Below are 42,042 nucleotides of genomic sequence, written 5' to 3'. Positions count from 1 at the left end.
TTATCTGCGCTTTTGGCTTAGCATCTGCCGCACCTCGCTCGCCGTATCGGCACTTAGAATTATGCGGTATTGCCTTAAATAATGATTCCCCGCTGTAAAGTATTCGGTAGGGAACGGTCTATCTCCGGTCTAAGAGCCGGGGCGTTGCCCCGGTTGGCCTCCGAAACGCGCCTGCGGGCGCAGTGACCGTTCCGTGGCCTAACCATATATGGCGTAAAGAAATTTTATAGCAAATCCCGATATGCGGCATAATTGCCTGCGATTCCCCGATAAATATATATATCCGTCCGGGGCGTCGAGGACGCCGTCCCCTACAAGTTATGGAAAGAGCATTATGAATTTGTAGAGTGTGGTAAGGTGCAGGTCCGGCGTGGTCGGGTGACCACGCCCTACAGAATGGGGGAGACTAAGGTGAATACCAAAATCCCAAGCCCATCCCCCGGCGGCCAGGGGACTGGCCGCCCTACAGCTTGCCTTCACACGAATATCTCCCCAAAACCAAAAGCCCGGTACAAGCCAAAAAACTTGTACCGGACTTTTATCTTATATTATTGGTATTATATGATTAAAGTTTCTTCGGTTCCTTCTTTTCAAAGAAGGAATAAAACAACCCCCGTAAAACCAATCAGATGCGCTCCAAAATGGCGTCACCCATGGCGGTGCAGCCAACCTTGGTGCAGCCGTCGGCCATCATGTCAGCGGTGCGCAGGCCGGCGTCCAGCACGGCGTTCACGGCGCTTTCAATGGCGTCAGCCTCAGCGGCCATGCCAAAGCTGTAGCGCAGCATCATGGCGGCGGAAAGGATGCAGGCAATCGGGTTGACCACATCCTGCCCGGCAATGTCCGGGGCAGAACCATGGATGGGCTCGTACAGACCGCAGGTGGTGGCACCCAGGGAAGAGGACGGCACCATGCCAATGCTGCCGGTGATCTCGCTGGCTTCGTCGCTCAGAATATCGCCAAACATGTTCTCGGTCACAATCACGTCAAACTGGCTGGGGTTCTTGCAGATCTGCATGGCGCAGTTGTCCACAAACATCTCGCTGTACTCCACTTCGGGGTACTCGGCCTGCAGGCGATGCATCACGGCACGCCACAGGCGGCTGGTATCCAGCACGTTGGCTTTATCCACACAGGTCAGCTTTTTGCGGCGCTTCATGGCAGTTTCAAAGCCAATGCGGCCAATGCGCTCGATCTCGTGCTCCGAGTAGGGCATGCTGTCAATCGCAACTTTTTCGCCGTTCTGCTCAATGGTTTTGTGCTCGCCAAAATACACGCCGCCAATCAGCTCACGCACCACAATAAAGTCGATGCCTTTGTCCACGATCTCTTTCTTCAGCGGGGAAGCATCCGCCAGCTGGGGCCAGATCCTGGCCGGGCGGTTGTTGGCGTACAGGCCCATACCGGCGCGCAGGCGCAGCAGGCCTTTTTCCGGGCGCTTGTCACCGGCCATGCCCTCCCACTTGGGGCCGCCGACGGCGCCAAGCAGAACGGAATCCGAGGCAAGGCACTTGTCCAGCTCGCTCTGGGGCAGGGGATCGCCAAACTTGTCAATGGCTTCGCCGCCCATGTAAGCGCGGGTGTAGGTAAAGGTGTGGCCAAACTTTTCAGCAACTTTGTCCAGCACGCGCACTGCCTGGGTCACGATCTCCGGGCTGGAGCAGTCGCCATAAATCAGGGCAATGTTTTTCTGCATCTTACTTTCCCTCCTGGATGCTCTTCATCAGGCCGCCGGCCTTGATGATCTTCTGGATAAACGGCGGGAACGGCGCAGCCTGGAAGGTCTGGCCGGTGGTTTCATCAGTGATCACGCCGGTGTCAAAGTTGATGGCAACCACATCGCTCTCGTTGATGGCCTCGCTGGCGGCGGGGCATTCCAGAATGGGCAGGCCGATGTTGATGGCGTTGCGGTAGAAGATACGGGCAAAGCTCTTGGCAATCACGCAGTCAATGCCGGCGGCCTTGATGGCAACGGGGGCATGCTCGCGGGAAGAACCGCAGCCGAAGTTTTCGCCGCCAACCATAATGTCACCGGCCTTTACACGGGTCACAAAGGTTTTGTCAATGTCCTCCATGCAGTGGGCGGCCAGCTCGGCGGGGCTCTGCGTGTTCAGGTAACGGGCGGGAATGATCACATCGGTGTCAATGTTGTCACCGTACTTAAAAACAGGTCCTTTTGCGTTCATGCTTCTACCTCCCTGGGGTCAGTGATGTGGCCGGTCAGTGCGCTGGCGGCGGCGGTGGCGGGGCTTGCCAGATAAATTTCAGAGGTAACGTGCCCCATGCGGCCGACAAAGTTGCGGTTGGTGGTGGAAACGCAGCGCTCGTACTCGGCCAGAATACCCATGTAGCCGCCCAGGCAGGGGCCGCAGGTGGGGGTGGAAACAATGCAGCCGGCATCAATAAACGCTTCGGTGTAGCCGCGCAGGATGCACTCTTTGTAAACAGCCATCGTGGCGGGAATGATGATGCCGCGCACACCCTTGGCAATGTGCTTGCCTTTCAGCACGTTGTAAGCGGCTTCCATATCCTCAATGCGGCCGTTGGTGCAGGAACCGATCACTACCTGGTCAATCTTGATGTCGGCACCCTCCTTGGCAAGGTGGGTGTTCTCCGGCAGGTGGGGGTAGCTGACGGTAGGCTCCAGGGTATCCAAATCGATCACCACGGTGCGCTCATATTCGGCATCGGGGTCGGCTTCGTATTTGGTCCAGGGGCGCTGGCTGCGGCCCTTCAGGTATGCTTCGCAGGCTTCGTCCACCGGGAAGATGCCGTTTTTGGCACCGGCTTCAATGGCCATGTTGCAGATGCACAGGCGATCCTCCATGGTCAGGCTCTTAACGCCCTCGCCCACAAATTCCAGGCTCTTGTACAGCGCGCCGGAAACGCCGATCTCGCCGATCAGGTGCAGGATCACGTCCTTGCCGCACACAGGGGCGTGGATGGCACCTTTCAGCTCAACCTTGATGGCGGCAGGCACCTTGAACCATGCCATGCCGGTTGCCATACCGGCGGCCATATCGGTGGAGCCAACGCCGGTGGAAAACGCGCCCACCGCACCGTACGTGCAGGTGTGGCTGTCGGCACCAATGATGCAGTCACCGGCGGTCACAATGCCCTTTTCGGGCAGCAGGGCATGTTCAACACCCATCTGGCCGACATCATAAAAGTTGAGGATATCGTATTTGTTGGCAAACTCACGGCACTGCTTGGACTGCTGGGCACTCTTGATATCCTTGTTGGGCACAAAGTGGTCCAGCACAATGTTCACGCGGGTTTTATCAAACACCGAGTTGAACCCGGCTTTCTCGAACTCATTGATGGCAACCGGGGTGGTAATATCGTTGCCAAGCACAATGTCCAACTTGGCATTGATGAGCTGCCCGGCCGTTACCGAAGCTTCGCCGCAATGCGCAGCGAGGATCTTCTGTGTCATGGTCATTCCCATAGATTTCTGCTCCTTTTGCTCTGACGTATATCTTACAAATTAAAGAATAAGTAATAATGAATAAAGAATAATGGTGGTGGACCGCGGCACACAAGCGCCGCTCAAAAACGGAGATAAACGATAACCCGGAGGCAGGCACAGCGGGACGTGTCGCACATCATATCCAAACCGTGCCGCAGGCACACCATCATTTTTAATTATTCTCTATTCTTTTTTATTTGCAACCTTACTGGTTATTGATTGCACTGACCAGCGCGCGGATACCGGCAACGATGATGTCGGTGTGGGTGCCGCAGCCCCAGGTCTCCTTGCCGGATGCCCATTTCAGGCCCACATAGCAGCAAGCGCGGGAGTCGGTATCGTTGTCCAGTGCGTGCTCGCTGTAATGCACCAGGGTGAAGTGCATGCCGGTGGTCTGCTCGATGGCGTTGGCCACAGCATCCAGACGGCCGTTGCCGACAGCATCGCAGGTAACGGGGGCGTTGCTGCCGTTAGCCACGGTAATATGGGCGGTAATGGTGGAATCCGGGTTCTGGGTAAAGTGTGCTTCCGGAACATTCAGCGGGGTCTTGTTGTTCAGGTAAGCGCGCTCGAACACATACAGCACTTCCTGGACGCTCAGCTCTTTGTGCTCGTGGTCGGATACATCCTTTACGCGGTAGCCAAGGTCTTCCCGCATGCGCGGCGGGGGATTGTAGCCGTAATTCTGCTGCAGCAGGAAGCCGATGCCGCCCTTGCCGCTCTGGCTGTTGATGCGGATGACGTCGGCATCGTAAGTGCGGCCAATGTCATGCGGGTCAATGGGGATGTACGGGCAGGTCCACTCGTGCAGGTTATGCTCCTTGCGCCAGGTCATGCCCTTGGCAATGGCGTCCTGGTGGCTGCCGCTGAACGCAGCAAACACCAGGGAACCGGCATACGGGCTGCGCTCGTACACATGCATGCGGGTCACGCGTTCATACGTTTCGCAGATGGCCGGCATGTTGCTGAAGTCGAGGTGCGGGTCCACGCCGTGGCTGTACATATTCATGGCCAGGGTGATGGCATCCACGTTGCCGGTGCGCTCGCCGTTGCCGAACAGGCAGCATTCAATGCGCTGGGCACCGGCCAGAACAGCCAGCTCGGCATCTGCCACGCCGCAGCCGCGGTCGTTGTGGGGGTGGGTGGACAGGATCACGCTGTCGCGGTACTTGAGGTGCTTGGAGCACCATTCAATCTGGTTGGCGTAAATGTGCGGCATGCTCATTTCCACCGTGACCGGCAGATTGATGATCATCGGGCGGTCCGGGGTGGGCTGCATCACATCCAATACGGCGTTGCAAACCTCAACGGCGTATTCCGGCTCGGTGCCGGTAAAGCTTTCGGGGCTGTATTCAAACAGGAAGTTGCCCTCGTATTCTTCGCTCAGCTTTTTAACCAGCTTTGCGCCGTCAACAGCGATTTGCTTGATCTCTTCCTTGCTCTTTTTGAACACCTGCTCGCGCTGGGCAACGCTGGTGGAGTTATAAAAGTGGATGATGGCGCGCGGCGCACCCTTAACGGCCTCAAATGTTTTACGGATGATATGGTCACGGCACTGGGTCAGCACCTGAACGGTGACGTCGTTCGGGATGCGGTTGCCATCGATCAAGGCGCGCAGGAAGTCGTACTCGGTCTCGGACGCTGCCGGGAAGCCGACCTCAATCTCCTTAAAGCCGATCCTGATGAGCATATCATAAAATTCAAGCTTTTCTTCCAGATTCATGGGAACGATCAAGCTCTGGTTGCCATCGCGCAGGTCTACGCTGCACCAGGCGGGAGCCTTTTCGATATGGTCTTTCTGGGGCCATTCATAGACATGGCCGGGCTCAACCGGCGGGGGATAATAACCTACATGATACTTTGTTGCGTCCATCATTTTTTATTGCCTCCATCAAAGTTTGTCTGCCCCTGAAAACCGGACAAAATAAAAATCCCGTCTCTCAAAGGCGTTTTTACCTTTGAGAGACGGGATGTAAATTTTACAAATACCCGCGGTACCACTCTCATTGCCGCCAGGGGGCGGCCGCTCTGCACGATCGGCTGTTTTATAGAAAGCAAACAGTGAATCGCTCCTGCAAGATAACGGTCAGGTTCCGGCTGCACCTAACGCAAAGCGCTCAGCGCAGCTGCTCAGGGGCCAGTGACGCAAAACCTTCCGCACCGCCTTGCACCAACCGGCGGCTCTCTGAAGCTGAAAGGAGATTGCTTTTTCCCCATCATTGCATTTGTGAATTGATAACAATATGGATTCTAGCAGGTTTCACATTCTGTGTCAAGATGAATTTTTGGGATTTGAACAAAATGACGAGAATGGGGAAAACTTTTTGGGAAAAAGAGAAAAAGAAAAGTTAGAAGTTAGGAGTTGAAGGAGGCTGTTTGAATGAATAAAGAATAAATAATAAAGAATAATGGTGGGGGACTGCGGCGCGGTGCGCCGCTCAGAAAATATGGGGTTTGAGGCTATTGGAAATGTGAGATGGAGGATGAAACAACCGGTAGGGCGTGGTCACCTGACCACACCGAAACTTTGGGATATTTGAAAATCTGGAATCTATAATATGCCCTGCCCCACAGTAGGGGACGGCGTCCTCGACGTCCCGGGCGGGCCTTGCGGCAAATTTCATTATGGCATATATAGCTAGGCTCGGGAACGGTCCCGACCATTCCCGACGAACCATTTTATAATGTGCAGCAAACACAAAAATGCTCTGTAGGGCGGGGTGACCTCACCCCGCCGCAGACGAACCCTGCTGCATTGTACACGGCAAATTCGCCTCAAGCTTGTAAATCATCTGTAGGGGACGATGCTCACATCGTCCCGCGGGTACCTTGAACCAAACTGTACCTTACCCATCATAAAAACAAAAACGCAGCACACGCTCTCCCCAAATCCCGTGTGCTGCGAAAAAACATATTCTATTTACTGCCGCACCGTGCTTAGATGGGTGGCCACCCACTTGATCAGCATATCCAGTGCCACCATGTTGCGGCCGCCTTCGGGCACGATCAAATCGGCTTTGCGTTTGCTGGGCTCCACAAACTGCTCGTGCATCGGCTTAACGGTGGTCAGGTACTGGTTCACCACGCTGTCCAGCGTGCGGCCGCGCTCCTTAACATCGCGTACAATGCGGCGCAGAATGCGCACATCGGCATCGGTATCCACAAACACTTTCATATCCATCATATCGCACAGCTCCTGGCTGGCAAAAATCAGGATGCCTTCCACAATGATGACCGGGGCCGGATGTACCGTAATGGTCTTATCGCTGCGGTTGTGGATCGTGTAATCATATACCGGAACCTTCACGCTTTCGCCGCGGCGCAAAGCCTGCAGGTGCTGCACCAGCAGCTCGGTATCAAAGGAATCCGGGTGGTCATAGTTCAGCTTGCAGCGCTCTTCATACGGCAGCTCGTCATGCCGCTTATAGTAGCTGTCGTGGTTGAGCACGCTCACTTCATCCGCGCCAAAATGGTCCCGCAGGCGCTCCGTCAGGGTGGTTTTGCCGCTTCCGGTGCCGCCGGCAATGCCAATGATTATGCATTTCATGCTTTCCTGCCTCGTTGTTCTTTATACTTCAAAACTGATTTCACGCCCGTGCGGATGGTAAGCACGGTACTTGACCCCCGCCATGTTGAACAGCCGCCGCGAAGCAATGCTGGCGTTGGTATCATGGTATTTATCCGAAAGATAGATGATTTCCCGGATGCCGCTCTGAATGATGGCCTTGGCGCACTCGTTGCAGGGGAACAGCGTCACATACACCCGTGAACCGCGCAGATCGCTGTGAGCACTGTTCAAAATGGCGTTCAGCTCCGCATGGCAGACGTACATGTATTTGGTTTCCAGTTCGTCACCTTCGCGGTCCCAGGGCATATCGTCATCATTGCAGCCGATGGGCATGCCGTTGTAGCCAAGGGAAAGGATCTTGTTTTCCGGGCTGACAATGCAGGCCCCTACCTGGCTGGAATCATCCTTGGAGCGCATGGCGGACAAAATGGCAATACCCATAAAGTATTCGTCCCAGCTGATGTAATCCTTGCGTTTCATGCTGTATACACAACCTTCCGGCAGGCATGGATCCCATGCCCTTATTTTTTGCTTCTATTATACCGTTGCGCGGGCTGTGGTGCAACCCCTAATCCGCATGGTTGTGCTGTGCGTGCAGGTATTTGCAGCGGGTGGCTTCGCCGCCGCGCAGGTGGCGCTGGGCTTTGTTATACAGCAGCACGGCGCGTACCTCCTGCCAAAGGCCGGGGGCCAGGTGCTGCAGGCGGCACTGGTCCTTCCACACGGTACTTTTGCTCACGCCGAACACCTGCGCTGCCGCCCGCACGGTAGCGCCGCTTTGCACCAGATACCGCCCAATCTGCACGGCGCGCTCTTCGGGGTCACCTTTCATAGAACATGCCCTCCCAACCGTTTTTTCAACGGTATGCGGCGCGCCGTCGGTTTATGCGGGCAGTGCTGGCGGGCCGGGCGCCGGCATGGTACAATACGTTCAGAACAAATATTTTTTTCAAATGCTGAAACACTTTGCCCTCCCGGTTCGTTATCCCAGTGTAAGGCCTTGCAAAAACAAACAAAGGAGAATGCCCCATGTGCAGCATCAAAATTATTATCGTGGATAGAAACTGGAGATAAAATCGGGCCGCGCCCCACGGCCTGACCCAAAGGAGAACCCATGCTGGAAGAACTGTTTTGCGCCCACCGCGCGGAGCTGACCGCCTATTGCCGCGGGCTGTGCCGCAGTGATGTGGCCGCGCAGGATATGGTGCAGGAAGTGTTCCTGCGCGCATGGCAGAATATTGGTACATTGCAGGACCTTGGCCCTAGCCAGCGCCGGGCCTGGCTGTACCGCACGGCGCGCAACTTGTTTGTGGATGCCATGCGCCGTACCGCGCGGGAAGCCGCCGCCCTGCCGGAGCTGGAGCCAGAACCGGAAACGCCGGATCCGGATTTTGCCGAAGCGGAAGCCCGCCGCCTGTTGAAATTGCTGACCCCGGCGGAGCAGGAGCTATTCCGCAAGCGCTACCTGGAAGGCTACACCGCAGCGGAACTGGGAAAAATGTACGGTTTGCCGCCTGCCACCGTGCGCACCCGGCTGGCCAAAGCCCGCCGATACTTAAGCCAATTATTGATGGAGGAATAAACGATGCCGAATAAACTACTGATTAAAGCAAACTTTTGCGACCTGCGTAACGTGAAAGAAGAAACCCTTGCCGCCTATGATGTCATTGAAGTGCGGGCCAATGTGGTGGTGCTGAACGACCGCGCAAAAGAGCTGATTGCTCGTTATCCCGTTACCTTAAAATGTGACCTGGCAACGGACAACCCGAATATTGCCCTGCGCAGTGTGAACGGCGTGGCGGAGGTCACCCCCTGCGATGTACCCGAAGCAGACACAGTGCTGACGGTGAACGGCGAACTGAAAATTGCTTCCGGCTCGGCCGAAGTGCTGGCGCGGTATCTGCAGATTACGGTAAACGGGCAGGTATACTGCCCGCGCAGCCTGAGCGGAAAGCTGGGCAATGTGGCAGTGAACGGGCAGATCATCACCTGGCCGGACGGTGCAGTGCAACTGAAAAACACCGCCGTGCTGGACAGCACTTTTGCCCTGCGGGCCAAACCGGCCCTGTACTGGGCGGCCCGCTGTGTTGTGATGCTGGACCCCGCGCTGGATGTCGCTGCCCTGGCAAAGCAGGGCGTGCGGTTCGATACGCCCAGGGCAATTTTGGCCCAAAGCCTTGCCACACAGGCCGCCCCGCTGTTTGAGGATGATACCGACCTGGAAATTGTGCCGGACGGAACAGCCTACCTCAAGGATGATGCCGAACTGACCGCCGCGCTGATCCGCCGCAAGGGCAACAAACTGTATGTGGATGGCAGGCTGACCCTGACGGCGGAAAGCGCCGCCCTGCTGCCCCAGCTGGAATACTGCAAAGTGACCGGCACCGCCCTGGTGCCCGCCGCACAGGAGAAAGCATTTTCCGCCAGCTGTGTGCAGGCAGAGAAAGTTCAGACAGTGCGTGGCAGACTGTTGCAGGGCCAGGGCAGGGTACAGGTGGACTATTGGATGCTGGAGGCCCCGGACGGCCTTTGCGTAAAAGAGTGCGGCATGGTGGCGCTGACCCCGGAACTGGAACCGGAACTGATTGCCGCAAAGCTGATGCTGTTGGAATGCGGCATGGTACAGTGCACCGCCGCACAAAAAGGTGCTGTGCAGCTGGTAGCCAAAGATGTGGGCGTTATCTCCGACGACAGCGGCAAGCCCACTGAGGACACGAATACTCACAAGGTAAGGGCAGACCGATATGTGATGTGAGGGAGCTGAACAATAAAAAACAATGAATAAAGAATAATGCTTGTGTGACGCCCACCGCGTCACATTTGAATCAGGCCAGTCACTCCGGCAAAAAGCGTTCCGGCCAGAGCAATCTGCCTATTTTATTTGTGCCGCCGCGGCGGCGCACCGACATGATTCTTTATTCTCTATTCACTACTGTTTATCACGGGTAAGCACTTTTTTATACGCAAGTAATAACTTTGTTATATCCGGGGGTTTTCAGAACCGGGAAGATGCGGTATACTGGGCACAGAATACAAAACACGCGTGCTCTGGGGTGGACCTTAAGGCAGCACCGCATAATTCCCGCCTTACGGCTTAAGCACCGCTCCGGCGGCTGCGGCACGGCATCTGCGTTGCCAAAATGCTCGATAAGACATCCAGTATTATCTGCGCTTTTGGCTTAGCATCTGCCGCACCTCGCTCGCCGTATCGGCACTTAGAATTATGCGGTATGGCCTTAAAAATCCAAAGCCGCGCCAACAAAAAGGAGAATGCCTTATGAACCAGCATTATCTTCAGCTGTATGCCGATTTTATCGTCAAAGTCGGTGTCAATGTTCAGCCGCGCCAGAATTTTATCATCCGCTGCCCGGTCACCATGCCGGAGTTCGGCCATGCCTGCGTCAAAGCCGGGTATGAAGCCGGTGCTAAAAACTGCATCGTGCGTTGGGAGGATGACAAACTCAACCGCCTGCATTATGAGTATGCCAAAGAGGAAGACCTGGCTGCCATGAAGCCCTATGAGCTGCGCAGCTACCTGGACTATGCCGAGGACCCGGATGGCTGCTGCACCCTGGCAATCCACGCCGCTGACCCCGAAGCACTGGCCGGGCTGGATGCCGCCAAGATCAACCGCGTCAACCTGGCCCGCCGCAAATTCCTGAAACCCTGGCAGGAATACACGATGAACGACCGTGTACAGTGGTGTGTGGCCGCTGTTCCGGCACCGTCCTGGGCCGCAAAAGTGTTCCCCGGCATCCCGGTGGAGGAAGCGATGGAAAAGCTGTGGGCACTCATCTTTGATGTCTGCCGCGTTTCCACCGGCGACCCTGTCAGCGCCTGGAAAGCCCATGTGGCCGAAGGCCGCCGCCACCGCGACCAGCTGAACGCCTGGAACCTGGACCATATCCACATGACCAGCTCCAACGGCACCGACCTGACCGTTGGCCTGGCAGATGATGCCACCTGGGAGGGGGCTTCCAGCAAGGCGGAAAACGGCACCGACTTTATCGCCAACGTGCCCACCGAGGAAGTGTTCTGCGCACCCCACCGCGAACGGGTGAACGGCATTGTGTACGGCACCAAGCCCTATGTGTACAACGGCCAGCTGATTGAGGGCTGGCATGTGACCTTCAAGGACGGCAAAGTTGTTGAGCATGGCGCGGAGAAGAACGCCAGCCTGCTGGCTGAGCTGCTTTCCACCGACGAAAACGCCTGCCGCATTGGCGAAATCGCCCTGGTTCCGGCATCCAGCCCCATCAACCAGAGCGGCGTGCTGTTCTACAACACCTTGTTTGATGAAAATGCCGCCTGCCACATTGCCTTTGGCGCTGGCTATCCCACCAACATCAAGGGCGGCAGCAAGATGAACCGCACCGAGCTGCTGGCCAAGGGCCTGAACGATTCCGCTATCCATGAGGATGTCATGATCGGCGCGCCGGATACCAACGTCATCGGCACCACCAAGGACGGCAAAGAAGTGACCATCTTCACCAACGGTGAATGGGCATTCTGATACGGCAAAGCAGATGCTACAGCCATAACATAAAATTATAACAGCAAAGCGCCGCCGCCCCACGCAGCAAGGTAGGGCGGCGGCGCTGTTTATATAGAAAAAACAAAGAAAATCTTGCCGGTTTAGCAGGTTTAAGCTGATTCACCCGATGCAGCAAATCCGCTTTTGCAGATCGCTTCAAGCTCCTGCAAGGGAATCTGTTCCTCCTGGTACTGGAACAGCAGCACCCGCAGCACTTTATTGCCGTCCACCAGCGTGCGGCAGTAGATGAAACCGTTGGCAGCATCGGCGGCGGTTTCGGGAAAGTTGTGCAGCCCGTTGGCTTTGCCTTCGCGGTACATCGTCTGGGCCAGCTGCGGGGTGATACATTCGTAATACTCTACATATAATGCACCACGCAGCCCATTCGCGCCGGCCTGGCCGTGGGCTTCATATTTGATAAAGGTCGGGGCCAGCGGCAACCGCTGCACCAGCACAAAACTGGCCGCGGGGGCGGCGTCGGCATCCAGCGCGGTGGGCTGCCCGGCGTAATCGTCCAGGGCGGCAAACGGCAGGGGAGCGGTGTAATCTTCCAGCGGAATGCTGCCGTGCCGGCTCTTTTCCATGGCAGAACCGGCAAAGGTCCACACAATGGTCAGCACAAACAGCAGCGCCGCCAGCACCCGCCCAACCAGATACCGCCCGGCACCCTTACGCCAGTTTTTGTGACGCTCCGGCTCCGCACCGCGCGTTAACCGGGCAGAAAACCGATACAGCAGCACGGTGTTATGTACCACGCTGACCAGCGCGACGGCCAATAGCCCCAGATAGCAGAAGCTCAGCCAGCCCAGCTCCACAAAGTCGATCACCGGCGTGTGCCAGACGCCCATGGCGTACCGCACCCAAAACGTTACCAGCCAGTAAGCCAGCAGCCCAGCGGGGGCGAATACCTGCCGCTTGGCATAGCGCAGGCTGAGCGCCTGTACCTGCGGGTCGGTGTTCAGCTCCGGCGCATCACTATCCTCGCAGGCGTACAGGAAAAAGTCTCCCACGGCGGTAACATAATACCAGCCGCATTCCTGCGCCAGGGCGCGTTCCTCGCCATCCGGGGTGCCGGGGGCAGATTCTAAAAATGTTTCCGGCGCAGGCTTGGCGTTCAGCCGGTAGCGCACGGCTTTTGGCTGACTGCAGCGGAAGCGGGCAAAGTTCTGGCCGATTGTTACAGGCACAAGCCCCTGTGCGGCCATATCGCCCAGCCAGCTTTCCAGCCCCTCAATGTCAGACAGTGGGCAGGGGATGGGCTGCCAAAGGGGGTTGCAGCGTGCTTTGGTCATGGTCGTCAAGCTCCTTTCCCGGCAGGGCAGCAGGGGCAAAAGCGCCCTGCGCCGCCGCGGCCGCGTTTTGCAGGCAGAGCTGCAGCCGGGTACACTCGGCTGTATAGGCGGCTCTGCCTGCGGGGGTGATCTGATAATACCGCTTACAGCCCAGAACGGACGTTTCGGCAATCAGGCCTTCTTTTTCAAACTTGCCCAGCAGGGTATACAGCGTTGCCGGGCCAATCTTGACCCGCCCGGCGGTGATCTCGGCGGCAAATGCGGTGATCTCAGTGCCGCAGCGCTCACCCTGGGTCAAGGCCATCAACAGGTAAAACATAGATTCCGTCAGGCTCTCCAGCGCCTGTTTCGGCATGGCGCAGCACCTCCTTTGGTAGCAAACTGCAATATCGTAACACGATATCTTGTAACGATATTATATCGGAAGCACGCTGCGCCGTCAAGAGCCGGGCACATAAAAGGCGGCCAAAAGGGATATTTTGGTTACAATTTCGCGCAAAATGAGCCAAACCCCTTGCATTTTTTGCCGCGGTATGCTATATTCTTATTGTTCGATGATGATTTTATGGAAAGTGGGCTGTCAAAGGTCCGCTTTCTTTTTATGATAGGGAGATTTTTTATGGCCAAAGGCAAAAACCATCAGCCCGGCGGTGCCGCAGCCGTTGTGGAAGCACTTGTCCGCCCCACGGTCGAAGGTTTCGGCCTGCGCCTGTGGGATGTCCGCTTTGAAAAAGAAGGCCCGGACTGGTTCCTGCGCGTTCTGATCGACCGCGACGAGCCGCTGGACACGGACACCTGCGAGGCGGTTTCCCGCGCCATCGACCCGATTCTGGACGAGGCTGACCCCATTGACCAGAGCTACTACCTTGAAGTCGGCAGCCCCGGCCTGGGCCGCCGGCTGACCCGCCCCGAACACTATGAACAGCTGAAAGGCCAGAAATGCGCTGCCCACCTGATCCGCCCGGACGAACAGGGCCGCCGCGATGCGGAGGGCATTCTGGAAGGGCTTTCCGCTGACGGCATGGTGACGCTGAAAAGCGATGACGGGGATTATACCTTCCCGGTAAAAGCCGCAGGGTATGTAAAACTGTGTGACGATGAAGATTTGTTTTGAGCGATATTGAACGGAGGACTAACATGGCAACGAATAACAACGAATTTTTTGACGCACTGGCCGCACTGGAAAAGGAACGCGGACTGCCGGCAGACTACCTGATCGATAAGATCAAGGCCGCCATTGTCATTGCTGTCAAAAAGGACTATGAGGTCGAGGACGATAACGTCGTTGTGGATATCGACCCCAACATCGGCGCATTTCGCGCAAGCCTTTTGCAGGACATTGTGGAGGAAGTTGAGAACCCCCACACCCAGGTCAGCCTGGAAGATGCCCAGAAGATCCGCAAGACCTATAAAGTGGGCCAGCGCCTTGTTACCCCCCTCAAGACCAAAGAGTTTGGCCGCATTGCCGCCCAGACCGCAAAGCATGTGATCCGCCAGGGCCTGCGCGAAGGCGAGCGCAGCCTGCAGTGCAGCGAGATGCAGTCCCGTGCACACGAGATCATCACCGGCACCGTTACCGCTGTGGATGCAGAGCGCGGCAACATCGTGCTGGATCTCGGCAAGGGCGGCAGCGCTGTTCTGCCCAAAAACGAGCAGGTGCCCGGCGAACACTTTACCGAAGGCCAGATGGTCCAGGTTTATGTGGTCGATGTTCTGGCAACCGAGCGCGGCCCCCGCGTGACCATCAGCCGCACCCATCCCGGCCTGGTCAAGCGCATGTTTGAGCTGGAAGTGCCCGAAATCTATGACGGCACCGTTGAGATCAAGGCCATTGCCCGTGAGGCTGGTGCCCGCACCAAGATGGCTGTGTGGAGCAAGAACCCCGATGTTGACCCCGTCGGTGCCTGCATCGGCGCCCATGGCTCCCGCGTGGAAAAGATCGTGGAAGAGCTGGGCGGCGAAAAGATCGATATCATCCGCTGGAGCGAGGACATCAACGAGTTCATCTCCGCAGCTCTGTCCCCGGCAAAGGTTGTCAAGGTGGAGCTGCTGCCCGGCGAAACCAAGAGCTGCCGCGTGACCGTGCCTGACCACCAGCTGAGCCTTGCCATTGGCAACAAGGGCCAGAATGTGCGCCTGTGCGCCCACCTGACCGGCTATAATATTGACATCCGCCCGGAATCCGGCTACTATGGCGAGGAGGACGAAACCCCGGCTGAACAGCCGGCCGAAGCCCCCGCCGCTGAGACCGCCCCGGAAACCGGAAAGGAATAATGAGCACACGCCGTGCAATGCGGCGCTGAGACTGAAAAGAGGTCAGCCATTTGCAACAAAAACCGCAAAAAAAGGTGCCGGTGCGCCGGTGCGTTGGGTGCAACACCCAAAAACCGAAAAAAGAACTGGTGCGCATTGTGCGCAGCCCCGAAGGTGAAGTCAGCGTGGATCTGACCGGCAAGCGCTCCGGCCGCGGCGCATACCTGTGCCCGTCGGCAGCGTGCCTGGCCAAAGCACGCAAGGCCAAGCGGCTGGAACATGCCTTTGGGGTGCCGGTGCCGGATGAGGTGTTTGAGCGCCTGACCGAGGAGATGGCCTGTGCCGAGCAGGCAGTAAAGGAGGCGATGCCCCGTGGCGAATGATAAGGACCCATTGTTGGGTGCATTGGGAATTTGCCGCAAAGCCGGCAAGCTGCTGCACGGCTATGACCGTGTGGAAGAAGCTGTGATGCGGGGCAAGGCATGCCTGGTGCTACTGGCCTGCGACGCCAGCAAGCGCACCACGCAGCATATGCAGGATACCTGCCGCGGGGTGATCCCCTGCGCGGTGATGCCGCTGAAAGGCGAGGACCTGCGCATGCTTACGCCAAAGCCTGCTGCCGTATTTGCGGTTACGGACGAAAACCTTGCACACCTGTGTGCAGGCTACCTCAAAAAGCAAGTGAAGGAGGATTCAGCCAATGGTTGATTTCAAATACAAAGTTACGGATATTGCAAAAGATTTTGGCATCAGCACCAAAAAGGTTATCGAGACTTTTGCGGAGCTGACCGGCGAGACCCGCAAGACGGGCGCGACCTTTGAAGAAAACGAGGTCAACGCCCTGATGGAAGCCCTGACCCGCGAAACCGCCGTCAAGGACCTGGGCGAGTATCTGGCATCCGGCAAGGAGCCGCAGCCCGTCAAGCAGGAGACCAAAAAGCCCGAAGCAAAGCCCCAGGCGAAAAAAGAAGAGCCGAAGCCGGAGGCCGCTAAGCCCCAGCCCAAGCAGCCCAAGCAGCCGGAAGCCCCCAAGGCAGAGCCGAAAGCGGAGCAGGCCAAGCCCGCCCAGAATGCGCAGCCCAAGGCAGCACAGCCCAAACCGGCCCAGCAGGAAAAGCGCAATGATAAGCGCAATGATAACAAGCAGGCCGAAAAGCGCAGCGAAAAGCGCGTGACGATGCAGGAGCTGGCCAGCGAGACCGGCATCAAGGAGCCCGTCGCCACCGAGCAGGTCAAGGTTGACCGCGCCCAGGTGTCTGTGGATACCCGCACCGTGGATGTGAACGTGGATAAGTTCAGCGCACGCTATGATGACCTGGCCGACAGCCGCAATATGCCCAGCAAGCGCAAGAACGCCCCCACCGGCAAAAAAGAAAAGTTCAACAACCGCAATAACCGCCGCGGCCAGCAGTTTGGCCGCCGCCGTGAAACCGAAGCCGAGCGCCTGCAGCGCATCCAGCTGGAAAAGGCCCGCAACGCCCAGCTCAAGATCTCCATCCCCGATGAGATCACCGTTGGCGAGCTGGCTACCCGCCTGAAGCAGAACGTGGCCAAGGTTGTTGCCAAGTTCATGCAGATGGGCGAAATGCACGCTGCTTCCGATGTGATCGATTTCGATTCCGCCGCCCTGATCGCAGAGGAATTCCACGCAAAGGTGGAGCATGAAGTTCATGTTTCTATCGAAGAGCGCCTGTTCACCCAGGAAGAGGACAGCGCCGATCAGCTGGTCGAACGTCCGCCGGTCGTTGTTGTTATGGGCCACGTTGACCACGGCAAAACTTCCATCCTGGACCGCATCCGTTCCACTAACGTTACCGCAGGCGAAGCCGGCGGCATTACCCAGGCCATCGGCGCTTACCAGGTCAATGTAAACGGCAGCCCCGTTACCTTCCTGGATACGCCGGGCCACGAAGCCTTTACCGCCATGCGTGCCCGCGGCGCGGATATGACCGATATCGCAGTTCTGGTCGTTGCTGCCGATGACGGCATCATGCCCCAGACCATCGAGTCCATCAACCACGCTAAGGCTGCCAACGTCAAGCTGATCGTTGCCATCAACAAGATGGATAAGCCGACCGCTAACCCGGAGCGCGTGAAGGAACAGCTGACCAAGTACGAGATCGTGCCCGAAGACTGGGGCGGCGAAACTGCCTGCATCCCCGTGTCTGCCGCTACTGGCGCAGGCATCCAGGACCTGCTGGAACGCATTGTCCTGGAAGCAGAGGTCATGGAGCTGAAAGCCAACCCCAACCGCCGCGCCAAGGGTGCCGTTGTGGAAGCCCGCCTGGATAAGGGCCAGGGCACCATTGCCACCCTGCTGGTTCAGAACGGCACCCTGCACAAGGGCGACTGTCTGATTGCCGGTACCGCCGTTGGCCGTGTGCGTACCATGCGCAATGATAAGGGCGTTGAGATCGAATCCGCCGGTCCTTCCACCCCTGTGGAGATCACCGGCCTGACTGAAGTGCCCACCGCCGGCGATATCTTCGAGGCTGTTGAGGATGAACGCCTGGCCCGTGAACTGGCTGACAAGCGTACCACCGAAGCCAAGGAAAAGCAGTTTGCTGCTTACACCAAGGTCACCCTGGATAACCTGTTTGATCAGATGGCCCAGAACGATATGAAGGAACTGCCCATTGTTGTCAAGGCTGACGTTCAGGGCAGCGCCGAAGCTGTGAAACAGAGCCTGGAAAAGCTCAGCAACGAGGAAGTGCGCGTGCGCGTCATCCATGCCGGTGTTGGTGCGATTTCCAAGTCCGATGTTTCTCTGGCCGATGCTTCCAACGCCATCATCATCGGCTTTAATGTCCGTCCGGACGCTGTTGCCAAGGCCGAAGCCGAGCAGGCCGGTGTTGAAATGCGTATGTACCGCGTCATTTACGATGCCATCAACGATGTCTCCGATGCTATGAAGGGTATGCTGGCTCCCAAGGTGCGCGAAGTCGCCTTGGGCGAAGCACAGGTTCGCCAGGTCTACAAGATTTCCAGCGTTGGCACTGTTTCCGGCTGCCGTGTTACTTCTGGCAAGATCACCCGCGATGCCCAGCTGCGCCTGGTGCGTGACGGTATCGTCATCTGCGAGGATGCCATTGCATCCCTGAAGCGCTTCAAGGATGACGCCAAGGAAGTGGCCGAAGGCTATGAATGCGGCATCACCCTGCAGAAGTTCTCCGACGTCAAAGAGGGTGACGTATTCGAGTGCTTCAAGCTGGAAGAATACCGCGATTGATCCGGCATTGAGCCGTTCCCGCTTGTTTGACAAGCCCCGCAGGGGGCTTTATGAGGTAAAGTTATGCCAAGCAAAAACCATGGCCGTATGGCACAGGATATGAAACGCGAGCTGATCGCCATTATCGGCGAAATGAAGGACCCCCGCGTTTCGGGTGGTCTGTTGACTGTGACCCGGCTTGATGTTACCCCGGACCTGGATGTCGCCAAGGTGTACATCAGTGTGATGGGGCGCGAAGGCGGCGCCGACCCGGTGGTGAAAGCCCTGAACAAAGCTTCGGGCCATATCCGCACCGAAGTCAGCCGCCGCATGCACATCCGCAAAGCCCCGCGCTTTGTGTTTACCAAGGATGACAGCGCTGCTTACGCAGTGCACATTGACCAGCTGCTGCAGGATATTGAAAAAGCACACCCCGCAGCACAGGCAGAACCGGAAGAGCAGGAATAACCTGCCCAGACTGTATCTGAAAAGTCGAAAATGTAGTCTGTTTTTACAAACACAGCCGGATTTTGCGCTAAAAAACACAAAGGATCCCTGCGGTTCTTTGCTTTACATCCTGCTTGTGCTTGCGAAATATCTGTCATTTTCGTTGCTTTCAGATACATCTTAACTGGTACTGCAGCCAGTCATCGACCAAAACGCGCAGTTGAAATTTACGCTTGCAGCTGCGCCTTCCCAAAGGCCGGAACCAACGGGGGAGAGGGAATAGCCCCCAATCGCGGCCGAGAAAAGAGGAGCCTTATGACCGAATCTGTGGATCGGCAGACAGCCGTGCTGCGTCTGCGCGGCGCGGACGATATCCTGATCCTTTGCCACAAAAACCCCGATGGCGATACCATCGGCTGCGCCGGTGCACTGTATCTTGCGCTCAAGGCGCTGGGCAAAAACGCCGCGATTTTATGCAGCGACCCCATCCCCAAAATGTATGATTATATGGAGCTGCGCTGGTTTGACGGCAGCTTTAACCCTGCATTTGTGGTGGCGGTGGATGTTGCCAGCATCCAGCTTTTTGGTGAAAATAACAATGTGCCGCAGTATGCCGCCCATACCAACCTTTGCATTGACCACCATGCCAGCAACAGCGGCTATGCCTATGAAACCCTGCTGGACCCCGGCGCCGCCGCGGCCTGCGAGTTTTTGCTGGATGTGATCGTGGATATGGGCGTGACCATTACGCCGCAGATCGCCAACTGCCTGTATACCGGCATTGCAACCGATACCGGCTGCTTTAAGTTTGCCAGTACCACGCCCCACACCCATATGGCGGCGGCCCGCCTGATGGAAGCCGGTGCCGATGTGGAAAAACTGAATGCCCGCCTGTTTGAATCCCGCTCCCATGCCCGCATAACTGCGGAACGCATGGCGATGGAAAGCCTGGAATATTATTTCAACGACCTGTGCGCCGTGATCTGCCTGACCTGGGACCAGATCGAATCTTCCGGCGTGGCGGGTGCCGAGCTGGAGGACCTGACCAGCCTGCCGCGCTCCATTGAAGGCGTGGAGGTTGGCCTGACCTACCGCCAGCAGCGGGATGGCAGCTTCCGCATCAGCGTGCGTACATCGGGCAGCATTGATGCCTGCAACATTGCGCGCCGCCTGGGCGGCGGCGGCCATACCCGCGCAGCCGGGTGCGAGATCAGCGGCAACCTGGATAACGCCAAGCATGCCGTGCTGGAGGAAGTCCGCAAGGAGTTGCAGCGCTGCGGCTTGCTGGATCAGGACGCTGGTTGAAGGCCAGCTGCACCACAACGCGCAGCACACGGGGATGCGGCACACGCCTGTAAACCTGCAAGATGGCACCGTCTGCTTGCCGCCGCAAGGCTGGCACCGCAGCTGGGTGCTGCTGCCGAATGCAGCACAATAAACTGAAAAGGAAAACCCCAATGAATACTTGTGCCATTCTCCCAGTTGATAAACCTGCGGGCTGGACCAGCTTTGATGTGCTGGCCAAGCTGCGCGGTGCGCTGGGAACGCGCAGGCTGGGGCACGCGGGCACACTGGATCCTATGGCGACTGGTGTGCTCGCCGTGTTTATCGGCAATGCCACCGCCGCGGCGGATCGCCAGCCTGACCATGATAAAACCTATGAAGCCACCATTCGCCTTGGCCTGCGCACCGATACCGGCGATGTGACCGGCACTGCGCTGGAAACCGCTCCTGTTACGGTGGGTGAAGCAGAGCTGAAAGCCGTTTTGCCGCGGTTTATGGGCCGGCAGATGCAGCTGCCGCCGATGTATTCAGCGGTCAAGATCAACGGCCAGCCGCTGTACAAGGCGGCCCGCAAAGGCCAGACGGTGGAGCGCACCCCGCGCCCCATCACGATTTATGAGATTACCTACCTGGGCAGCCCGGCACCGGGGGATTATACCATCCGAGTCAGCTGCTCCAAGGGCACCTACATCCGCGTTCTGGCGGAGGATATCGGTACAGCTTTGGGCGTGCCCGCCACATTGGCGGCACTGCGCCGCACCCGCGCCGGGGCGTTCAAGATTGAGGAATGCCACACCCTGCCGGAAATCCTGGCCGCTGCCGAAGCAGGTACCCTGCAGCAAAGTGGATGGCTGCTGCCGGTGGAACACGTGTTTGCATCGCTGCCAGCCCTGACGGTGGACGATGCAGTGAAAAAGCACCTCTTCAACGGCTGCCCCACCAGCCACTACCGCGCACAGGACGGCAAATACCGCGTGTATGATGCCGCAGGTACCTTTTTGGGGCTTGCCAACGTGACGCAGGGTGTGCTGCAGGTGGAAAAGATCTTCTGCGAGCGGGCGTGAACGCCTGCACCCAAACCGCAACGGGCAGAACCGCTGTCCGCTCAACAACAGGAAGTATGCCAACTACCATGAATATTTTGAATACACTGGCCCCGGTGGGCGCACCCAACGGCAGCGCCGTGGCCTTGGGCTATTTTGACGGTGTTCACCTTGGGCACCGCCGTGTGCTGGGGGCAGCGGTGGAATACGCCGCGGCCCACGGCCTGACCCCCGCGGCTTTTACCTTCAGCCTGCCGGGCGGGCAGTCGCTCAAGGGCGGGCGTATCTTGTCCGCTGGGCAAAAGCATGCCCGCGTTGCCGCTTTGGGCATTACCGCCTATATGGAACCCCCGTTTGAATCCTTCCGCAGCTTAAGCCCGGAAGATTTCGTCAACAAAATTCTGGTGGAATGCTTTGCCGCCAAGGCGGTGTTCTGCGGCGATAACTTTACCTTTGGCGCATATGCCGCCGGGAATGTGGACCGCCTGAAGGAGCTGTGCGCCCCGCTGGGCATCGCCGTGACCATTGTGGACATGGCACAATACGGCGGGCAGACGGTTTCCTCCACTCGCATCCGTGCCGCGCTGGAGGAAGGCCGCATCGAGGATGCCAACGCCATGCTGGGGGCGCCCTACTGCATTGACTGGCCGGTGCGCCACGGCAAGGGCATCGGCACCTCCAAGCTGGGCAAACCCACCATCAACCAGAACTATCCCGCAGACGCTTTGCAGCCCTGCACCGGCGTGTACCTGACCCGCATCTGGCTGGATGGCCGCTGGTGGCCATCCGCAACCGGTATTGGCCGCCGCCCCACCGTGGATGCCGCCAACGCCCCTGTTACCTGCGAAACCTATGTGCCGGGCTACCATGGCGATACCTATGGCCAGACGCCGGTGCTGGAATTCCACCACTACCTGTGCGCTGTGCGCAAGTTTGGTACATTGCAGGAGCTGGCAGACCTGATCGAAACCGCTGCCCAGCAAAGCATTGCCTATTTTGCCGCAAAGGAGGAAGCGTAATGCGCCGTAAGGATCGTGAAGTGGCGGACCTGGAGGGCCAACTTGCCATTTTGGAACAGTGCCCCGTCTGCCGCGTTGCCATCAACGACCCGGCATCCGGCGTGCCGTACCTTGTTCCGCTGAACTTTGGTATGGCCGCCGGGCCGCAAAGCCTGACGCTGTATTTCCACTGTGCCCCCGTTGGCACCAAGCTGGACCTGCTGCGCGCTGACCCCAATGTGAGCTTTGAAGCTGACTGCCCCGGCACCGTAAGCGGCGGGGCAACCTCCTGCACTTATGGCATGAACTACCAGAGCGTCATTGGCCGCGGGACCGTCCGCTTTGTGGAAGGCGGGGAAAAGCTGACCGCCCTGCAGGCGCTGATGCAGCATTACCACTGCCCGGACCTGCCCTTTGAGCCGGAAATGGTGGAACACACCACGGTTTTGGCCCTGGACGTTGCCGCCATGACCGGCAAACGCCGCACATCGTTTTAAGGGCGGGACCCATCATCCGAGGAATTCGGAAGAAATTCGGAGGATACTGATTTGGAACGTAAAAAACTGGCTCCCGGTGTATTTATCACCACATTGGATGCCGAAAAATTTAACCGCTGCCGCATTACCATCCATCTGCGCTACCCGGCATTGCGCCGCAGCGCAACGGATGCCGCTGTGCTGCCGCTGGTGCTGGAACGCGGCTATGCGGGCTGCCCGGATATGACGGAGCTTTCCCGCAAATTGGCGCGGCTGTACGGTGCTGACCTTGGCGTGGACCAGAGCAGCGCCGGAATTGACCGCGTGCTGACGGTGGACATCTGCGGCATCAAGGATCGCTTTGCCCTTGACGGTGAGAATCTGACCCGTGAATATGCCGATATCGCCTTTGGTACCATCTTTGAGCCGTACCTGATTGATGGTGTGTTTGACCCGGAGGCTGTGCGCATTGAAAAAGAATCCCTGGCCCGCCGCTTGGATGCCGAGTTCAACAATAAGCGCCTGTACTGTGTGCGCCAGGCCCGCCGCAAATTTTACGGCGATTCCCCGGCAGGCATTGAGCTGGGCGGCTACAAAAGTGACCTGCCCAACGTAACGCCCCAGACTCTGAAAGCCGAGTATGACCGCATCCTTTCGCTGGCATCCATTGATGTGATGGTGCAGGGGGCGGATCCCGCCCTGGTGGAAGAGCTGCTGCTGCAAAAGCTGGCTGGCGCTGCCCGCAGCCCCCAGCGCTTTGCCATGCCGCTGGCCATGCCCATTATTGAAACCCAGCACTTCAGCGAGGAAATCCCCGGCCTGACCCAGGCCAAGCTGTGTATGCTGTTTACCCGCGGCACGCCGGAGGACCTGCCCAGCATTACCGTGATGCGGATGGCAATGAGCGTGTTTGGCGGCTCCACCACCAGCCGCCTGTTCCGCAATGTGCGCGAAAAACAGAGCCTTTGCTATTACTGCGGTTCCAGCGCTCTGCGCGCCACCGGTGTGATGATGGTGGATTCCGGCGTGGAGCCGGGCCGCGAAGCCCAAGCCGAAGCTGCGATCCTGAAAGAACTGAACGACCTGTGCACCGGCCCTATCACCGAACAGGAAATGGACGACTGCCGCCGCAGCCTGCTTTCCAGCCTGGATTCGCTGGGAGATTCCCTCGGAGGACTGGAAAGCTGGTACTATGGCCAGATCCTGCGTGACGAAGCGCTGGCCCCGCCGGAATACGGCAAGGTGCTGACCAACGCCGTTACGGCGGACGAAGTGCGCGAAGTGCTGCAGAGTTACCATTACTCTGTTGGCTACACGCTGACAGCAAAAGGGGAGGGAGAAAACGCATGATGGAACACGCAGAACACAGCCCGGCTGCCATCCGGGAAAAAGCCGCGGGGGCGGTCAACTGCCAGAGCGTGACCCTGCCCAGCGGCTTGACGGTTTTGTGCCGCACTATGCCGGGCTACAGCTCGGTACACGCCATGTACGCCACCAACTTTGGCTCCGTTGTGCGGGAATTTACCCTTAACGGCAAACGGATCCAGCTGCCCGCCGGTACCGCGCACTTTCTGGAACACAAAATGTTTGAATCCGAGCAGGGCGATGCATTCGACCTGTATGCCAAAACTGGCGCTGCGGCAAACGCTTTTACCAGCTATGACCGCACCTGCTATATTTTTACCGCAACCGACATGACGGATGAAAACCTGGATATTCTGCTCAACATGGTCGGTCATCCCTGGTTTACCAAGGAGACCATCGCCAAGGAGCAGGGCATCATCGGGCAGGAAATCAAAATGTATGACGACAGCCCGGATTGGCGGCTGCTGACCGCACTGTTCCGCTGCCTGTATAAAAGCCATCCCATCCGGGACGATATCGCCGGCACCACCCAGAGCATTGCCGAGCTGACGCCCGAACTGCTGTACGCCTGCACCGATGCGTTCTACCGCCCCGGCAACATGGTGCTTTCCGTTGCGGGCAACATCACGCTGGATCAGGCTGTGGAAGCCTGCCGCCGCAACGGTGTGTATGACGCAGTGGAACCCCCGCAGGTGGAAACCATCTTCCCGCAGGAAGCCGATACGGTGCAGCACAAAGAAACCACCTTTACCATGCCGGTCAACAAGCCCTGCTTTGCCCTTGGCTACAAGGAAGCCGCCATCAACCGCGGCGATACCCGCATGGAGGTCATCGCAGACCTGCTGCCGGACCTGATCTGCGGCGGGCTGACGAATCTGTACCGCAAGCTGTATGATGAATCGCTGGTCAACCCGGAGTTCAGCGGCGATTATCTTTCCACCGAGGGAGCCTGCATCATCGCTTTTACCGGTGAAAGTGAGACCCCGCGTGAGGTTGCCCAGATGGTGCGGAATGAAATTGCCCGCCTGCGCCAAAACGGCGTAGACCCGGAGCTGTTTACCCTGGTCAAAAACCAGATGTACGGCGAAATGCTGGCTGATGTGGAGAACGTGGACGATGCCGCCGAGGAGATGGGCATGGCCTTCCTGAAAGGCCGCACCCTGGCAGATGAAATTGAAGCGCTGGCCACTTTGACCGTTGACGATGTGAACAAGGCACTGCAAACCATGCTGCTGGAAGAAAACAGCGCCTATATCCAGATCGACCCGAAGGAATGAGGTGTAATGGCAGATGTCTTTTGATGTTCAGTTTCCCGGCCTTGGGCTGGAATTTACCATCAACCGCGTTGCGCTCAGCATTGGCGGTTTCAACATTTACTGGTACGGTGTGATCATCGCCGCGGGCATGGTGCTTGCCATGCTGTTTGCTTTCCGCAATGCGGATGATTTCGGCATCAACTCCGACCGCCTGATCGATGTGATCCTGGTGGGCGCGGTCATGGCAATCGTCTGCGCGCGCATTTATTATATTGTGTTTGCGCCGTTCAAGTATGAAAGCATCTGGCAGATGATCGATATCCGCCAGGGCGGTATTGCCATTTACGGCGCGGTCATCGGCGCATTTGTGTTTGGCGGCCTGATGGCCAAGATCCGCCGCATTCCCATCCTGCCGCTCTTTGATCTGGTTGGGATATGCTTCCTGATTGGTCAGGGCGTGGGCCGCTGGGGCAACTTTGTCAACCAGGAAGCTTTCGGCAGCAACACCACGCTGCCCTGGGGCATGTACAGCGAGGGTACCTATAACTACCTGCTCAGCGTACAGGCCACCCTGGCCGCTGAGGGTGTTACTGTGGACCCCACCCAGCCGGTACACCCGACCTTCCTGTACGAGAGCATCTGGTGCCTGGTGGGGGCTGTGCTGCTGGCAAGCCATATCAAAAAGCGCCGCTTTAACGGCGAACTGTTTCTGCTCTACATCATCTGGTACGGCCTGGGCCGCTACTGGATCGAGGGTCTGCGCACCGATGCGCTGATGGTCACTTCCACCCTGCGCACCAGCCAGCTGGTGGCACTGGTGTCTGTGGCCACGGCGGTGGTGCTGCTGGTGGCCGGGTTGCAGCGATTTAAGGGCGCGCAGCTGATGGTGCCGCTGCAGGTGAGCAACCTGAAAAAACTGGATGCCGCCGGAACTTATTTTGTGGTGGATGAACTGCCCGCAAGTGCGTCCCATCACGAATTTGTTCAGGCCACTGCCGCCATGAACCGCCGCCTGGAGGAATTTGACCTTGACGAAGCGGAAAAAGTGGAAGATAATAGTGACAATGGTGAAGCGATAGAAGAGGGGAATGTGGTAGCCGAACCCCAGCAGCCCGCCGAAGCGCCGGAAGCCCCGGCCCCGGAGGACGAAGCAGGGGAGTAACGTTTAGGTGCATCCTGCACCTGAAAACCACAGGAGGGAATGCAAAGATGAGTGCACAGATCATTGACGGAAAGGCCCTTGCGGCCGCAACCAAAGCCGAAGCTGCCGCCGAAGCAGCGGTCCTGAAAGCCAAGGGCATCGAACCCTGCCTGGCTGTGATTCTGGTGGGCGAAAACCCCGCCAGCCAGGTGTATGTGCGCGGCAAGGTAAAGGACTGCGGCGAATGCGGCATCAAGAGCCTGGAACTGCGCATGCCGGAAACCACCACCCAGGAAGAACTGCTGGCCAAAATTGCAGAGCTGGCAGCCGACAAAACCGTAAACGGCATTCTGGTTCAGCTGCCGCTGCCCAAGCAGATCGATGAGCACGCCGTGATTGACGCCATCCCGCCGGAAAAGGATGTGGACGGTTTTTCCCCTGTCAACGTGGGCCGTATGCAGACCGGCCAACCCTGCTTTTTGCCCTGCACTCCGGCGGGCTGCATCCGCATGATCGAATCTACCGGCACCAAAATTGACGGCAAAAACGCCGTGGTCATCGGCCGTTCCAACATTGTGGGCAAGCCCGCAGCCCTGTTGCTGCTGGCTAAAAATGCAACCGTTACGGTCTGCCATTCCCACACGGCCAACCTGAAAGAAATCTGCGCCAACGCGGATATTCTGGTTGCAGCCGTTGGCCGCGCTGGTTTTGTGACTGGCGATATGGTCAAGCCCGGCGCCGTGGTGATCGATGTCGGCATCAACCGCGGTGCGGACGGCAAGCTGCACGGCGATGTGAACTTTGAGGAAGCAAGCGCCGTGGCGGGTTACATCACCCCGGTGCCCGGCGGCGTTGGCCCCATGACCCGTGCCATGCTGATGAAGAACACCACCCAGGCTGCCGCCATGCAAAATGGCGTTGCTATTTGAAATTATTTCAAAAAGTATCTTGACGGAACCGGGCGCATGTGGTATGATAATTAAGCCGCATGGCATGGGCTCTGCAAGTGTGTGCATTTGCACGCCGCCCCGCATCCAGCGAGACTTATTGAAAGAGGTTATCACATGTACGCAGTTATTCTGACCGGTGGCAAGCAGTACAGCGTCAAAGTTGGCGACAGCATTTTTGTTGAGAAGCTGAACGCTGAGGCTGACAGCGAAGTCACCTTCGAAAAAGTCCTGGCCGTTGGCGAGGAGGGCGCTGTTAAGGTTGGCGCTCCCGTTGTTGAAGGCGCTACCGTTGTCGGCAAGGTCATCAAGAACGGCAAGGGCAAGAAGCTCAACATCATCACCTATCGTCCCAAGAAGGGCAGCATGGTTCGCAAGGGCCATCGTCAGCCCTACACCAAGGTGGAAATCACCGCGATCAACGGCTAAGGAGGTTAAGCACAATGGCACATAAGAAAGGCGTAGGTTCTACCAAGAACGGCCGTGATTCCGAGTCCAAGCGCCTCGGCGTTAAGCGCGGCGACGGTCAGTTTGTTCTGGCCGGCAACATTCTGGTCCGTCAGCGCGGCACCCACATCCATCCGGGTGAGGGCGTCGGCATCGGCAGCGATGACACCCTGTACGCTCTGGTTGATGGCCGCGTTCATTTCGAGCGCGTTGGCCGTGACCGCAAGCGCTGCACTGTCAAGCAGTAAGTAACCTTTTAAGGGCGGGCCGTGCGGCTCGCTCTTTTCTTTTGCCCAAAGGCGAGAACAGGCGGGGAAACGTGGCAAAAGAGTAGCAAGATAGAGGGCCGATTGCAAAACCCCTACAAACCCTTTGCAATGTTTGCAGCGATAAGCAAGGTCTCTCTACGGCAGGGTGAGGGCATCCTGCTCTACAAATATTTTTAATGTTTGCGGCTAGTCATAAAAAGCGATGTAGGGAACGGTCTCGACCGTTCCGACAACGATGCCCAGATGCGTACCCTAAAAAGAAAATATTCCCGCCATTCTGCGTACACACTATATTATAAAATCATAGACTAACCAATCAATCCAATCTTTAATATCCGATTCTGTGCCGCCATTGGCGGTACACCATCATGTTTCATTATTCTCGATTCTTTGTATTTGCAACACCCCCTAAAGGAGGTAACACATGCCCAGTACCAGTAATTTTATTGATGTCGCAACCATCTGGCTGCACGCCGGCAAGGGCGGCGATGGCGCGGTCAGCTTCCACCGTGAAAAGTTCGTCGCGGCTGGCGGCCCGGACGGCGGCGATGGCGGCCGCGGCGGCAATATCGTGTTCCAGGCGGACCCAAACCTGTCCACCTTGATGGACTTCCGCTATAAGCGCAAGTATACCGCCCCCGATGGCGAAAATGGCCGCGGTGCCCGCCAGAAAGGCAAGGATGCCGATGACCTGGTCATCCGCGTGCCCCGCGGCACCGTGCTGAAAGAAGCCGAGACCGGCCTGGTCGTGGCAGATCTTTCCGGCGATGCCCCGGTGGTTGTGGCCAAGGGTGGCCGCGGCGGTTGGGGTAATGCCCGCTTTGCCACCCCCACCCGTCAGATCCCGCGCTTTGCCAAGCCCGGTCTGCCCGGTGAGGATATGCACCTGACTCTGGAATTGAAAGTGATCGCGGATGTTGGCCTGATCGGCTTCCCCAATGTTGGCAAGTCCACCCTGATCAGCACCATCAGCGCGGCACGCCCCAAAATTGCAAACTATCACTTTACCACGCTGACCCCCGTTCTGGGCGTTGTGCGCGTTGGCCCGGAACAGAGCTTTGTCTGCGCCGATATCCCTGGCCTGATCGAAGGTGCTGCCGATGGCGTTGGTCTGGGCCATGACTTCCTGCGCCATGTGGAGCGCTGCCGCCTGCTGCTGCATGTGGTGGATGTTTCCGGCTGCGAGGGCCGCGACCCCAAGGAGGACTTTGAGCAGATCAACCACGAGCTGGAGGGCTTCTCCGCAGATCTGGCTACCCGCCCGCAGATTGTTCTGGGAAACAAGTGTGATATCGCAACCCCCGAACAGGTAGAAGAATTCAAGCAGTTTGTGGAAGCCAAGGGGCTGACCTTTGTGCCCATCTCCGCCGCAACCCGCCAGGGGGTGGATGCCCTGCCTGCCCTGGTGTACAGCCGCCTGAAAGAGCTGCCGCCGGTCAAGGTGTTTGAGGCAGAGTACGTTAAACCCAGCTTGGTTGATGCCCTCACCAGACCCTTTACCGTGGAGCGCACCGGTGCCCACGAGTTTACCGTGGACGCCCCCTGGCTGGAGCGTATTCTGGCCGGTACCAACGTGGAGGACTATGAAAGCCTGCAGTATTTCCAGACCCAGCTGGGCGATTCCGGTATTCTGGATGAGCTGGTCCGCCAGAACGTGGAAGAGGACGATACCATCAAGATCGGCGAATACGAGTTCGATTACGTTTATTGAGGCACGCCATGTTATTTGAAGCACACCCGGAAATTGATATCCACGAAATGTCACCGCTGGCGCTGGCTTTTGCGGGGGATGCCGTGCTGGAACTGCTGGTCCGCCAGCGTCTGGTGGAAACATCCCGCCTGCAGCCGGGTCGGCTGCACAGCGTGGCAACGCATTATGTATCTGCCCACGCGCAGAACCAGGAGCTTGCCCTTATTGAGCCGATGCTGACCGAGGAAGAGCAGAACATTTTGCGCCGCGGCAAAAATGCCAGCAAAGCCAGCGTGGCCAAGCATGCCACCGCGCAGGAATACCGCGCCTCCACAGGCTTTGAGTGCCTGCTGGGCTGGCTGCACCTGATGGGCCGGGATGACCGGATCGAAGAACTGTTTGAAACGATCTGGAAAAATTATACCCCGGAACAATAAGTGTCTGTGCGCAGAAACACAAGCTGCAACAAAGCCGGTGCCCAGCAAACGGCACCGGCTTTTTGCGTGGCGGCACAATAAAATAGGCAGTGCTGTTGATATAGCACTGCCTTAGACTGCCAAATAGCGCTCCGTAGGGGCAGACATCGTTCGCCCGCGGCCGCTTGCCCTGTGCATAACCTTAAAAATGCGTTTTGAAGCCAAATTTTTCAATATGCATCTGGCTTTTCAGGGCAAAGCATCACTTCTTTTTGCTGCCGTCGTCCTTGCCCTTGGTGCCGCAGCCACAGCCGCAGTCTGTGGTGGAATTGGTGGTTTTCTGCGTGGTACTCTGGGTAGCTTTCTGGCTGGCCTTGCGGGTATTGCAGTTCTGGGTCTTGTTCTGTTCGTTGGTGCTGCGTGCCATATGCGGGTACTCCTTTCAAAATCAAAAAAGCAATTTGGGGCCGGGTTCCACCGGCTCTGCCAATAGTCTGCCCAGCCTTGCCGCTGATATGCAAAATGGAGGTTGATCCATGATAATTTCACAACTGCCGGAACTGTTTGTTCAGCGGGAGCGCGCCCTGCTTGGCCCGCGGTTTGATGCAATGTTTTCCTATCCGGGGCAGGGGGCGGTGCGTGGGGCCAGCGTGAATGCCCTGCGCTGTACGCCGCAGCAGTTTGCTGCGCTGGCGGATTTCCCACTGGAAGCATCGCCGTTTTGCGCGTCCGCTTTTGTGGTGCCGCAGCCGGATTGGAAACCCGGCCGCCACCCCTACCACCATGCGGGAGCCTTTTATGCGCAGGAACCCAGCGCCAGCGCCCCGGCTGCGCTGCTGGATGTGCACCCCGGTATGCGGGTGGCAGACCTGTGCGCTGCGCCGGGCGGCAAAACCAGCCAGCTGGCTGCCGCACTGGCCGGGCATGGCGTGCTGCTGGCCAACGAGTTTGTGGCTGCCCGCGCCGAAGTTCTGCGCCAGAATCTGGAGCGCATGGGCGTGACCAACGCCATTGTGACCAACGAGGACACCGCCCGCCTGGCTGCCGCGTACCCCGGCCAGTTTGACCGCATTCTGGTGGATGCCCCCTGTTCCGGCGAGGGGATGTTCCGCAAGGAAAGCGTTGCCGTGACCCAGTATGACCAGCCCCTGCTGGATCGCTGCGCCGCTTTGGGGGCAGAGATTCTGGAAAACGCCGCGGCCATGCTGGCGCCGGGCGGAATTTTAGTCTATTCCACCTGCACCTTTGCGCCGGGGGAAGATGAAGGGCAGATCGCAGCTTTCCTGGCAAGGCATCCGGAGTTTACCCTGTGTGATCTTTCCGGCTGCGGCTTTGGCCAGCCCGGTGAAGCCAACCGGACAGGGGACTATCCGTTACAGGCAGAATACTGCCGCCGCATCTGGCCCTGTGATGGCGGCGAGGGCCATTTTATGGCCAAACTGCAAAAGGCGGCGGATGCCCCGGCGGTGGAACTGCCGTGCGGCAAAAACGGTAAAGGAAAAGGCGGCAAAACACCCCGTGTGGATGCCAAGGCATTGCAGGCGTGGCAGAGCTTTGCCAAAGAGCTTTTCCCCACATTGGTGGGCCAGCCCATTGCAGTAGTGGGGGACGGCTTTTTGCTGGAGCCGCCCGCCCTGCTGCCCGCGGCAAAGCTGCATGTGCTGCGCGCCGGGGTGCCCGCGGGCCGCGCGGCAAAAGGGCGCTTTGAACCGGCCCACGCGCTGTTTATGGCTTACGGTGCCCAGTGCACCAATTGCGAGGAGCTGACCTTGGCGGATCCGCGCACCGCAGCGTGGCTGCGCGGGGAAGAGATCGAAGCCCAAACCGCCCAGAACGGCTGGTGTGCTGTGCTGGTGGATGGCTTCCCCCTCGGCGGGGGCAAGGCCAGCGGGGGCCGCATTAAGAACCATTACCCCAAAGCTCTGCGCAACCTGAAATGACCGTAAAAATAGTGCAGACATAAAAGCGGAAAGGGAAAGCTGCAACCATAGCCCCGTTTCCGTCAACATGGTTAGCACTTGAAAAAAGTTCGTTCTGCATTTACAAAACGTTTGCCGCTTTTGTTTTCAAATACATCCAGAAAAACACCGCCAAAACATTGAAAACGGCATAGAAATGTGCTATACTATACTAATGTAATTTGTCGGTTCGCGCACTTTGCGCAAAGTGCGGGAATCTTACCGCCTTCAATGTGCGGTTACACATCAATTTTTTAGGGGGATTTTCATGTCCGGACATAGCAAATGGAATAACATTAAGCGCAAGAAAGAAAAGACCGATGGCGCCCGTGCCAAGGTTTTCACCAAGATCGGCCGCGAGATCGCTGTTGCCGTTAAGGAAGGCGGCGGCAACCCCGCTTCCAACTCCAAGCTGGCAGCCCTGATTGCTAAGGCTAAGGCGAACAGTGTGCCGAATGATAACATTCAGCGCATCATCAAGCGCGCCGAGGGCGGCGATAAGACCGAGTACGAAGCAATTACCTATGAAGGTTACGGCCCCGGCGGCATTGCCGTTATGGTCGAAACCCTGACCGATAACCGCAACCGTACCGCTGCCAACATGCGCCATTACTTTGATAAGTTTGGCGGCAACCTGGGCCAGATGGGCTGCGTTGGCTTCATGTTCACCCAGAAGGGTGTGATCGTGGTTGACCTGGAAGATGCCGACCCCGACCAGCTGATGATGGATGCTCTGGATGCCGGTGCCGAGGACTTTGATGCAGGCGAAGAGGCTGCACAGGTCACCACTGATCCCGATAACTTCACCGCTGTGTGCAACGCACTGGAAGAAAAGGGCTATAAGTTCATTTCTGCCGATGTGGCACAGGTTCCTTCCACCACCACCGCCCTGACCGATCCGGATCAGCTGGTCAACATGGGCAAGCTGCTGGACGCACTGGACGATGACGACGACGTGCAGAACGCATGGACTACCCTGGAGAATGAAGAAGACCTGGACCGCTGATTGGCAGCCAAGGTTTGAGCTTGAATGTTTAAGGAGGCGCGCAAAAGCCGGATATTTCGGTTTTTACGCGCCTTCTTTTTACACAAAGGAGCCATGTTATGAGCCAACTTCCCCTTTGCCCGCACTGCCTGGAACCCGTGCGCAGCGGCTACCATGGCAGCTGCCCCAACTGCGGCAAGTCCCTGGAAAACCATAACCCCGAAGGCGCGCTGCCCCTTGGCACCCAACTGGGCGGGCATTACACCGTGGGTGAATACCAGAGCGCCGACGGCGACGGCCTGTGCTACCGCGGTGTGGATAATGATGAACGTCGGTTTGTGCTGATCAAAGAGTATTTCCCGGTAACGCTGTGCAATGGCCGCAGCCCGGATGGCGACCTGATGCCCAAAGAGGGCCGGGAAGTGCTGTTCAAAACCAGCCGGATGGATTTCAAAGATTTGTACGATGACCTGCACCGCATCACCCCGGCAACCGGCCTTTCGCAGATTCTGGATGTGATGGAAGAAAACAACACCGTATACGCGGTGGAGGAAACCGAGAAGGGCATGACCCTGACCCATTACCTCAAACTGCGCGCCCGCACCCTGACCCCCGTGGAGGCCCGAACCTTGTTGCAGCCCGTGATGGAGGGGGTGGCCCTGCTTCACAAGGCCGGGCTGATCCACCGTGGCATCTGCCCGGATAACATCCTGCTGCCCATTGACGGTGCCGCCCGGCTGACCGGGTATGGCACGCTGGCCCTGCGCACGGCAGGCAGCGAGCTGAAAAGCCAGCTTTACCCCGGCTATGCGGCACCGGAACAGTATTCAGCGGCGGAATTCTCTGGACGGTACACCGATGTGTACGCTCTGGCGGCGGTCACTTACCGACTGGTAACGGGCCAGGTGCCGGTGGCAGCCCCGCAGCGCAAGGTACGGGACAGTATGGAGAACGCCCACAGCCTGGAATCTGGTGTGCCGACCTATTTTTCTCAGGTGCTGACCTGCGCCATGCGGCTGGACCCCGCCAAGCGGATGCAGACGGTACCGGAGCTGATGAGCGCCTTGACTGATCCCACCGTGGCGAACGCCATGTTTGAAAAAGGCGAAAACCAGGTATCCACCAAAAAGATTCTGGCGGCTTCCATGGTGGTCATCTTTGTGTTGGTGGTGCTGTTGCTGTGGAGTCTGCTGAAAGGCGGCAAGGGGAGCGATACAAAACCGGCAGTTTCCAGTGCGGCATCCACCGGCACATCGGCTTCCAGCACGACCAACAGTGATGTGGAAGTTTACCCGGACCTTGTGGGAAAGAACTATAAGACCGATATCAAAAATAACACGCTGTATACCCATTACCGCATTGCCATGACGGAGGATTTCAGCTCCACTGTACCGGAGGGCTGCGTCATCAGGCAGGAGCCGGTGGCCGGAACGCTGGTCACGGAACAGGCACCCACCATCCAGTTAGTAGTCAGCAAAGGCCCCATGCTGGTAGAAATGCCGGACATCATCGGCTGGACGCAGAACAACGCCAGCAAAAAGCTGGATGAATCCGGCATCAACTATAGCATGCAGATCATTGAAAACGATGGCCAGTACGCAGAGAACTGCGTTGTAAAATGCGATGTGAGCAAAGGCACCAAGTTTGATGCAGATGAGACTGTTGTGACGGTGTATATCGCCGGGGCACGCAACGATGCGTTTGCGGTGGATTCATCGCCCACACCCTCCGAACAGCCCAACTGGGCGGACAGCACAGACCCTGCTGCAACAGCAGCACCGTGATAGCAACGGCAGAAGAATAAACCTAAGGCCCCGGCATTACAGGAAAGACAACCTGTTGTGCCGGGGCCGCTTTTATTCGCGCCGCCGCGGGCGGCGCACCAACATGATTCTTTATTCTCTATTCATTATTATTTATAAAAAATCAACCAAACAAAAATCCCCCGCCGCAGGCCTTGCAGCCTGAGCGGCGGGGGATTGCTGTGCTTATTCAGCAGCCGTTAAAATCAATCGCTGACGTACGGCATAAGAGCCATATGGCGAGCACGCTTGATAGCAACGGTCAGCTCGCGCTGATGGAAAGCGCAAGTGCCGGTGACGCGGCGGGGAATGATTTTGGAACGCTCGCTGACGTATTTGCGCAGGCGGGGCAGATCCTTGTAATCAATGCGGTCGATGCGATCAACGCAGAAGCTGCAAACCTTTTTGCGGCCGCGATGCATCGGACGAGAAGAACGATCCATAGCCATGATCCGGTTACCTCCTTGTAAAATTGGTATAATCGATTCAGAACGGCAAATCGCCCTCGTCCTCAATCAGTGCAAAGTCATCGTTGCTGCCAGCCGAATAGGCGGGAGCAGCGGGCTGCGCTGCGGGACGGGAATAATCAGCCGGTGCTGCAGGAATCGGAGCGGACGCCATCGGCGCGCCCATACCAGCAGCGGGATTCTGGGATTTGGGAGTAACAAAATTAATGTTACTGGCCACGATCTCGATCGCAGTGCGGTTGTTGCCGCTCTTATCCTGATAGTTACGGCTCTGCAGACGGCCATCAATGGCAATCATGGAACCTTTCTGGAAATAACGGCAGACAAACTCAGCGGAGCGGTCCCAGGCGACAACATCAAAGAAGTCGGCCTGGTTCTGGCCATTGGCATCGCGGCGCCCACGGTCACAGGCAACGCGGAACGAAGCCACGTTTTTGCCGGTCGTCGTCTGGCGCAGCTGCGGATCCGCAACAAGGCGGCCCATAAGAACAACCACATTCAGCATAATTCAGTTACTCCTTCCCAACACGCACACCAGGGTGCGTGGCGCTCAATCAGGCTTCCTCGGCAACGATAATGCTGCGGAGAACGCCTTCGGTGATACGGTAGTTACGATCCAGCTCTGCGGGGAAATCCGGCTCGCTGGTGAACTTGATCACGGTATAAACGCCCTCGGTTTCGTCTTCGATGGGGTAGGCGAGACGGCGCTTGCCCCAATCATCGACAGAATCGATCGTACCGTTTGCTTCGATCAGGGACTTGAACTTGCCGATCAGGGCAGCGGAAGCCTCCTCATCCAGAGCAGAACTGGTAACCAACATGGTTTCATACTTAGCCATTTTCTGTGCACCTCCTTTTGGACTTTAGGCCCTTGCCTTTACGCAAGGGCAAGGATGTGTGTCTTGCTTGACACAGCAACTTATTATATCAAGCAGAATCACCTTTTGTCAAGGTGTATTTTGCAGGATATCAAAAATATTTTGCCGCTTTTGGCGGGAACGCGCATTTTATGCCTTACGGTAACCAACGCTTTCCATAAATTTCAGGAAAGCTGCCTGCCCGGCGGCATCCTGCTTGAAGACACCGGCGTTTTCAAGCACATGGCTGAACACAATACCGATCTCATCCCGCAGAACAGCCTCAGCTTTTTCACGCTTCAGGCCGGTGCCGTACTTTTTGATCAGACCATCGATCCAGTCAGCGTGTACAGCCAGCGGGCTGCCAGCTTCGCGGCTGGTGTTGGGGGCGGAACCGGTCAGGATATCGGCAATGGCGGCGCTCTGATCTTTCAGGCGGGCGGGCAGGATGGCCAGGCCCATTACCTCAATCAGGCCGATATTCTCTTTTTTGATGTTGTGGTATTCCTTGTGCGGGTGGAAGATGCCGTCCGGATACTGTTCGGTGGTGCGGTTGTTGCGCAGCGCCAGGTCCAGAATGTAGCCGTCATTCTCATCATAGTGCAGAATGGGGGTGACAGTGTTGTGCGGGGTATCGCCGGTGTGGGCGATGATATCTACGCTGGTATCGCTGTAATCACGCCAGGTACGCAGGATGTCGTCCGCGGCATTCTGCACTTCCTGGGAACTGCGGCCCACCAGGCGCACGGTGGAAACCGGCCAGTTGACGATACCGGCTTTCACGCCGGTGTAGCGCACGTTGCGCAGCGGTACGGCGATATGCGCTTTCTGCATGGGGAAGACATAGCGCCCGCCCTGGAAATGGCTGTGGCTCAGGATGCTGCCGCCTACAATAGGCAGGTCAGCGTTGGAACCGCAGGTGTAATGGGGGAACTGTGCCACAAAGTCAAAAATTTCAGCCAGGGTATGGCGGTCCATCTCCATGGGCTTGTGGCTGTCGTTCAGCATGATGCAGTGCTCATGGAAATAGGCATAGGGGCTGTATTGCAGATAGAACGTTTCACCGGCCAGGTTCATGGGCACAATGCGATGGGTCTGGCGGGCAGGGAAGTTGATGCGCCCCGCATAGCCGATATTCTCCTTGCACAGCATGCACTTGGGGTAGCTGGCAGCGGGCTGCAGCCGCTCCATGGCAATCACTTTGGGGTCTTTTTCCGGTTTGGTCAGGTTGATGGTAATTTCCAGCTCACCGTAAGGGGTGGCCGTGTTCCACTGGATGTTCTTGGCAATTTGCGCCGTGCGGATGTAGTTGGACACAACGCACAGATCATAGAACCAGTCCGTGGCAGCTTTGGGGCCGCCCTTGGCATACAGTTTGCGGAACTTGCGGCAGACTTCGCTTTCGCGCGGCATCAGGGCACCCATCATGCGGGTTTCAAAGTTGATGCGGTACTGCGGCACACTGCCGTCAAACAGGCCCTTGGCGGCGGCAAGCTCCACCATCTCGTCCAGCAGGGCAGCGGGGGTGTCAAAATCCTCTTTGGGCACATTTTCCTCGCTGGGCTGGGCCAGACCCAGCAGATCCAGCAGGGTGTTGCGGGCTACAATGGCATCCAGCTCCTTGATGAGCTTGTGTTTGCGGCCAAAGCGCAGCAGGCGCTCCACATCCAGGGCAAGTGCGGCATCACGCTGTTCGGCAGTCATTGCGGAAATGTTCACGGCTTCGATGTTTTGTTTCGGCATCTGTACATCCCTCCTACATTTACGATACCGCATTTTACCCTCACTTTCCATGGTGCAAAATCCCATGCTTTTGTAGTTTTCAATCAAAAGAGGTGAACCCGCGGAAAGATTTCTGTGCGGTTCGCACATTCTCTGGCTCCGGGATTCACCCCTTTGATTTATTTCATTCGGTTTGCAACGGGCGGGCTCAGTGCTTCAGGTCGCTGAACAGGTTTTTCTGGTAAACGCCATCGGCCACCAGTTTGGCAAAGCTGTCAATCACGGTCTGCTTATCCTCTTTATAGGTAACGCCGAACCACTTGTCATGGGTGGGCAGCACCTGAACGGTCACGGCATTCTTTTCCAGCAGCTCGCCAATATAGATGGGCAGCAGGTACTCGGCCTTCAGCGGGTTGGCGGGAACGCTCTTCTCAAAGAACTCCACAAAACCGTCCTCCAGCACCTTCACGAACTCCGGTGTCAGGCCCCAGAAATTCATCGAAACCAGGCTCTCCGGGTCAATGGCCTTGCCCTCAACGGCAGCGCCGTCAGCGGTCTTTTCAATGCCGGAAGTCTCCACAACATCGGTCAGGTAGCCTTCGGCGTTCATCTGGCAGACACCGCGGGTCACAGCGCCGTTGTCGCTCAGGGTGTTCTTCAAAACAAAGCCGGCCATGGACAGGGCGTTCGGTTTGTCCGGGGTGTAGCCCTGCAGGAAGTTGTGAATCTGGACAAAAGCTTCCTTGCCATAGTAGTCGTCAGCATTGATAACGGCGAACGGCTCCTTGATGACATTCTTGCAGGCCAGAACTGCCTGGCCGGTGCCCCAGGGCTTGCTGCGCTCAGCGGGAACTTCGTACCCGGCGGGGATGGCGTCCTTCTCCTGGAAAGCATAGGCAATCTCAATGCCCAGGTCGGCACAGGTCTTTTCAATGCGGTTGCCGATGGCTTCCTTGAAAGCCTCCTCAATGTCGTGGCGGATGATAAAGACAATCTTGTCAAACCCGGCTTCGATGGCATCATGGATGGAGTAATCCATGATGATCTCGCCGTTGGGGCCGACAGCGGCCAGCTGCTTGATGCCGCCGCCAAAGCGGGAGCCGATGCCGGCTGCCATAATGACCAATGCTGTTTTCATACATTTTCCTCCTGAAATATCGCTTATCCTTACTTCTTCATATTTTTACATCGTCAAAAACCGGATTACGGCGTTCAGGTCCGGTCCCATCAGGAAAGATCCCAGAACCCCGGCTGCGATGTAAACACCAAGGTAGATAAAAACGGCTGCCCAGCTGGTGCCGCCGGTTGCGGCCAGGGCATCGCTGCGTTGCGGGCCTTCGGGGCAGCGGTCATAAACGCGGTGAATGCGGCGTTCGCTTTCTTTTTTATACCAGTACACAGCAAACAGGCCGCGAATAACCATCTGGATAAAGTTCAGCACATAGCATACCTGCATGGCCGTGGGAATTAGCCGCAAAAACGGCATACCCACCATCCACTCCGCACCGGATACCGCCATCAGGTACAGCAGGGAGGGCAGCGTCACAATAAAATCCAGCAGCGCAAAAAGAACACCCTGCTTCCACATTTTGCGGTAGAAGAAATAGAAAGGCCCAAGGAAAAAGGCGGAGAACGAGATGACTGCCTTGCGCCGGGTTTCCTGCATGCGGAAGAACTGCATCATATAATAAATGCTGGACGGCCCAACATAGCTGGCCCAGTCCCGCGCCTTGATGCCGTCAATCGGGTCATCGGGGCCGACTTCCTTGCAGGTAAAGCCATCCGGCCCCATGCTGCCTGCACTGAAAAAGTCCTGGTCGGGTGCCTGTTCTTGGCGCGGTGCCTGGCGATACTGCGGGGCGCCGCCGGCCTGGTAGCTGCCGTTGGCGTACACCGGGCCGTTGCCGCCGGGGGCGGGGTGATCCTGCTGGTACTGCACGTTATCCGGGTGGTCCGGCAGCGAAACGCCGCAGTGGTTGCAGTATTTTGCGCCCAGCGGGTTATGGGTGCCGCAGTTGGGGCAGACGATATCATCCGGCCGGTCGGAAATCACGTTGTCCGGGGTCCATTCAAACCCGGCAGCGTGGTCTGCCTGATGCACGCAGACACCGACCTTTTTCCAGCATTCGCGGTGGTACGGTGTGCCGCAGTCCGGGCAGACAACGATATCATCTGCTTCTTTGAATTTTTGTTTGCATACGGGGCAGGTATTGCCCTTGTAATCAGCCATGTGTGGTCCTCCGAATTTTCAGGGTGGGGGAGTGTTATCCTGCCCATCCATCTTGTTCCGCTGCGGCCAAAAAGGCGCAAACGAAATAATTTAGCCATATTATACACCATATGTCCATGGAAAGCAAAGAACTTTTCGTGAATAAGCGGGCAGAAAGCGGATTTTTGCAGAATATTTGCAGATTTTGGCCTGTCGATAGCTGGTGTGTATCAAAAAAAGTAGAAGCCGATTTTAATCTGCATGCCTGTAACGTGCAGATCATGCCGTGTGTTTTATACCTCTTTACAAGAAATAAGATTTGCGTTATACTGATAGCATCTTGATTTATGCGTATCTTTATTTTTAATGATTGACCAAGGGGTAGCAAATATGATCACCATTGACGAATTGAAATTTAAGCTCGGCGGGCTGGAAACTGCGGTAAACGACCTGCGCGATGCCCTTTCCATTGAAGCGAGCGAAAAGCGCCTGGCAGAGCTGGAACACCAGATGACGTTGCCCGGTTTTTATGATGACCAGGAAAAAAGCCAGAAAGTCATCGGCGAGATGGGCGAAGTGAAAAATAAGCTGGAGCGCTTCGGCAAACTTTCCACCCAGTACGAGGAAGCCCAGACCCTGCTGGAAATGATTGAGGAAGAAAATGATCCCTCTCTGGCAGCAGAAGGTGAAGAAGCTGTGAACGGCGTGGAGAAATCCATTGACGAACTGCAGCTGATGACCATGCTGAACGGCGAGTACGACCATTCCAACGCTATCCTGACTTTCCATGCAGGCACCGGCGGCACCGAAGCACAGGACTGGGCCGAGATGCTGACCCGTATGTACACCCGCTGGGCCGAAGCCCACGGCTACACCGTGGAAGTTCTGGATGTGCTGGAAGGCGATGAAGCCGGTATCAAGTCCGCTTCTATGATGATTAAGGGTGCCAACGCTTACGGTATGCTGAAAAGTGAAAACGGCGTGCACCGCCTGGTGCGCATCAGCCCGTTTGATGCCAACGCCCGCCGCCAGACCAGCTTTTCCAGCCTGGAGGTTATGCCGGAACTGGATAACAATATTAAAGTCGAGATCAACCCGGCGGATATTGAAATGCAGGTTTACCGTTCTTCCGGTGCAGGCGGCCAGCACATCAACAAAACGTCTTCCGCTGTGCGTTTGATCCACAAGCCCACCGGCATTGTCACTTCCTGCCAGACCCAGCGCAGCCAGCTGCAGAACCGTGAGTACGCCATGGAAATGCTGAAAGCCAAGCTGTACCAGATCGCTCTGCAGCAGCACAAGGATAAGGTGGATGACATCAAGGGTGTGCAGAATGAAATCGCCTGGGGCCACCAGATCCGCAGTTATGTGTTCATGCCGTACACCCTGGTCAAGGACCACCGTACCAACTATGAAAGCGGCAATGTGCAGGCCGTGATGGATGGCGACCTGGACGGTTTCATCTATGCTTACCTGAAAGCATCTTCCCGCGGTGAACTGCAGGATGTATAATTAAAATAGAATAAAGAAATATCCATCCGGCGCGCATGGCCTGAACAAAGGGCTGTGCGCGCTTTGCTTTTTGGCGGGTAAAAACAGGTGAACCTGCTGCAAAAACCGCCGCAGTTTTGCATAAAGTGACCAAAGTGTACGGCATACCCGGCGGGACCAGTTGCATTTTTCGGCAAGCCTGCTATAATACATGCAGTATTGCCAGCAAACATTAAAATTGTGTTAATATGGCCTTGGGGTGTATCTGAAAAGTCGAAAATATAGTCTATTTCTAGAAATGCAGCCGGATTTTACGTTAAGGCAATACCGCACAATTCTAAGTGCCGATACGGCGAGCGAGGCACGGCAGATGCTAAGCCAAAAGCGCAGATAATACTGGATGCTGCAAAGGTGAGCGCCGCCAGTGGCGGAAACAGCGAACCGAAGC

General features: G+C 57.2%; 41 protein-coding genes and 1 other annotated feature. Of the genes, 25 read left to right on the top strand and 16 right to left on the bottom strand.

The window, feature by feature from the left end; genetic code table 11:
- Nucleotides 1-625: 625 nt before the first annotated feature.
- The 7 genes from leuB to C4885_RS06575 all read right to left on the bottom strand — a co-directional run bounded on the left by leuB (nt 626) and on the right by C4885_RS06575 (nt 7,869).
- Nucleotides 626-1,696, bottom strand: a complete 1,071-nt coding sequence (gene leuB / locus C4885_RS06610) for a 3-isopropylmalate dehydrogenase (protein WP_113999582.1) — start codon at nt 1,694-1,696, stop codon at nt 626-628.
- Between the two features lies 1 nt (nt 1,697).
- Nucleotides 1,698-2,186 carry a 3-isopropylmalate dehydratase small subunit gene (gene leuD, locus C4885_RS06605; protein WP_113999581.1) on the bottom strand — a complete coding sequence of 163 codons (489 nt, stop codon included), beginning with the start codon at nt 2,184-2,186 and terminating at the stop codon, nt 1,698-1,700.
- Nucleotides 2,183-3,448 carry a 3-isopropylmalate dehydratase large subunit gene (gene leuC, locus C4885_RS06600; RefSeq protein ID WP_113999580.1) on the bottom strand — a complete coding sequence of 422 codons (1,266 nt, stop codon included), beginning with the start codon at nt 3,446-3,448 and terminating at the stop codon, nt 2,183-2,185. The genes leuD and leuC overlap by 4 nt, the downstream gene beginning before the upstream one ends.
- Nucleotides 3,449-3,674: 226 nt before the next feature.
- A complete protein-coding gene (locus tag C4885_RS06595; RefSeq protein WP_113999579.1) occupies nt 3,675-5,345 on the bottom strand; it encodes a 2-isopropylmalate synthase in 1,671 nt (556 codons plus the stop codon).
- Between the two features lie 82 nt (nt 5,346-5,427).
- Nucleotides 5,428-5,698: a binding site (T-box leader), on the bottom strand.
- Between the two features lie 691 nt (nt 5,699-6,389).
- Nucleotides 6,390-7,016, bottom strand: a complete 627-nt coding sequence (gene udk / locus C4885_RS06585; protein WP_113999577.1) for a uridine kinase — start codon at nt 7,014-7,016, stop codon at nt 6,390-6,392.
- A 21-nt stretch (nt 7,017-7,037) separates the two neighbouring features.
- Nucleotides 7,038-7,517, bottom strand: coding sequence for a dCMP deaminase family protein (locus tag C4885_RS06580; RefSeq protein ID WP_113999576.1), 480 nt, complete (start codon nt 7,515-7,517; stop codon nt 7,038-7,040).
- 88 nt (nt 7,518-7,605) lie between these two features.
- Nucleotides 7,606-7,869: a sporulation transcriptional regulator SpoIIID gene (locus C4885_RS06575; RefSeq protein WP_113999575.1), complete on the bottom strand. Its 264-nt coding sequence runs from the start codon at nt 7,867-7,869 to the stop codon at nt 7,606-7,608.
- A gap of 282 nt (nt 7,870-8,151) precedes the next feature.
- Between C4885_RS06575 and C4885_RS06570 the strand changes: the two genes are divergently transcribed.
- The 3 genes from C4885_RS06570 (at nt 8,152) to C4885_RS06560 (ending at nt 11,550) form a co-directional block, all read left to right on the top strand.
- Nucleotides 8,152-8,619 carry an RNA polymerase sigma factor gene (locus tag C4885_RS06570; RefSeq protein ID WP_113999574.1) on the top strand — a complete coding sequence of 156 codons (468 nt, stop codon included), beginning with the start codon at nt 8,152-8,154 and terminating at the stop codon, nt 8,617-8,619.
- A 3-nt stretch (nt 8,620-8,622) separates the two neighbouring features.
- A complete protein-coding gene (locus C4885_RS06565; protein ID WP_113999573.1) occupies nt 8,623-9,792 on the top strand; it encodes a hypothetical protein in 1,170 nt (389 codons plus the stop codon).
- Between the two features lie 522 nt (nt 9,793-10,314).
- Nucleotides 10,315-11,550, top strand: a complete 1,236-nt coding sequence (locus C4885_RS06560; protein WP_113999572.1) for an aminopeptidase — start codon at nt 10,315-10,317, stop codon at nt 11,548-11,550.
- A 131-nt stretch (nt 11,551-11,681) separates the two neighbouring features.
- Here the strand turns inward: C4885_RS06560 and C4885_RS06555 are convergent, their stop codons facing one another.
- Both C4885_RS06555 and C4885_RS06550 read right to left on the bottom strand, forming a co-directional pair.
- The gene (locus C4885_RS06555) at nt 11,682-12,863 is read right to left on the bottom strand and encodes a DUF2812 domain-containing protein (protein ID WP_113999571.1); all 1,182 of its coding nucleotides are present in this window, start codon (nt 12,861-12,863) and stop codon (nt 11,682-11,684) included.
- The gene (locus C4885_RS06550) at nt 12,808-13,218 is read right to left on the bottom strand and encodes a PadR family transcriptional regulator (RefSeq protein ID WP_113999570.1); all 411 of its coding nucleotides are present in this window, start codon (nt 13,216-13,218) and stop codon (nt 12,808-12,810) included. Before C4885_RS06550 ends, C4885_RS06555 begins: the two co-directional genes overlap by 56 nt.
- A 264-nt stretch (nt 13,219-13,482) precedes the next feature.
- Between C4885_RS06550 and rimP the strand changes: the two genes are divergently transcribed.
- The 18 genes from rimP to C4885_RS06460 all read left to right on the top strand — a co-directional run bounded on the left by rimP (nt 13,483) and on the right by C4885_RS06460 (nt 30,124).
- Complete coding sequence (gene rimP, locus C4885_RS06545) at nt 13,483-13,977, top strand: ribosome maturation factor RimP (RefSeq protein WP_113999569.1); 495 nt, start codon at nt 13,483-13,485, stop codon at nt 13,975-13,977.
- Between the two features lie 23 nt (nt 13,978-14,000).
- Entirely contained in the window at nt 14,001-15,137 is a 1,137-nt protein-coding gene (gene nusA / locus C4885_RS06540; protein ID WP_113999568.1) for a transcription termination factor NusA, read from the top strand.
- A gap of 50 nt (nt 15,138-15,187) precedes the next feature.
- Nucleotides 15,188-15,499: an RNase P modulator RnpM gene (rnpM, locus tag C4885_RS06535; protein ID WP_113999567.1), complete on the top strand. Its 312-nt coding sequence runs from the start codon at nt 15,188-15,190 to the stop codon at nt 15,497-15,499.
- Nucleotides 15,489-15,824, top strand: coding sequence for a 50S ribosomal protein L7ae (locus tag C4885_RS06530; RefSeq protein WP_113999566.1), 336 nt, complete (start codon nt 15,489-15,491; stop codon nt 15,822-15,824). The genes rnpM and C4885_RS06530 overlap by 11 nt, the downstream gene beginning before the upstream one ends.
- Nucleotides 15,817-18,345, top strand: coding sequence for a translation initiation factor IF-2 (infB, locus tag C4885_RS06525; RefSeq protein WP_113999565.1), 2,529 nt, complete (start codon nt 15,817-15,819; stop codon nt 18,343-18,345). The genes C4885_RS06530 and infB overlap by 8 nt, the downstream gene beginning before the upstream one ends.
- A gap of 63 nt (nt 18,346-18,408) precedes the next feature.
- A complete protein-coding gene (rbfA, locus tag C4885_RS06520; protein ID WP_113999564.1) occupies nt 18,409-18,792 on the top strand; it encodes a 30S ribosome-binding factor RbfA in 384 nt (127 codons plus the stop codon).
- A 294-nt stretch (nt 18,793-19,086) separates the two neighbouring features.
- Nucleotides 19,087-20,076 (top strand): bifunctional oligoribonuclease/PAP phosphatase NrnA, encoded by a 990-nt coding sequence (locus C4885_RS06515; RefSeq protein ID WP_113999563.1) that lies wholly within the window; start codon nt 19,087-19,089, stop codon nt 20,074-20,076.
- Nucleotides 20,077-20,228: 152 nt separating this feature from the next.
- On the top strand, nt 20,229-21,119 hold the full coding sequence (gene truB / locus C4885_RS06510) for a tRNA pseudouridine(55) synthase TruB (RefSeq protein WP_113999562.1): 891 nt from the start codon (nt 20,229-20,231) through the stop codon (nt 21,117-21,119).
- A gap of 68 nt (nt 21,120-21,187) precedes the next feature.
- Entirely contained in the window at nt 21,188-22,117 is a 930-nt protein-coding gene (locus tag C4885_RS06505) for a riboflavin kinase (protein WP_113999561.1), read from the top strand.
- Nucleotides 22,117-22,593, top strand: a complete 477-nt coding sequence (locus tag C4885_RS06500; RefSeq protein WP_113999560.1) for a pyridoxamine 5'-phosphate oxidase family protein — start codon at nt 22,117-22,119, stop codon at nt 22,591-22,593. Before C4885_RS06505 ends, C4885_RS06500 begins: the two co-directional genes overlap by 1 nt.
- 51 nt (nt 22,594-22,644) lie before the next feature.
- Nucleotides 22,645-23,922 carry a pitrilysin family protein gene (locus C4885_RS06495; protein WP_113999559.1) on the top strand — a complete coding sequence of 426 codons (1,278 nt, stop codon included), beginning with the start codon at nt 22,645-22,647 and terminating at the stop codon, nt 23,920-23,922.
- On the top strand, nt 23,919-25,214 hold the full coding sequence (gene yfmH / locus C4885_RS06490; RefSeq protein WP_113999558.1) for an EF-P 5-aminopentanol modification-associated protein YfmH: 1,296 nt from the start codon (nt 23,919-23,921) through the stop codon (nt 25,212-25,214). The genes C4885_RS06495 and yfmH overlap by 4 nt, the downstream gene beginning before the upstream one ends.
- A 13-nt stretch (nt 25,215-25,227) precedes the next feature.
- A complete protein-coding gene (gene lgt, locus C4885_RS06485) occupies nt 25,228-26,355 on the top strand; it encodes a prolipoprotein diacylglyceryl transferase (protein WP_113999557.1) in 1,128 nt (375 codons plus the stop codon).
- A 47-nt stretch (nt 26,356-26,402) separates the two neighbouring features.
- Nucleotides 26,403-27,263, top strand: coding sequence for a bifunctional methylenetetrahydrofolate dehydrogenase/methenyltetrahydrofolate cyclohydrolase FolD (folD, locus tag C4885_RS06480; protein WP_113999556.1), 861 nt, complete (start codon nt 26,403-26,405; stop codon nt 27,261-27,263).
- 135 nt (nt 27,264-27,398) lie between these two features.
- Complete coding sequence (rplU, locus tag C4885_RS06475) at nt 27,399-27,710, top strand: 50S ribosomal protein L21 (RefSeq protein WP_113999555.1); 312 nt, start codon at nt 27,399-27,401, stop codon at nt 27,708-27,710.
- Between the two features lie 14 nt (nt 27,711-27,724).
- Nucleotides 27,725-27,976, top strand: coding sequence for a 50S ribosomal protein L27 (gene rpmA, locus C4885_RS06470; protein ID WP_113999554.1), 252 nt, complete (start codon nt 27,725-27,727; stop codon nt 27,974-27,976).
- A gap of 445 nt (nt 27,977-28,421) precedes the next feature.
- On the top strand, nt 28,422-29,708 hold the full coding sequence (obgE, locus tag C4885_RS06465) for a GTPase ObgE (protein WP_113999553.1): 1,287 nt from the start codon (nt 28,422-28,424) through the stop codon (nt 29,706-29,708).
- 8 nt (nt 29,709-29,716) lie between these two features.
- Nucleotides 29,717-30,124, top strand: coding sequence for a Mini-ribonuclease 3 (locus C4885_RS06460; RefSeq protein ID WP_113999552.1), 408 nt, complete (start codon nt 29,717-29,719; stop codon nt 30,122-30,124).
- A gap of 241 nt (nt 30,125-30,365) precedes the next feature.
- Here C4885_RS06460 and C4885_RS16430 read toward each other — a convergent pair whose 3' ends face one another.
- Nucleotides 30,366-30,530 carry a hypothetical protein gene (locus tag C4885_RS16430; protein ID WP_158538824.1) on the bottom strand — a complete coding sequence of 55 codons (165 nt, stop codon included), beginning with the start codon at nt 30,528-30,530 and terminating at the stop codon, nt 30,366-30,368.
- A gap of 109 nt (nt 30,531-30,639) precedes the next feature.
- Between C4885_RS16430 and C4885_RS06455 the strand changes: the two genes are divergently transcribed.
- The 3 genes from C4885_RS06455 (at nt 30,640) to C4885_RS06445 (ending at nt 34,830) form a co-directional block, all read left to right on the top strand.
- Nucleotides 30,640-32,043: an RsmB/NOP family class I SAM-dependent RNA methyltransferase gene (locus C4885_RS06455; protein WP_113999551.1), complete on the top strand. Its 1,404-nt coding sequence runs from the start codon at nt 30,640-30,642 to the stop codon at nt 32,041-32,043.
- Nucleotides 32,044-32,329: 286 nt separating this feature from the next.
- The gene (locus C4885_RS06450) at nt 32,330-33,067 is read left to right on the top strand and encodes a YebC/PmpR family DNA-binding transcriptional regulator (protein ID WP_113999550.1); all 738 of its coding nucleotides are present in this window, start codon (nt 32,330-32,332) and stop codon (nt 33,065-33,067) included.
- 98 nt (nt 33,068-33,165) lie between these two features.
- Entirely contained in the window at nt 33,166-34,830 is a 1,665-nt protein-coding gene (locus C4885_RS06445) for a PASTA domain-containing protein (RefSeq protein ID WP_113999549.1), read from the top strand.
- Nucleotides 34,831-35,054: 224 nt separating this feature from the next.
- Here C4885_RS06445 and rpsR read toward each other — a convergent pair whose 3' ends face one another.
- The 6 genes from rpsR to C4885_RS06415 form a co-directional block, all read right to left on the bottom strand.
- Nucleotides 35,055-35,297: a 30S ribosomal protein S18 gene (gene rpsR, locus C4885_RS06440; protein WP_113999548.1), complete on the bottom strand. Its 243-nt coding sequence runs from the start codon at nt 35,295-35,297 to the stop codon at nt 35,055-35,057.
- Nucleotides 35,298-35,334: 37 nt separating this feature from the next.
- A complete protein-coding gene (locus C4885_RS06435; RefSeq protein WP_113999547.1) occupies nt 35,335-35,820 on the bottom strand; it encodes a single-stranded DNA-binding protein in 486 nt (161 codons plus the stop codon).
- Nucleotides 35,821-35,869: 49 nt separating this feature from the next.
- The gene (rpsF, locus tag C4885_RS06430; RefSeq protein WP_113999546.1) at nt 35,870-36,154 is read right to left on the bottom strand and encodes a 30S ribosomal protein S6; all 285 of its coding nucleotides are present in this window, start codon (nt 36,152-36,154) and stop codon (nt 35,870-35,872) included.
- 168 nt (nt 36,155-36,322) lie between these two features.
- The gene (locus tag C4885_RS06425; protein WP_371681641.1) at nt 36,323-37,915 is read right to left on the bottom strand and encodes a UDP-glucose--hexose-1-phosphate uridylyltransferase; all 1,593 of its coding nucleotides are present in this window, start codon (nt 37,913-37,915) and stop codon (nt 36,323-36,325) included.
- A gap of 187 nt (nt 37,916-38,102) precedes the next feature.
- Complete coding sequence (locus C4885_RS06420; RefSeq protein WP_113999545.1) at nt 38,103-39,032, bottom strand: sugar phosphate nucleotidyltransferase; 930 nt, start codon at nt 39,030-39,032, stop codon at nt 38,103-38,105.
- Nucleotides 39,033-39,077: 45 nt separating this feature from the next.
- Nucleotides 39,078-40,124, bottom strand: a complete 1,047-nt coding sequence (locus C4885_RS06415) for an RING finger protein (protein ID WP_113999544.1) — start codon at nt 40,122-40,124, stop codon at nt 39,078-39,080.
- A gap of 369 nt (nt 40,125-40,493) precedes the next feature.
- On the opposite strand from C4885_RS06415, the gene prfB reads away from it, so the two are divergent.
- On the top strand, nt 40,494-41,615 hold the full coding sequence (gene prfB / locus C4885_RS06410) for a peptide chain release factor 2 (RefSeq protein ID WP_113999543.1): 1,122 nt from the start codon (nt 40,494-40,496) through the stop codon (nt 41,613-41,615).
- Nucleotides 41,616-42,042: the final 427 nt, after the last annotated feature.

It is taken from the genome of Subdoligranulum sp. APC924/74 (genome assembly GCF_003324125.1).
Lineage (GTDB): Bacteria > Bacillota > Clostridia > Oscillospirales > Ruminococcaceae > Gemmiger > Gemmiger qucibialis.
The sequence above is the reverse complement of the archived record's forward strand: the minus strand, read 5'-3'. Positions and strand labels throughout refer to the sequence as shown.

Coding starts and splice junctions, on each gene's coding strand:
- leuB (WP_113999582.1), bottom strand. CDS start 1,696: ATGCAGAAAAACATTGCCCTGATTTATGGCGACTGCTCCAGCCCGGAG.
- leuD (WP_113999581.1), bottom strand. CDS start 2,186: ATGAACGCAAAAGGACCTGTTTTTAAGTACGGTGACAACATTGACACC.
- leuC (WP_113999580.1), bottom strand. CDS start 3,448: ATGGGAATGACCATGACACAGAAGATCCTCGCTGCGCATTGCGGCGAA.
- C4885_RS06595 (WP_113999579.1), bottom strand. CDS start 5,345: ATGATGGACGCAACAAAGTATCATGTAGGTTATTATCCCCCGCCGGTT.
- udk (WP_113999577.1), bottom strand. CDS start 7,016: ATGAAATGCATAATCATTGGCATTGCCGGCGGCACCGGAAGCGGCAAA.
- C4885_RS06580 (WP_113999576.1), bottom strand. CDS start 7,517: ATGAAACGCAAGGATTACATCAGCTGGGACGAATACTTTATGGGTATT.
- C4885_RS06575 (WP_113999575.1), bottom strand. CDS start 7,869: ATGAAAGGTGACCCCGAAGAGCGCGCCGTGCAGATTGGGCGGTATCTG.
- C4885_RS06570 (WP_113999574.1), top strand. CDS start 8,152: ATGCTGGAAGAACTGTTTTGCGCCCACCGCGCGGAGCTGACCGCCTAT.
- C4885_RS06565 (WP_113999573.1), top strand. CDS start 8,623: ATGCCGAATAAACTACTGATTAAAGCAAACTTTTGCGACCTGCGTAAC.
- C4885_RS06560 (WP_113999572.1), top strand. CDS start 10,315: ATGAACCAGCATTATCTTCAGCTGTATGCCGATTTTATCGTCAAAGTC.
- C4885_RS06555 (WP_113999571.1), bottom strand. CDS start 12,863: ATGACCAAAGCACGCTGCAACCCCCTTTGGCAGCCCATCCCCTGCCCA.
- C4885_RS06550 (WP_113999570.1), bottom strand. CDS start 13,218: ATGCCGAAACAGGCGCTGGAGAGCCTGACGGAATCTATGTTTTACCTG.
- rimP (WP_113999569.1), top strand. CDS start 13,483: ATGGCCAAAGGCAAAAACCATCAGCCCGGCGGTGCCGCAGCCGTTGTG.
- nusA (WP_113999568.1), top strand. CDS start 14,001: ATGGCAACGAATAACAACGAATTTTTTGACGCACTGGCCGCACTGGAA.
- infB (WP_113999565.1), top strand. CDS start 15,817: ATGGTTGATTTCAAATACAAAGTTACGGATATTGCAAAAGATTTTGGC.
- rbfA (WP_113999564.1), top strand. CDS start 18,409: ATGCCAAGCAAAAACCATGGCCGTATGGCACAGGATATGAAACGCGAG.
- C4885_RS06515 (WP_113999563.1), top strand. CDS start 19,087: ATGACCGAATCTGTGGATCGGCAGACAGCCGTGCTGCGTCTGCGCGGC.
- truB (WP_113999562.1), top strand. CDS start 20,229: ATGAATACTTGTGCCATTCTCCCAGTTGATAAACCTGCGGGCTGGACC.
- C4885_RS06505 (WP_113999561.1), top strand. CDS start 21,188: ATGAATATTTTGAATACACTGGCCCCGGTGGGCGCACCCAACGGCAGC.
- C4885_RS06500 (WP_113999560.1), top strand. CDS start 22,117: ATGCGCCGTAAGGATCGTGAAGTGGCGGACCTGGAGGGCCAACTTGCC.
- yfmH (WP_113999558.1), top strand. CDS start 23,919: ATGATGGAACACGCAGAACACAGCCCGGCTGCCATCCGGGAAAAAGCC.
- lgt (WP_113999557.1), top strand. CDS start 25,228: ATGTCTTTTGATGTTCAGTTTCCCGGCCTTGGGCTGGAATTTACCATC.
- folD (WP_113999556.1), top strand. CDS start 26,403: ATGAGTGCACAGATCATTGACGGAAAGGCCCTTGCGGCCGCAACCAAA.
- rplU (WP_113999555.1), top strand. CDS start 27,399: ATGTACGCAGTTATTCTGACCGGTGGCAAGCAGTACAGCGTCAAAGTT.
- rpmA (WP_113999554.1), top strand. CDS start 27,725: ATGGCACATAAGAAAGGCGTAGGTTCTACCAAGAACGGCCGTGATTCC.
- obgE (WP_113999553.1), top strand. CDS start 28,422: ATGCCCAGTACCAGTAATTTTATTGATGTCGCAACCATCTGGCTGCAC.
- C4885_RS06460 (WP_113999552.1), top strand. CDS start 29,717: ATGTTATTTGAAGCACACCCGGAAATTGATATCCACGAAATGTCACCG.
- C4885_RS16430 (WP_158538824.1), bottom strand. CDS start 30,530: ATGGCACGCAGCACCAACGAACAGAACAAGACCCAGAACTGCAATACC.
- C4885_RS06455 (WP_113999551.1), top strand. CDS start 30,640: ATGATAATTTCACAACTGCCGGAACTGTTTGTTCAGCGGGAGCGCGCC.
- C4885_RS06450 (WP_113999550.1), top strand. CDS start 32,330: ATGTCCGGACATAGCAAATGGAATAACATTAAGCGCAAGAAAGAAAAG.
- C4885_RS06445 (WP_113999549.1), top strand. CDS start 33,166: ATGAGCCAACTTCCCCTTTGCCCGCACTGCCTGGAACCCGTGCGCAGC.
- rpsR (WP_113999548.1), bottom strand. CDS start 35,297: ATGGCTATGGATCGTTCTTCTCGTCCGATGCATCGCGGCCGCAAAAAG.
- C4885_RS06435 (WP_113999547.1), bottom strand. CDS start 35,820: ATGCTGAATGTGGTTGTTCTTATGGGCCGCCTTGTTGCGGATCCGCAG.
- rpsF (WP_113999546.1), bottom strand. CDS start 36,154: ATGGCTAAGTATGAAACCATGTTGGTTACCAGTTCTGCTCTGGATGAG.
- C4885_RS06425 (WP_371681641.1), bottom strand. CDS start 37,915: ATGCCGAAACAAAACATCGAAGCCGTGAACATTTCCGCAATGACTGCC.
- C4885_RS06420 (WP_113999545.1), bottom strand. CDS start 39,032: ATGAAAACAGCATTGGTCATTATGGCAGCCGGCATCGGCTCCCGCTTT.
- C4885_RS06415 (WP_113999544.1), bottom strand. CDS start 40,124: ATGGCTGATTACAAGGGCAATACCTGCCCCGTATGCAAACAAAAATTC.
- prfB (WP_113999543.1), top strand. CDS start 40,494: ATGATCACCATTGACGAATTGAAATTTAAGCTCGGCGGGCTGGAAACT.